The sequence below is a fragment of the Pseudomonas sp. A-RE-22 genome, assembly GCF_019956035.1.
Taxonomy (GTDB): domain Bacteria; phylum Pseudomonadota; class Gammaproteobacteria; order Pseudomonadales; family Pseudomonadaceae; genus Aquipseudomonas; species Aquipseudomonas brassicacearum.
Genome location: NZ_JAHBCZ010000002.1, coordinates 1 through 57,671 on the forward strand (window position 1 = coordinate 1; position 57,671 = coordinate 57,671).

The following is a 57,671-nucleotide window of genomic DNA, read 5'->3' on the forward strand; positions in this document are numbered from 1 at the left end:
CCCGAATTTCTTGACGACCATAGAGCATTGGAACCACCTGATCCCATCCCGAACTCAGCAGTGAAACGATGCATCGCCGATGGTAGTGTGGGGTTTCCCCATGTGAGAGTAGGTCATCGTCAAGATTAAATTCCGAAACCCCTATCTGCTGATGCAGGTAGGGGTTTTGTTTTGCCCGCGGGAAAGTTCTTACGACAAGCGCGGAAAGCTCCCGGCTGTCACAACCCCCCGACAGTGCTAAGGTTCTGCCCCTAGCTTTTGCAATTTCAAGGATGCCTTTCATGCCGGACGCAACGTCCCTTAGCCCAGCTTTCATGGTGGTTCACGGGAATCGCCTTGATGAATTGCGCAGCCTGGTGATCAGCTTGATGCGGCGCTATCCGCTGGCCCCCCTTGAAAATGAAATCGCCCTGGTACAGAGCAACGGCATTGCCCAATGGCTCAAGCTCGCACTGGCCGAAGACCCGGAAGACGATGATTCCGGTGGCTGCGGTATTGCGGCTGCCATTGATGTGCAACTGCCGGGCAGTTTCATGTGGCAACTTTATCGAACGGTCCTGGGACGCGACGAAATTCCGGCCAAGTCCCTGCTGGATAAGGCTCCGCTAACCTGGCGCCTGATGCGTCTGCTGCCGCAGTTGATTGAGCAGCCTCATTTTGAACCTCTGCGCCGATTCCTTACCCAAGACACCGACTTGCGCAAGCGCTATCAACTGTCCGAGCGTCTTGCCGATCTGTTCGACCAGTACCAGGTCTACCGGGCCGACTGGCTTGAGGATTGGGCGGAAGGTCGACACCAGACCAGAAATGTCCGAGGTGAAATCAAGCCGCTTGCACCGGCAAATTGCTGGCAAGCGGAGCTGTGGCGAGCCTTGCTGCTGGATGTGGGAGAGCAAGGCATGGCGCAAAGCCGTGCCGGCGTTCATCAGCGCTACATCGAGCGTATCAACAGCCTGGAAGTCGCTCCGAAAGGCCTGCCCGCACGGGTCATCGTGTTTGGTATTTCGTCGTTGCCTGCCCAGGTACTGGAGGCGCTCGCCGGCCTTTCCCGGTTCAGCCAGGTTCTGCTCTGCGTGCATAACCCGTGTCGCCATCATTGGGCGGACATCGTCGCCGACAAGGATTTGCTGCGTCACCAATACAAGCGCCAGGCACGCAAGGCTGGCATGCCCGTCGTCCTCGATCCGCAAACCCTGCATCAACATGCCCATCCGTTATTGGCCGCCTGGGGCAAGCAAGGGCGCGACTATATCAACCTGCTCGACAGCTACGATGACCCGAACAGCTATCGCTCGGTATTTCGCGATGGGCGAATCGACCTGTTCACCGATGGGACCCCCACGACCCTTCTCAGCCAGTTGCAGGATGACATCCTGGAGCTGCGCCCCCTGGACGAAACCCGGGAACACTGGCCTGTCGTCGATACAGAGCGAGACGGCTCGATTCGCTTTCATGTGGCCCATGGCGCCCAGCGTGAAGTCGAAATTCTCCACGACCAATTGCTGGCCCACTTCAGTGCGGATCCGACCCTGCGCCCACGGGATATCATCGTCATGGTCCCGGACATCGACAGTTATGCACCGCACATTCGCGCAGTGTTCGGCCAGCTCGACAGGAGCGACCCGCGGTTCATTCCCTTCACGCTGACCGACCAGGGCCAGCGTGGACGTGATCCACTGCTGATCGCCGTCGAGCATTTGCTCAAGCTGCCGGACAGTCGTTTCCCGGTCAGCGAAATCCTCGATCTGCTGGATGTCCCGGCGTTACGCGAACGGTTTGGCATCGATGAGGCCGACCTGCCGACACTGCACCGCTGGATCGAAGGAGCAGGCATTCGCTGGGGGATGAGCGCCGAACACCGTGCCGGGTTGGGTCTGCCTGCCGAGCTTGAGCAGAACAGTTGGCATTTCGGCTTGCGTCGCATGTTGCTGGGGTATGCCGTCGGCAGTTCGAGCGCTTATGAGGGCATTGAGCCCTATGACGAAATCGGGGGCCTGGATGCGGCGTTGATCGGTCCCCTGGTTGCTTTGCTGGATGCCCTGGAAGTTGCCCATCAGGAACTCACCCGGCCGGCATCGCCGCAGCAATGGGGTTCACGCCTGCAAGATCTGATGCAGCTGTTTTTCCAGGCAAGCAACGAGCATGACGACTATTTGCTGGCCCAACTCGAAGACTTGCGTGAAACCTGGCTGGAAACCTGTGAGTCGGTGGGGCTGCACGATGAATTGCCGCTGACGGTGGTGCGAGAGGCGTGGTTGGCCGGACTGGATCAGGGGCGACTGTCCCAGCGTTTCCTGGCCGGCGCAGTCAACTTCTGTACCTTGATGCCGATGCGCGCGATCCCCTTCAAGCTGGTGTGCCTGCTGGGAATGAATGATGGTGATTACCCACGAGCCCAGCCGCCGTTGGACTTCGACCTGATGGGCGGCGATTATCGTCCGGGCGATCGTTCCCGCCGTGAGGACGACCGCTACCTGCTGTTGGAAGCGCTGCTTTCTGCTCGGGAAAAGCTGTACATCAGTTGGGTGGGGCGCAGTATTCGCGACAACAGCGAGCGCCCGGCATCGGTGTTGATCGGCCAACTGCGCGATCATCTCGCCAGTGGCTGGCGGTTGGCAGATGACGGCAAGCCTCTTCTCGATGCCCTGACCCAGGAGCATCCGTTGCAACCGTTCAGTGCACGTTATTTCCATCAAGGTGACGAGCTGTTCAGTTACGCCAGCGAATGGCGGATGCTCCATGACGCTTGCGATCAAACCGATAAAAACCGGATGCTGGAGCCCTATGTTCAGGAAGAGCCCTTGGGCCTCGGGCAGTTGCAGGACTTCCTGCGCAATCCTGTCCGCCATTTCTTCAGTCAGCGGTTGAAGGTGTTCTTCGAGGCCATCGAAGCGCCTTTGGCCGATGACGAACCTTTTGTGCTCGATGCGCTGCAACGCTACAGCCTGAGTGACAGTCTGCTCGAGGCCGCCCTGGTGCGCCTGGACCAGCCGGATCTTGCCCTCACCGCCCACGCCAAAAGACTGCAGAACAGTGGTCTGTTACCCATGGCCGGTTTCGGTGAGTGCATGCAGCGTGAATTGATTGAACCCCTGCCGGATCTGCTCCAGCGTTACCAACAGCTTCTGGCGTTATGGCCGACACCGTCGGTCAGCGCTGTGCCAGTCAGCCTGCAATTGCAGGGAGTGAATGTCGAGGGCTGGCTCAGTGGTTTGCATCAGCGTTCCGACGGTGCGGTCCTCGCCATCACGGCCATACCCAACAGCATTGGCTCCACCAAGACCCGTAAGTGGCATCGCTTGATACGGCCTTGGGTCAACCATCTCGTGGCCTGCGCTAATGGCTTGTCGTTGACGACGGCGCTGGTGGCCAGTGATGACAGCTTGCTGCTGGCACCTTTTGACGAGCCTGTCGCACAAAGGCTACTGGGCGACATGCTGCTGGCTTGGCAGACCGGTATGCGCCAGCCGCTACCAATCGCGGTGAAGACGGCTTTCGCCTGGCTCGGCCAGACTGATCCGGACAAGGCCGAAGCGGCGGCTCGCAAAGCCTATGAGGGCGATGGACAGACGTTTGAAGGCGAACGGCGGGAAAGTCCGGCGTTGGCTCGACAGTTTCCTGATTTCGATGCCTTGATGGCTGACGAAACATTCCCCGATTGGTGCGATGCGCTTTACCGGCCGTTGCTCGAAGCCCCATGGCGTTCATTGGTCGGCGAGGAAGCCCGTTCATGAGTCGACAGACACCATTGGCCCTGGCTTTCCCGCTACATGGTAGCCAACTGATCGAGGCCAGCGCCGGTACCGGCAAGACCTTCACCATCTCGGCGTTGTACCTGCGTCTGGTGCTGGGGCATGGTGGTTCGGCGTCCGGCTTTGGCCGCGAGTTGCTTCCACCGCAAATCCTGGTAGTGACCTTCACGGACGCTGCCACCAAAGAGTTGCGTGAACGAATTCGCACCCGTCTGGCCGAAGCCGCGCGTTTCTTCCGCGACGAAATTCCCGCCCCGGATTCGCTGATCGCTGCGTTGCGCGATGAGTTCAACGCTGACCAATGGCCTGGCTGCGCGAACCGGCTGGACATCGCTGCGCAGTGGATGGACGAAGCGGCCGTCTCGACCATCCACAGTTGGTGCCAGCGCATGTTGCGTGAGCACGCCTTCGACAGCGGTAGCTTGTTCACCCAGACCTTGGAAACCGACCACAGCGAATTGCTGGGCGAGGTGCTGCGCGATTATTGGCGGTTGTTCTGCTATTCGATGCAAGGCGAGGCGCTGAACTGGGTGCGTACCCATTGGGGAGGGCCTGCTGCGCTGTTGCCGCGGGTACGAGGCTTGTTTTCCAGCGAGCGTGGCGATGGTGACGGGCTTGAGCCTGCCGAACTCATCGCCGCGGCCTTGCAGGAGCGCAGTGCCGCCTTGCTCGATCTCAAGGCGCCGTGGCGGCAATGGGCGGTGGAACTGTTGCAGATCTGCCAGCAAGGCGTGGCCAGCAAGTCTGTCGACGGGCGCAAGATGCAGGCGCGTTACTTCGAACCGTGGTTTCAGAAAATCACTGCCTGGGTCGATGACGAAAGCCTTGAGCTGTTGGACATCGGCACCGGGTTCTCGCGGTTGACGCCCGAGGGCATGGCCGAAGCCTGGAAAGGTGAAGTGCCCAACCATCCCGGGCTGGACGCCATGGCCAGTCTCAAGGCCAGCCTGGATGCGTTGCCCACGCCAGATGCCGCCGTATTGCAGCATGCCGCGCAATGGGTCGGGGCGCGCTTCGAGGCAGAGAAGCGTCGCCGCGCCGAGATGGGCTTCGATGACATGCTGCTGCGCCTCGACGCGGCCCTGCAGGCCGACGGAGGCGAGCGTCTGGCGAGCCTGATTCGCGAGCAGTTTCCGGTAGCGCTGATCGATGAGTTCCAGGACACCGACCCGGTTCAATACCGGATCTTCGAAAGCATCTACCGTATCGAAGATAACGACCCCGGGACCGGACTTTTCCTGATCGGCGATCCGAAGCAGGCGATCTACGCGTTTCGCGGTGCCGACATCTATACCTACCTGCGCGCTCGCGAAGCCACTGCTGGCAGGCTGCACACGCTGGGCACGAATTTCCGTTCCAGCCATGCCATGGTCGGTGCGGTAAACCATGTTTTCCAGAATGCCGAGTCCCGCCCGAAGGGGCGTGGGGCCTTTCTGTTCCGTGAACCTTCGGGCGAGAACCCGGTGCCGTTCCTGTCCGTTGAATCCCAGGGACGCAAGGAGTCCTTGCGGGTCGCAGGGCAGGTGGTCGCGGCGCTGAACATCTGGCACCTGTCGTCGGAGCAGCCGCTTTCCGGTGCGGTGTATCGACAATCCATGGCGGCCGCTTGCGCCAGTGAGATCACGGCGTTGCTCAACGGCGGCCAGTCGGGACGCGACGGCTTCACGGTCGATGGAAAAGTGCTGCGAGGCGTGCGCCCGGCAGATATCGCCATCCTGGTGCGCGATGGTAAAGAAGCGCAGGCGGTGCGAGACGCGTTGTCCGCGCGAGGCGTGCGCAGTGTCTATCTGTCCGACAAGGATTCGGTCTTTGCCTCGCAGGAAGCGCGTGATTTGCTTGTCTGGCTCAAGGCCTGTGCCGAGCCGGATGCCGAACGACCGCTACGGGCGGCCCTGGCCAGCATCACGTTGAATCTGTCGCTGACGGAACTGGAGCGTCTCAATCAGGATGAGCTGGCCTGGGAAGCCCGGGTCATGCAATTCCGCGGTTATCGTACGGTCTGGCGCAGCCAGGGCGTGCTGCCGATGTTGCGGCGCCTGCTGCATGATTTCGAACTGCCCCAGGCCTTGATGGTGCGCAGCGATGGCGAGCGGGTGCTGACCAACTTGTTGCACCTTTGCGAACTGTTGCAGCAGGCAGCCGGTGAACTGGATGGCGAACAAGCCTTGATCCGGCATTTGTCCGAGCACCTGGCCTTGTCCGGGCAGGCGGGAGAAGAGCAGATCCTGCGCCTGGAAAGCGATGAGCAACTGGTCAAGGTGGTCACGATCCACAAGTCCAAGGGCCTCGAATATCCGTTGGTCTTCTTGCCCTTCATCTGCTCGACGAAACTGGTGGACGGCAGTCGACTGCCATTGCACTACCACGATGAGGCCAACAAGGCGCAGATCAGCCTCAAGCCCACTGCCGAATTGATCGCCAAGGCCGATGACGAGCGTCTGGCTGAAGATCTGCGGCTTCTCTACGTGGCTCTGACCCGTGCACAACATGCCTGCTGGCTAGGTGTCGCGGATCTCAAGCGGGGCAGCAACAATCGCTCGATCCTCCATGTGTCCGCGCTGGGGTATCTATTGGGCGGTGGTGCACCGCTGACCGAGTCGGTGGAGTTGAGGCGTTGGCTGGAAGACCTGCAACAAGGCAGCGACGCGGTGAGCTACCAGCCAATGCCCGAAGCCACCGACGAGCACTACCGGCCCCCGCGCAACGAAGCCGTGTTGCTTGAGCCCTTGGTGCCCTTGCGAAAAGCCAGCGAGAACTGGTGGATCGCGTCCTACAGTGCCTTACGCATCAGCGAAAGCCTGAGCGAAGGCAGCGATACCGCGCCAGAGAGTCCGCAGGCCCAGAAACTGTTCGACGATGAACGACTGGATCCGGACGCTCCCAGGGAGACTATCGCTATCGGTGGCGACATCCACCGCTTTCCCCGTGGTCCCAATCCCGGCACTTTCCTGCATGGCCTGCTGGAGTGGGCCGCAGGGGAGGGCTTTTCATCGGCGCCAGCGGATATCGAGGATGCCATTGCCCGACGCTGCAATCGCCGAGGCTGGAAAGGCTGGATCACCACGCTGAGCGATTGGCTGCAGCACCTGATCAAGATGCCCATGCACGTCGGCAATGACCAGGCGCCAGTGGTGCTCGAAGAACTGAGCCAATTCCAGGTCGAGATGGAGTTCTGGTTCGCCAGTCATAAGGTCGATGTGCAAAAACTCGACCAGCTGGTTTGCCGGTTCACCCATGGCGGTGTGGCCCGCGTCGCGGCGGAGCCGGTGCTGCTCAACGGCATGTTCAAGGGCTTCATCGATTTGACGTTCGAGCACGACGGTCGGTACTACGTGGCCGATTACAAATCCAACTGGCTGGGTGTCGATGACATGGCCTACACCGTACCGGCCATGGAACAGTCGATCCTGGACCATCGCTACGACCTGCAATACGTGCTGTACCTGTTGGCCCTGCATCGCCAGCTCAAGGCACGGCTCCCCGATTACGACTACGACCGGCATGTCGGCGGCGCGTTGTACCTGTTCCTTCGCGGAACCCGCTCAGCCAGTCAGGGTGTGTATTTCGCCAAGCCGCCACGGGCATTGATCGAACAATTGGATCGTCTGTTCCAAGGGGCGCCCGAACCCAAGGCCGAGCCGGCGTGGGTACAGGGAGAATTGCTATGAGTCGTTCTTTTGCCGACCTGCTGCCCAAGTCGTCCGACGACGAAAGCCTGGTGGAGTTGGCGCCCTTGAGCCGTGCGCAGGACCTGCTGTTGTTACTGACGCGCTGGGTCGAGCGCGGCTGGTTGCGCGCCCTGGACAAGGCCTTCGTGGCGTTCCTCCATGAACTGGCACCCGACGATGATCCATTGGTCCTGCTCGCCGCTGCGTTGACCAGTCATCAACTGGGTCACGGGCATGTTTGCCTGGATGTGTTCGAGACCCTCAAGGAACCGGATTTTGCTCTGTCCCTGCCTCCCGAGGGTGACCTGCAGACGGGTGTGATGCTGCTGCCATCGCAAATATTGGCGACACTGGACGGCGTCCATTGGTGCAAGGTCCTGGCGTCCAGTCGTCTGGTGGCCCTGGCCGTGGATGGGAGCGAAGAGGCGCAGCAACGTCCGTTGGTGCTGTCTGGCAAACGTCTTTATCTGCGCCGCTACTGGGGTTATGAACGGCGGATCGATGAAGCGTTGCGTCAACGGCTTATCGAGCATGAAGCGGCGCCCGGCGACCTGCGCGAGCGTTTGGACGGGTTGTTCGGGCCGGCCAATGCCAGCGGCCCGATCGATTGGCAGAAACTGGCCTGCGCGCTGGCAACCCGCGGGTCCTTCAGCATCGTGACCGGCGGCCCGGGCACCGGCAAGACCACGACCGTTGTGCGCCTGCTGGCCCTGCTCCAGGCACCGGCCGTCGAGGCCGGGAAGCCGCTGCGGATTCGCCTGGCCGCGCCCACTGGCAAGGCGGCGGCGCGCCTGACCGAGTCCATCAGCCAGCAGGTCCGGACCCTGGATGTGGACGACGCGGTGCGCGAACGGATTCCCTGCGACGTCACGACAGTCCATCGTTTGCTGGGCAGCCGCCCTGGCACCCGGCATTTTCGCCACCATGCAGGCAATCGCTTGCCACTGGATGTGTTGGTGGTCGATGAAGCGTCGATGATCGACCTGGAGATGATGGCCAATCTGCTGGATGCTCTGCCGGCCCATGCACGGTTGGTATTGCTGGGGGACAAGGACCAGTTGGCCTCTGTAGAAGCCGGTGCGGTGCTCGGGGATTTGTGTCGAGACGCCGAGGAGGGCTGGTACAGCCCCCGGACCCGAGCCTGGCTTGAGTCGGTCAGCGGTGAAAACCTGGCGGCCGGTGACCTGCAACAGGACCTCGACGGCACTCATCCCCTGGCACAGCAAGTGGTCATGCTCAGGCATTCCCGGCGCTTCGGCGAAGGCAGCGGGATCGGTCAGCTGGCTCGCTGGGTCAACCAGCAGCAGCCTGAAAAAGCCCGTCAGTTGCTGGAGCAAGGGCAGCATGCCGATCTGTCTTCCCTGAAGTTGGCGAATGAACACGACACGAAACTGGAGAAGCTGTTACTCGACGGCAAGCCAGATGGGTCCCAGGGGTATCGGCATTACCTGAACCTGCTACGGCAGCGACGCCCGGCCATTTCTCGCCCGCTGGAAGACCGTTGCTGGACCGATTGGGCCCGGGAAGTCCTGGCGGCCTTCGACGAATTCCAATTGCTTTGCGCGGTGCGCAAAGGTCCGTGGGGCGTCGAAGGACTGAACCTGCGAATCACCGCCGCCTTGCTCAAGGCCCGACTTATCGATAGCGATCATCTGTGGTACGAAGGACGCCCGGTGCTGATGACCCGCAACGACTATGGGCTGGGGCTGATGAACGGCGATATCGGTATCGCCCTCAAGTTGCCCGAGCGTGACGGGCCTGATGCTGGAAAACAGGTTCTGCGGGTCGCTTTTCCGCGCAACGACGGCCAGGGCGGTGTGCGTTTCGTCCTGCCCAGCCGCCTGAATGATGTAGAAACCGTGTATGCCATGACGGTGCACAAATCCCAGGGCTCGGAATTCACCCATACCGCGTTGATCCTCCCGGATGCGCTGAACCCGGTATTGACCAAGGAGTTGGTGTACACCGCCATTACCCGGGGCAAGCAATGGTTCAGCCTGATAGAGCCGCGAGCGGGGGTGTTCGAGGAGGCGGTGCGGCGCAAGGTCAAGCGCTTGAGCGGGCTGATGTTGGAGTTGGAGGGTGATGACTGAATGATCAGCTTTCGTGATTCGATGCCGGAGTCACGATTTTGACTATTTTCTGTCAGATATGTCCGTAGGGCGCCGGCTCGCTGGCTTTTTGGCACTGTGCTATCGTTCCGACACTTATCGTATTACCTAGAGATTTTCCATGAAAGTGGCGGTTCGGGAGGCTGTGCGCAGCAAGGACTGGGGGCATTATCTGCTTGCCGGTCTTCTGTGGTTGCTGTCGCCTATGGTGCTTGCCGAAGACCCGTCCTCCACGAGTCGGGCTGAACAGCGGGCCGAATCGGTCACTCAAGTCGTCTTGGGCATTCTCAGCTACGCGCGCTGGCCAGTAGAGCCTGCGCAGTTGCAACTGTGCATCGTCGGCCCGACTCAATACACCGACGACCTGGTCAAGGGCACCACTCAGGCCACCGGTCGACCGGTGACCGTGCAGCGATTGCTGGCCGATCACCCCAACATCGCCACGGACTGCAACGCCGTCTACATCGGCAGGCTGACCAGCGACGAGCGTACTCGTCTGTTTGACTCCCTGATCGGCAAGCCCGTGTTGAGCATCAGCGAAGGCGGTGACCAGTGCACCGTGGGGAGCCTGTTCTGTCTGCGGGTCGGTGATGAGCAGGTATCGTTCGAGGTCAACCTCGACTCGGTAGCGCGCAGTGGCGTGCGTATCCATCCGAGCGTTCTGCAGCTTTCCCGTCGCAGGCCGGCAGTACCATGAGCCTGTCCAAATCGCGGGTCCGTCCCACCCTGGGCTCGGTCATCGGGCGCGGCCACCTGATTGTCGCGTTGGTGGCGATCACCATGGCCAGTGTTTCCCTGACGTTGCTGGGTGTGCTTGCGTTGCGGGTCTACGCCGATCACAACCTGCACCTGATCGCCCGCTCGATCAACTACACCGTGGAAGCGGCCGTGGTATTCGATGACGCGGCGGCGGCCACCGAGGCGCTGGCGTTGATTGCCTCCACCGAGGAGGTCGCCGATGCCCAAGTGTTCAATGAGCACGGCCGCCTGTTGGCGCGCTGGAAACGTCCGGATACCGGTTTATTGTCGGAACTGGAAATGCACATTGCCAAGGCGTTTTTGGAAAAGCCCATCAGTCTGCCGATCGTTCATCAAGGGCGGAACATCGGCAGCATTCTATTGGCAGGGCATGGTGGCAGCCTGTTGCGCTTTTTGCTCAGCGGTCTGGCGGGGATCATTTTGTGCACGGCGGTGAGTGCCTGGGTAGCGTTGTACCTGGCGCGACGTCAGCTGCGGGCGATCACCGGACCATTGCGCAGCCTGGCCGAAGTGGCCCACGCGGCACGCAGCGAGCGGGCCCTGGATCGGCGCGTGCCGCCGGCCGCCATCGCCGAACTGGATAACCTGGCCAATGACTTCAATGCACTGCTCGACGAACTGGAGTCCTGGCAGACTCACCTGCAAAGCGAAAACGAAACCCTGGCACACCAGGCCAGTCACGACAGCTTGACCGGCTTGCCGAACCGGGCGTTTTTCGAGGGCCGGCTGATCCGCGCCTTGCGCAACGCCAGCAAGCTCAACGAGCAAGTGGCCGTGTTGTACCTCGACAGCGACCGGTTCAAGGGCATCAACGACAATTTCGGTCATGCTGCCGGTGACGCGGTGCTGACGGCCGTGGCAACCCGGGTCCGGGCACAGTTGCGTGAAGACGACTTGGTCGCACGCCTGGGAGGCGATGAATTCGCCGTGCTGCTGGCACCTCTGCACAAGGCCGAGGACGCCGAGCGGATCGCTGAAAAAATCATCGCCAGCATGGAAATGCCGATTCAACTGCCCGGCAATGCTTCAGTGCTGACGTCCCTCAGTATCGGCATTGCCGTTTACCCCGATGATGGTGCGACACCGGGCACCCTTCTCCATGCCGCCGATGCGGCGATGTACCAAGCCAAACGCCTCGCCCGAGGCGGTCAACATACGGCGGAGTCGGATCACTCCGTCGCTGATCTTCAAACCAGGAGCTGACTCGTGCGTTCATATCCTTCATTTTCCCTGCGCTGGTTCGCGGCGTTTTTGTTGCTGGCCGTCCTGGCCATGAGCGGTTGCCAGACGGCACCGCAGAAGGGCCTGACCCCGGCGCAAATCGCCGTACTCAAGCAACAAGGGTTCGAATTGACTGACGATGGCTGGGCGTTCGGCCTGTCGGGCAAGGTCCTGTTCGGCAGTGACGTGGAAAACCTCAACCCGGCCAGCACCGAAATCGTCGAGCGTATCGGCAAGGCACTGCTGGGGGCGGGAATCCAGCGGGTACGCGTCGATGGTCATACCGACGCATCGGGCTCCCAGGCCTACAACGAACAACTGTCGATGCGGCGGGCCGCCAGCGTGAGCAAGGTGCTGACAGCCGTTGGCATGCGCGAAGAGAACGTCCAACTGCGCGGCCTGGGCAGCAGCAAACCAGTCGCCTCCAACGACACCGCCAGCGGCCGCACCGAAAACCGCCGTGTCGCCATTGTGGTCATCGCCGACTAGTCGGCGAACACCATCTCCCGGCTGTCGCCCATCAGCAGTGGCTGGTTCTGTTCAGTCACCTCGCGGATGTAATCCCACAACAACGTAATCCGCTTCAGCTTCCTCAAGTCCTCACGGCAGTACATCCAGAACTGCCGGGTGATGGTGATGTCCTCCGGCAGGACCGGCAACAGCCGTGGGTCCTGGGCGGCGAGGAAGCAGGGCAGGATTGCCAGCGAGCGGCCTTGCTGCGCTGCCACGAATTGCGCGATCACGCTGGTGCTGCGCAGGTGGGCATTGGCGCCGGGCAGTACGTTGGCCAGGTAGAGCAACTCGGAACTGAACGCCAGGTCATCCACGTAGCTGATGAACGAGTGCTTGCTCAAGTCGGCCGGGCGCCGGATGGGTGGGTGGTTGTCCAGGTATTGCTGGGTGGCATAGAGCTGCAGCCGGTAGTCGCACAATTTGCAGCATACATATGGGCCATGTTCGGGGCGTTCGAGGGCGATGACGATGTCGGCTTCGCGCTTGGAGAGGCTGATGAAGTGCGGCAGCGGGAGGATGTCTACCGAAATGGCCGGGTAGGCGTCGACGAAGTGGCTCAGTTGCGGGGTGATGAAGAAGCTGCCGAAGCCTTCGGTGCAGCCCATGCGCACGTGGCCGGACAGTGCGACGCCAGAGCCTGAAACCTGCTCGCAGGCCATGTGCAGGGTGCTTTCGATCGATTCGGCGTAACCCAGCAGGCGTTGGCCTTCGGCCGTCAGGACAAAACCGTTGGTCCGGGATTTCTCGAACAGCAGCGTGCCCAACGAGGCTTCCAGCGAGCTGATGCGTCGCGACACCGTGGTGTAGTCGACGGCCAGGCGCTTGGCGGCAGTGCTGGCCTTGCGGGTGCGGGCCACTTCGAGGAAAAACTTGAGGTCGTCCCAATTCAGCGACCCCAGGGAGGTGATGTTTTTTTGCATGTTGGACCGGCTTTTATGTGCATTCTTATTAGAAGTTTGCACATCTATACTCCAAAAACCGTCTCATCACCAAGGTGTCTATGTACCTTGGTCCCAGCGCTCTCTATAAGAACAATCCCGGAGGCCAGCATGAACGTTTCCCTTACGCCCAGCGACACCACCCTGCAAACCGTCAGACTGTTGATCGATGGCGAGTGGGTTGAATCCCAATCCAGCGAATGGCACGACATCGTCAACCCGGCCACCCAGCAGGTGTTGGCAAAGGTTCCGTTCGCCACGGCCTCGGAAGTCGATGCCGCCATCGCCGCTGCCCAGCGTGCTTTCCAGACCTGGAAACTGACGCCCATCGGCGCGCGGATGCGCATCATGCTCAAGCTCCAGGCATTGATCCGCGAGCACTCCAAGCGCATCGCCGCGGTGCTCAGCGCCGAACAGGGCAAGACTATCGCTGATGCCGAGGGCGATATTTTCCGTGGCCTGGAAGTGGTCGAGCATGCCTGTTCCATCGGCACCCTGCAGATGGGTGAATTTGCCGAGAACGTCGCCGGTGGCGTTGATACCTATACCCTGCGCCAGCCGATTGGTGTGTGCGCGGGCATTACCCCGTTCAACTTCCCGGCAATGATTCCGCTGTGGATGTTCCCGATGGCCATCGCCTGCGGCAATACCTTTGTGCTCAAGCCATCGGAACAGGATCCGCTGTCGACCATGCTTCTGGTGGAACTGGCTATCGAGGCCGGCGTGCCGGCGGGTGTGCTCAATGTGGTGCACGGCGGCAAGGACGTGGTGGACGCGCTCTGCACCCACAAGGACATCAAGGCGGTTTCGTTCGTCGGTTCGACGGCGGTCGGCACCCACGTGTATGACCTGGCGGGTCGTCACGGCAAGCGCGTGCAGTCGATGATGGGCGCCAAGAACCACGCGGTGGTGTTGCCCGATGCCAATCGTGAGCAAACCCTCAACGCCTTGGTCGGCGCCGGTTTCGGCGCGGCGGGCCAGCGTTGCATGGCCACCTCCGTGGTGGTGCTGGTGGGCGCGGCCAAGCAGTGGTTGCCGGAGCTCAAGGCCTTGGCACAGAAGCTCAAGGTCAATGCCGGTAGCGAGCCGGGCACTGACGTCGGCCCGGTGATTTCCAAGCGCGCCAAGGCGCGGATCCTCGAATTGATCGAGAGTGGCGTGCAGCAAGGGGCGAAGCTGGAGCTCGATGGTCGTGGCATCAGCGTGCCGGGCTTCGAGCAGGGCAATTTCGTCGGCCCGACCCTGTTTTCCGGCGTGACCACCGACATGCGTATCTACACCGAAGAAATTTTCGGGCCGGTGCTGGTGGTGCTGGAAGTCGACACCCTGGATCAGGCGATTGCCCTGGTCAACGCCAACCCATTCGGCAACGGCACTGGCCTGTTCACCCAGAGCGGTGCGGCGGCGCGCAAATTCCAGAGTGAAATCGACGTCGGCCAGGTGGGCATCAACATTCCGATCCCGGTGCCGGTGCCGTTCTTCAGCTTCACCGGTTCCCGCGGTTCGAAACTCGGCGACCTCGGTCCGTACGGCAAACAAGTGGTGCAGTTCTACACTCAGACCAAGACCGTGACCGCGCGCTGGTTCGATGATGACAGCGTCAATGACGGTGTGAACACCACCATCAATTTGCGTTAAGGAGCCGGACATGAACATCGCATTTATCGGCCTGGGCAACATGGGCGCCCCCATGGCGCGCAACCTGCTCAAGGCTGGCCATTCGCTGAACCTGTTCGACCTGAACCAGACGGTGCTGGCTGAACTGGCGGCGTTGGGCGGCACGATCAGCGCCTCGCCTCGCGACGCGGCCCAGGGCACTGCGCTGGTGATCACCATGCTGCCGGCCGCCGCCCATGTGCGCAGTGTCTGGCTGGGTGAAGACGGTGTGCTGGCTGGCATTGCTGCCGGCACGCCGGCGGTGGATTGCAGCACCATCGATCCACACACCGCCCGCGACGTGGCGGCTGCCGCGGCGAAAAAAGGGGTGGCGATGGCCGATGCGCCGGTCTCGGGCGGCACCGGCGGTGCGGCGGCGGGCACGTTGACCTTCATGGTTGGCGCCACGGCCGAGTTGTTCGCCACCTTGCAACCGGTGTTGGCGCAAATGGGCCGTAACATCGTGCACTGTGGCGAAGTCGGCACCGGGCAGATCGCCAAGATCTGCAACAACCTGCTACTGGGGATTTCCATGGTTGGTGTCAGCGAAGCCATGGCGTTGGGCGATGCCTTGGGGATCGACACCCAGGTGTTGGCCGGCATCATCAACAGCTCGACGGGCCGTTGCTGGAGTTCGGACACCTACAACCCATGGCCCGGCGTGATCGAAACGGCACCGGCGTCCCGTGGCTACACGGGGGGCTTTGGCGCCGACCTGATGCTCAAGGACCTGGGCCTGGCGACCGAAGCCGCGCGGCAGGCCCATCAGCCGGTGGTGCTGGGGGCGGTGGCGCAGCAGTTGTATCAGGCGATGAGCCAGCGGGGCGAGGGCGGCAAGGACTTTTCGGCGATTGTTAACAGCTATCGCAAGCCGCAGTAAGAGCGACGATATCGACGGGCTTTTGTGGCAAGGGCAATTATCTGTGGGAGCAAGGCTTGCTCCGTCGCCACAGAGGCTGCGCAATCTACAAAGTTGTTTTCCGAGAGACCACGTCGGGTGGTCTCTCGGTTTTTTGTTTCAGGCAAAGACGAAATATTTGCGCACGGTCTCGACCACTTCCCACGTGCCTTTCATGCCTGGCTCGACGACGAAGATGTCACCGGCGCGCAGATGGATCGGCGCCATGCCATCCGGGGTGATGATGCAGTAGCCTTCCTGGAAATGGCAGTACTCCCACTTCACGTAATCCACACGCCATTTGCCGGGCGTGCAGATCCAGGTGCCCATGATCTTGCTGCCGTCTTCGCTGGTGTAGGCGTTGAGGTTGACGGTGTGCGGGTCGCCTTCGAGTTTTTCCCATTTGCAGGCGTCGAGTACGGGCAGCGGATGGGTGTCGCGCAGGACGGTGATGGGTGCGGTCATGTGAGCTCCGAAAGGGGCAGAAGAGAACAGGCACCCTAACGCGCGGCATGAGCGGGTAGATGTCTGTGGTCGACACCGGGCTATCCAGAAGCGCGCATCAATCGGCCAGATGCCGGGCCAGGGCCGTGGCGTAGGCCGGCAAACCGTCGAAGTTGCGGGCGCACAGCAGCAACGCCCGGTGCGCCCAGGCTTCTTGCAACGTGACACATTGATACGAAGGCTCGGGTGGGCGCCGGTCGATGGTAGCCTTCGGCACGATGGCAATGCCTGCACCATGGGCCACCATGCGAATCATCCCGTCGAAACCATCGGCACGAATGCGCACTTGCATGCGTGAGCCGATGTGCAGGGCCTGCTCTTCCAGGTGGATCGCCAAGGCGCTGGATGCGTTCAGGCCGACATAATCGTGGCTGAGGGTCTCGCTGAAACGTACGGCGCGACCGTCAGCCAGGGGGTGTCCGGTCGGCAGGATCAATACCAGCGGATCGTCGCGAAAAGGCCAGGCCTGAAGGCCCTCGGTGTCCACTGCGTCGGAAACGATGCCCAGGTCCGCCGCGCCTTGGCGCAGCGCATGGGTGATCCGTGAGCTGGGCAATTCCTGCAGGTCAATGTCGAGGTTGGGATGGGCCTGGAGAAAGCCGGCCAGCAGCTCGGGCAGGTATTCGGTCATGGCGCTGGTGTTGCACAGCAGCCGCACCCGGCCTTTGACGCCCTTGGCGTATTCGGCCAGGTCCTGTCGCAGGTGTTCGGTCTGTTGCAGCAGGACCCGGGCGTGCTCGGCCAGGGCTTTGCCCGCGGGAGTGGGCGTTACACCACGCCGCCCCCGTTCAAGCAGGTCGATGCCCAGGGACGCTTCCATGGCTCGCACTCGTGCGCTGGCCGCGGCCAGGGACAAATGGCTGCGAGCCGCACCGGCGGTGATGTTGCCGGTGTCGAGAATGTTCAGGTAGAGGCGCAGGTCGGTGAGGTCGAAGTGCATGGGCGGGGATCCTGTCTCAAGTGCTGTGGCGCCTGGTTTATCGTCATCGCGAGCAAGCTCGCTCCCACATGGGATTGCATTTCAAGTGTGGAAGCGAAACTGCTCGCGATTGCGTCGGCCGCATCAGCGAATTCACAGCCTCTTGCTGGAAGAGAGGCAGTCTCAGTATATGGCAGATTTAAAAGCCGAGGCCTCGGGTGCAGGATACCCCCATGGACACACTCATCGCTTTCTATCAAAACCTCGGCCTGGCCCTTTCTCTGCTGGTTATCGGCACCTTCCTGCTGGCCGGCACCATCAAGGGTGTGATCGGCCTCGGCCTGCCGACCATCTCCATGGGCTTGCTTGGGTTGGCTATGGCTCCGGCGCAGGCTGCGGCGCTGCTCATCATCCCGGCGACCCTGACCAATCTCTGGCAACTGGCGTTTGGCGGCCATCTGCAAGCCCTTCTCCGGCGTCTGTGGCCGCTGTTGCTGGCGATTTTCATTGGCACCGGGCTCGGTACGCTGTGGCTCGGCATGACGGGCGGGGCCTGGGTGGTGCGGGCTTTGGGTGGGGCGCTCGTGCTGTATTCGTTGAGCGGGCTGTTGCTGCCAACGCTGCGGGTCGGCGCCCATGTCGAGCCGTGGATCGCTCCGCTCTGCGGGTTGCTCACCGGCCTCATCACATCCGCCACTGGCGTATTCGTCATTCCGGCGGTGCCCTATCTGCAAGCGCTGGGCCTGAGCAAGGACGAACTGGTACAGGCCTTGGGCCTGTCATTCACCGTTTCTACCCTGGCCCTGGCCGCCGGCCTGTTGTGGCGCGGCGCACTGGGTGGGGGCGAATTGAGCGCTTCGTTGCTGGCGCTGGCACCGACGCTGCTGGGGATGTGGCTGGGGCAATGGTTGCGCCAGCGGATCAGCGCCGTGTTGTTCAAGCGGGTGTTTTTCATCGGCCTCGGCGTGCTCGGCGGCCATCTGCTGATCAGCGGCTAGCCGAGGACGGGCTGAGCATGTCGACGCGGCGGATTTCGAAGTCTCGCTCCAGATAATCCATGCGTTGTTCGAAGAACTGCTGCATGTGCGGCAGGTTCGAGTGCACCTCCAGGTGCGCCTGGGAGGCCCAGATCTCATAGAAGATAAACAGCGTCGGATCCTGCTGGTCCCGCAGCATGTGATATTCGACGCAGCCGGGCTCGACACGGCTTGGCTCGACGTAGGCGCGGAACAACGCTTCGAAGGCTTCGGCTTTTTCCGGACGGGTCTTGGCGTGCAGGATGAAACCGTGCAGTTCGCTCATCGAGATGGCTCCTGAGATAAAAGAGGTCTCGAAGTCTAAGGCAATAATCGGCCGTTCATTTGTGCGTATAGGTCAAATCAGTTTTGCCGTCGGGTGGCTTATTCCCCATGAAGCTCATCGTTATTCTGCCGCCATCATTTTCAACCTTTCCATGCGGCGGCCTTTGCCGGCCCATGCCGTGGAACCCGATGAGATTCCCCATGAAAAAAGTCCTGTTGCTCAATGGCGGCAAACAATTCGCTCACTCCGACGGTCGCTACAACGCCACCCTCCACGACACGGCGCTCAGCGTGTTGGACCGTGGCGGTCTTGATGTGAAAACCACTTTCATCGACGGCGGCTACGACATCAAGGAGGAAGTCGCCAAGTTCCTGTGGGCCGACGTGATCATTTACCAGATGCCGGGTTGGTGGATGGGCGCACCCTGGACCGTGAAGAAATACATCGACGAAGTCTTCACCGAAGGCCACGGCAGCCTCTACGCCAGCGACGGTCGGACCCGTTCCGATGCCTCGCAGAAATACGGCAGCGGTGGCCTGGTCCAGGGCAAGCAGTACATGCTGTCGCTGACCTGGAACGCTCCGCAGCAAGCCTTCGACGACCCGACCGACTTCTTCGAGGCCAAGGGCGTGGACGCGGTGTACTTCCCGTTCCACAAGGCCAATCAGTTCCTCGGCATGACCGGCCTGCCGACCTTCCTGTGCGTGGACGTGATGAAGCGCCCGAACATCGAAGAAGATGTGGCACGGTATGAACAGCATTTGCGCGAGGTGTTCGGCCTTTCGCGGTAATCCGGCTACTATCGGGACTTGCCCGAAAGCATCCTTCACAGGATGTGCATTCCACGAGAGGATGTTTGTGAAAGCCAGATCCGACGAATTGCAGATTTTCGTCTGCGTGATCGAGTGCGGATCCATCTCCGCCGCCGCCGAGCAGGTCGGGCAGACGCCGTCGGCGGTCAGCCGCACGTTGTCGCGGCTGGAGGCCAAGCTCGACACCACGCTGATCAACCGCACCACGCGGCGCATGGATCTGACCGAGGAGGGCAAATATTTCTTCGAGCAGGCCAAAGGCATCCTCGACCAGATGGATGAGCTGGAAGAGCGCCTGTCATCCCGCCAGAAAAATCCTGCAGGCCGGTTACGGATCAACGCGGCCTCGCCGTTCATGCTGCATGCCATCGTCCCGCACATCGACGAGTTCCGCAGGCGTTACCCGGACATCCAGCTCGAACTCAACAGCAACGACCTGATCATCGACTTGCTGGAGCAAAGCACCGATATCGCCATCCGCATCGGCACCCTCACCGACTCGACGCTCCACGCCCGCGCCCTGGGTTGCAGCCCGTTGCACATCCTGGCCAGCCCCGCTTATCTGAAGCAGCACGGCACGCCGTCAAGCGTCGCCGAGTTGGCAGGCCATGCGCTGTTGGGTTTTGCCCAGAACGAGGGCCTCAACCAGTGGCCGCTGCGCCACATACACGGCGATCGTTGGCCGATCCAGCCAGCCATCAGCGCGTCCAGTGGCGAGACCGTGCGCCACTTGGCGCTGCAGGGGCAGGGCATTGCCTGCCTGTCGGACTTCATGACCCGCGAAGACATCCGTGCCGGTCGGCTGAAGGTACTGCTGGCCGATGCCAACAGTGGATATCGCCAGCCGATCAATGCCGTGTATTACCGCAACTCGCAACTGGCCTTGCGGATCCAGTGCTTCCTGGACTTCATCCAGGACAAGCTCGCCGGCTACGCCTCGCGGGAATTCAAGGGCTGATTCGTGACTTCAAGGCAAGAGTGATTTGGGCAATGTGGACTGTTTCGTCAGGGATGGGGCCTCGATACTTGCGCCATCACTGATCTGGCCAAGGAGTTTGTCCATGAACGTATTTGTCACCGGCGCTGCCGGTTTTATCGGCGGTTCCATCGCCACCGGCCTGGTACGCGCCGGGCATCGAGTCATCGGTCTGGTGCGCAGCGCCGAACAGGCGAACGAACTGACGGCGCTGGGCATCGAGCCGGTTATCGGCACCCTCGAAGACAGCGCGCTGCTGACCGAGCAGGCCCGTGCCGCCGATGCGGTGATCAATGCCGCCAGCAGCGACCACCGCGGTGCGGTCCAAGCGTTGATCGAAGGGCTCAAGGGCTCGAACAAAGTGCTGCTGCACACCAGCGGTTCGAGCATCGTCGGCGACGCTTCGGGCGGTCGTTCCAGCGATGCGATCTACTACGAAAATGACCTGCCGGCGCCCACCGCCGACAAGGCTGCCCGTGTCGCCATTGACAACCTGGTCCTGGATGCGGCGAAGCAAGGCGTGAACTCGGCGGTGATCTGCAACACCTTGATCTATGGCCACAGCCTGGGCGTCAAGCGTGACAGCGTGCAACTGCCGCGCCTGCTCAAGCAGGCCGGTAAAAGTGGCGTGGTGCGGCATGTCGGGCCGGGACAGAACATCTGGTCCAATGTGCACATCGAGGACGTGGTCGAGTTGTACAAACTGGCCCTGACCCGCAACCAGCCGGGCACCTTCTACTTCGTCGAAAGCGGCGAAGCCTCGTTCATCGACATGACCACCGCCATTGCCCGGGAGTTGAACCTTGGCGAACCGCAGGACTGGTCATTGGCCGATGCCGAAGCGGAGTGGGGTTACGAAATGGCCAACTATGGCCTGGGTTCCAACAGCCGTGTACGAGGCAAGAACGCCCGTGAGCTGCTGGGTTGGACGCCGAAGCGGACCTCGGTGCTAGAGTGGATTCTTGATGAGATGGTGTGAGTGACACCGGTAGTGCCAGCAAAATAAGCACCCCTGTGGGAGCGAGCTTGCTCGCGATGGCGTCGTGTCAGTCAGTGTTGGAGTGGGCTGACCCACCGCTATCGCGAGCAAGCTCGCTCCCACAGGGTGTGTGTTGGCATGTCGTCAGTCGTGGTGCACGCCCGCGCGCTTGAGCATTTGCTTGCAGCGCTCGGACAGGTGGAACACACGCAAGTGCTTGCCGGCTTTGCTGTAGCGTTCGCGCAGGGTCTTGAGTGCGGCGACGGCCGAGTAGTCGACGAAGCTCAAATGCCGGCAGTCCAGGGTGACCTGGGCCGGATCGTTGGCCGGGTCGAACTGGTTGAGGAACGGCGTCGTCGAGGCGAAGAACAGCGTGCCGTGCAGGCGATAGAGTTTGCTGCCGTCGGCTTCCTGGTGCGTGTCGGCGTACAGCTCCCGGGCCTGTTGCCAGGCGAAGTTGAGCGCCGCGATGACGATGCCGCAGAGCACGGCCACGGCCAGGTCGGTGAACACCGTAATGACGGTCACCGCGATGATCACCAACACATCATTCTTCGGCACCTTGTTGATCACCCGCAGCGAGGCCCAGGCGAAGGTCTGCTGTGCAACCACGAACATCACACCCACCAGCGCAGCCAGCGGGATGCGCTCGATCAGCGGCGACAGGAACAACACGAACAGCAACACCATCACCCCAGCCACCACGCCCGATAAGCGTCCGCGCCCACCCGAGCTGAGGTTGATCACCGTCTGGCCGATCATGGCGCAACCGCCCATGCCGCCGAACAGCCCGGAGGCGATATTGGCTGCGCCCAGCGCCACGCATTCACGGTCCGGATAACCGCGGCTCTGGGTGATTTCATCCGTCAGGTTCAGGGTCAGCAGGGTTTCCAGCAAACCGACCATCGCCATGATCACCGCGTAGGGCACGACGATCTGCAGGGTCTCCAGGTTCCAGGGAAGATCGGGCCAGGCGAAGGCGGGCAAGCCGCCGGCGATGTGGGCCATGTCGCCCAGCGTTCGGGTGGGCAGGCCGAGCAGGTAGACCGCCAGGCCGACACCGAGGATCGCCACCAGGGCCGGCGGCACGCTGCGGGTCAGGCGTGGCAGCAGGTAGACGATGGCCATGGTCAGCGCCACCAGGCCGGCCATCAGATACAGCGGATCGCCGCTGAGCCAGGTTTCACCCTGCTTGAAATGCTCCAGTTGGGCCAGCGCAATGACAATCGCCAGGCCGTTGACGAAGCCGAGCATCACCGGGTGCGGGACCATGCGCACCAGCTTGCCCAACCGCAACAGCCCGAAGGCCATCATGATCAGCCCGCCCAGCAGCACGGTGGCCAAAAGGTATTGCACGCCGTGCTGCATCACCAGCGCGATGATGACCACGGCCATCGACCCCGCCGCCCCCGACACCATGCCTGGCCGACCGCCGAACAATGCGGTCAGCGTGCAGATGATGAACGCGCCGTAGAGCCCCATCAGCGGGTTGAGGTGGGCCACCAGGGCAAAGGCGATGCATTCGGGGAGCAAGGCGAAAGAAGTGGTGAGGCCGGCGAGGGCGTCGGCGCGAAGACGTGCTGATTTCATGATTTACCTGACTGGGCGCCGGTGAAGAGTCGGCTGCCGGGGAGTGGTGCAAAAAACAGGTGCGGATGGTACGGAATTGAGTGCGGGGCGGCCAGCCGTTGGTCGGTTGTGTTGATCGTTCCCACGCGGGAGCGTGGGAGCGATCAACAAGTCAGGGCGATGAAAGTCTTGCGCTGAGTTTTCATCAACGCCGTGTCGCGATGTCCGTCAGCGACAAATTTTATCTGTGCGCGAAAATTACTTTCAGTGGGTTTGAAGATTCGTCGCCGAAATGATTTATGAGTTTCACAACACATCGACGTGACCCCATTCGAGGAGTAACGCATGGCCCCTGCTTTCGGTTATTGGCTACTGGTCTACGCGGCCATCGCGATCATTGCGCTGATCGTGCTGATCGCCCGTTATCGGCTCAATCCGTTCATTGTGATTACCCTGGTGTCCATTGGCCTGGCGCTGCTGGCCGGGATGCCGCCCTCGGGTGTGGTGGGAGCGTACGAGGCGGGTGTCGGCAAGACACTGGGGCACATTGCGCTGGTGGTGGCCTTGGGCACGATGCTCGGCAAAATGATGGCCGAGTCTGGCGGCGCCGAGCGGATGGCGCAGACGCTGATCGAACGCTTCGGCGAGCGCAATGCCCACTGGGCAATGGTGTGCATTGCCTTCCTGGTCGGGCTGCCGTTGTTCTTCGAAGTCGGTTTCGTGCTGCTGGTGCCCATCGCCTTCACCATCGCCCGGCGTGTGGGCGTGTCGATCCTGATGGTGGGGCTGCCGATGGTCGCCGGGCTTTCGGTGGTCCATGCGCTGGTGCCGCCGCATCCGGCGGCGATGCTGGCGGTGCAGGCGTTCCAGGCTTCGGTGGGGCAAACCTTGTTGTACGCGATCCTGATCGGCATTCCCACGGCGATCATCGCCGGCCCGCTGTACGCCAAATTCATCGTGCCGCGCATCCAGCTGCCGGCTGAAAACCCGTTGGAGCGACAATTCCTCGACCGTGAGCCGCGCGCAAACCTGCCGGGTTTCGGCGTGACCTTGGGGACGATTCTGCTGCCGGTGATCCTGATGCTGATCGGCGGCTGGGCCAACCTGATTTCCACCCCGGGCAGCGGTTTCAATCAATTCCTGCTGTTCATCGGCAACTCGGTGATTGCCTTGCTGCTGGCGACCATCCTCAGCTTCTGGACCCTTGGCCTGGCCCAGGGCTTCAACCGTGAGTCGATCCTCAAATTCACCAACGAATGCCTGGCACCGACGGCCAGCATCACTTTGCTGGTGGGCGCTGGCGGCGGTTTGAACCGGATCCTGGTGGACGCCGGGGTCACGCAACAGATCGTGGGCCTGGCCCAGGAGTTCCAGCTGTCACCGCTGGTCATGGGCTGGCTGTTTGCCGCACTGATGCGCGTCGCCACGGGGTCGGCCACCGTGGCAATGACCACGGCATCCGGCATCGTCGCGCCTGTGGCGATTGGCCTGGGTTATCCCCACCCCGAACTGTTGGTGCTGGCGACCGGCGCCGGGTCGGTTATCTTTTCCCACGTCAACGACGGCGGCTTCTGGCTGATCAAGGAATACTTCAATATGACCGTCGCGCAAACCTTCAAGACCTGGACCGTGCTCGAAACGCTGATCTCCGTGGTCGCGTTCGCCTTGACCCTCGGGCTTTCACGCTTGCTTTGAGCGCAACGCCACCCAACAGGAGCCGCCATGGACATCCTCTACCAGATCCGCTCCCGCCAGGATTCCTTCAGCGCCGGCGAAGGCAGAATCGCCCGGCTGATGCTCGACGACGTAGGCTTTGCCGCCTCTGCTAGCCTCGAGGAACTGGCCCAACGGGCGGAAGTCAGCAGCGCTACCCTGTCGCGCTTCGCCCGCACCGTCGGGTGCCGCGACCTGCGGGACTTGCGCCTGCAACTGGCCCAGGCCAGCGGTGTCGGCAGCCGTTTCCTCGACCCGGCTGGCGCGCCTGAGCAATCGGCGTTTTATGGACAGATCGTTGGCGATATCGAGGCGACCCTGCGCCAGCATTTGTCGGCGTTCGAAGAGTCGCGGTTCGGCGATGCGGTGCGGATGATCGGCAAGGCGCGGATGATCCATGCGTTCGGCCTCGGTGGCTGGTCGGCGCTGTGCGGTGAGGAATTGCAGGTGCGCCTGGTGCGTTTCGGCTACCCGATTGCCGCCTGTCGCGACTCGGTGATGATGCGCATCACGGCCACTTCGTTGAGCGACCAACATCTGCTCATTGCCTGTTCGCTTACAGGTATCACGCCGGAGCTGTTGAGCGCGGTCGAACTGGCTCGCAGCTACGGTGCGGCGATCCTGGCCATCACTCGCGCCGACTCGCCACTGGCCCAATTGGCCGACTGCGTGCTGCCCCTGCAAGGCGCCGAAACCTCGTTCATCTACAAACCCACGGCGGCACGCTACGGCATGCTGCTGGCCATCGACGTGCTCGCCACCGAGCTGGCGCTGGCCCACCCCGAAGACAATCAAGAGCGCCTGCGGCGGGTCAAACTCGCCCTGGACGATTACCGCGGCGGCGACGATCACTTGCCGCTGGGAGACTGACATGCTGTACGACACGCTTATCCGCAATGCGCTGGTCATCGATGGCAGCGACACGCCTGGCTACCGCGCCGACGTCGCCATTCGCGCCGGTCGCATCGAACGCATCGGCGACTTGCGCGATGCCCGCGCGGTTGAAGACATCGACGCCGCCGGCCGCGTGCTCGCGCCAGGCTTCATCGATGTGCATACCCACGACGACACGGTGGTCATTCGCCAACCGCAGATGCTGCCCAAGCTCAGCCAGGGCGTGACCACCGTCATCGTCGGCAACTGCGGCATCAGCGCTTCGCCGGTGAGCCTGCGAGGCGATCCTCCGGACCCGATGAACCTGCTCGGCACGGCCCAGGCGTTCGCCTACCCGCGCTTTACGGATTATCGCACAGCCGTAGAGGCCGCCACACCGGCGGTCAACGTGGCTGCGTTGGTCGGGCACACGGCGTTGCGCAGCAATCACATGGACGATTTGTTGCGCACGGCCTCGGTGGGAGAAATCGCCGCCATGCGTCGGCAATTGCGCGAAAGCCTGGAGGCCGGTGCGCTGGGTTTGTCCACCGGACTGGCCTACGCCAATGCGTTTTCGGCGTCCACCGACGAAGTCATGCAACTGACCGAAGAGTTGGCCGCGTTCGGTGCGGTCTACACCACCCACCTGCGCAGCGAATTCGAACCGGTGCTTGAAGCCATGGACGAGGCCTTCCAGATTGGCCGGCACGCCCAAAGCCCGGTGATCATTTCCCACCTCAAATGCGCGGGCGCCGGTAATTGGGGACGAAGCCCGCAGGTGCTCGCGGCGTTGGAAACCGCAGCGAAATCCCACCCGGTCGGCTGTGATTGCTACCCCTATGCGGCCAGCTCCTCGACCCTGGATCTCAAACAGGTGACCGATGCCCATCGCATCACCATCACCTGGTCGACAGCGCATCCGCACATGGGCGGTCGCGACCTGGCCGACATCGCCAACGAATGGAACTTGTCGCTGCTGGAGGCGGCCCGGCGCCTGCAACCGGCCGGCGCGGTGTACTACGGCATGGACGAGGGCGACGTACGACGGATCCTCGCCCATCCGTTGTCCATGGTCGGCTCCGACGGTTTGCCCGAAGACCCGTTTCCCCATCCGCGCTTGTGGGGCGCTTTCCCACGGGTACTGGGACATTTCAGTCGTGACGTCGGGCTTTTTCCGTTGCACACCGCCGTGCACAAAATGACCGGCCTTTCTGCGGCGCGCTTTGGCTTGAAGCACCGGGGTGAAATTCGTGAAGGGCATTGGGCGGACCTGGTGTTGTTCAATCCCCAAACCATTCGCGACGTGGCTGATTTCAACGAACCCCAACGGGCTGCCGACGGTATCGATGGCGTGTGGGTCAATGGTGTCTTGAGCTATCGCGAAGGGCAGGCAAACGGGCGACGGGAAGGTCGATTCCTGGCGCGCGAAGGCGATCTGCGCCAGGGATTCAGTCCATCGGGCAGCGTTTGATGGCGTGTAAGCGGCTGAAATAACGTTAATTGGCGCCACAATAATGGCACTGCGACACTCAAGAAGCCGGGTTCAAGGCCGAAGCATTGAGGTCAACCCATCTACACTGGGTATTTTCAGCCAGGGAGCAACCCATGAGCTTCGGTAAAACCACCCCAATCCTGCGGATCTTCGATGAAGCCAAGGCGTTGGCGTTCTATGTCGACTTCCTGGGCTTTACCGTCGATTGGCAACATCGCTTCGGTGACGACTTCCCGCTGTACCTGCAAGTCTCCCGCGGCGACTGCGTGCTGCATCTGTCCGAGCACCATGGCGATTGCACACCGGGCTCGGCGTTGCGGATCGAGACCGATGAATTGGAAGCGTTCCAGCAGCAATTGCTGGCCAAGCAATACCGCTACGCCCACCCCCAGATCCAGGCCATGCCCTGGGGTAGCCAGGACATGGCGATCAGTGATCCGTTCGGGAATCGGTTGGTGTTTACCAATGCGATTAATGTCTAGAGCCAGATACCCATGTTCTTTCCGGGCCGTGCTCCAGGTTCAGGGCATGGCTGTTTCAACGTCTCGGCTCGTTATTTGATTTCCGATACATGAAAGTTGTACACCAAATAGTCCCTGGGGTTGCGGCCGGTCGAGATACGGACGTTTTCGGGAATGATGCCGCTGCAGTTGAAGCAGGCAACAAATGGCTCCGGCTGGGTCAACTGCCCCGTCAGTTTTTCGGTGAACAGCGTCGTATCCGAAAGCACCCGTTCAGCTTGGCCCGGATACAGCGCTACAACTGAGTTCAACACGCCAACTTCTCCATGGGCTCCCGGTCCTCCGGCTCGTATGGGAATGATTGCGTTGCAGGCATCGATATGCTTTTCGATGAGCTCGCGGGTCGGGCCTTGCAGTTCATACAGGTTGTCGATTGTCCTGCTCAGCGTTGGGTCGAGCTTCAGCGCTTCAGGGTCGACTTGAAATTGATGGTTTGGGTCTTTTTTCCGGTCGCGGTAATTGTCGGCCAAGTGTTCGATGTAATCAGGCGTATTGCTGATCTTGTAGCTGCCGAAGTTCAAGTAGAACTTCTCGCTGGTGGCGGAGCCGTCGTAATCCTGGTCTACCCCGCGATATCCCGTTGGGCCGGATCTGGGCGCTGGCAGGTTGTAATGCTCGTTGAGGACCATATCGTTATCGCCCGTGCGGTCCTGAATAACGCCATAGGCGTGAACGACCAGTTCCTTGCGCTTTGTCTTGCTGAAGCTGGGGCTGCTATCGAAACCTTCTCCATGCATTTGCGCGGATTGTTTCGTACGCTTTGTCGGCGGGGGCAACATCATTTTTTTCGAGCGTTCGTGACCATCGCGCTGGGTCCATTCGAATGGGTCAATGTCCCGCCCTTGAGCGTCAACGAGCACCAGCCCTTGATGGTCGACGAATCGCAGCGGGTTATTCCCGACCATGCAATACAGGTTCAACCCGTCCACCGCTCCCGCCGGATCCGGGCTGATCCAGCGTTGCAGCCAGGGTGCGTAATACCGGTGTCCGTAGTAATACAAGCCGCTGGCATCGCGCTCCTTGCCGCAATAGCGAAGGGTCCGATAATCGGCTTCCACGGCCGAGCGGGAGGCTATCCAGGCAGTCCCTCCAAAGGGCAGGTAGCTTTCCTGGCTGATCAGAGCGGCCTGGTCGTCGAGTTCCAGTGAGCTGGAGCCCAGATGATCGTCCAGGCTGTAGCGCATCTGATTGGCGGCAATGCCAGAGGGGCGGCCTTCAGTCCAATGCAAGTAACGCACGTTGCAACGGCCGGCTTGCAGGTTGATGACTTCCAGGCGCTCGCCATGACGGGTGCGAATCTCGAGGCCCGGCAAGTAACGGACTTCTCGAGTCTGCGTCGTTGATGAGGTGTAGGTGGTTTGTATCTTGCGCACCCGCAGGCCGCTGCTGTCGTAGCCATAGCGTTCAATGTCAGGGAGACGGTCTTCGCGCTGGACCAGTAACACGCTGTCGAGTTGATTGCGGCTGTTCCATTGCAACACCCGACCAAGGTCCAGGCTCTGTTGGTTACCGTTGGCATCGAAGTCCATTGCCGTGGCGGGCATCGAGTGGCCTGTGCGCCAGGACAGGAGCCGATTGCTTGTGGCAGCGATGTTCAGTGTCCGGGTGTAGTGGTTGCCTTCGCGAGCATGGCGCAGTTTGGTCAGGTTGCCTCCGGCGTCGTATTCATAGTGCTCGGTAAAGTTGAACAGCTGCCCGGGGTCGACCGGTGTCTTGCTGAGCGCCGCAACGCTCAATCCCGCCGCTTCACGGCCCGTCGCGCGGATCAACTGGTAGAGGCTGTCGTAGGCGAATGTGCTGATGGCTTCGACCCGCTGGTTATGGCCGAACCGCGCAGGTTGGACCTTGTCCTCGATTCGCGTCACGTTGCCCACCGCGTCGTAGCTGTAGTGCAGGTCTTGCAAGGTGCGGCCAGAGACCGATGCGCAGAACGAGGTCAGTCGACCATTGGCTGGATCGAAAACGGCGCGGCTGATGACACCATTGCCGAGGGTCTGGGATTCAACCTGGCCAAACGCGTTGTAGACGAAATCCTCCACGATGGTTTTTTCGGTGGCCGTGTTGTTTATTTTCAAACTCACGGACATCAGTTGGCCTGCAACATCAAACGCGTAACGCTGCTGATGCTGGGCTGCATCGGACTGTTGGATGGGCTGTGCGAGGGCGTCATAGCGCCAACTCGTCTTGTGGCCTTTTCCCTCTTCAAGCAGTGAGTCGCGGTCTTTCTCATCGGCAGGCCAGTCGGGTGGCGTGATGTCAGCCAGCAAGTGCCTGGTCTGACTGAGCGGCTTGCCACAAAGCGCATGTTCGTCGATGAGCAAGGTGCCGGCGCTGTCATCGTGACGGATGAGCGCACCGCAGAGGTTGCGCGTCGCCGCCTCTGGCGAACTGTCGCCGTAGCGCAGGCACTCGACTCTGCGCGGGGCTTGTCCTGCTGCTCGCTCCAGTACTGCCGTCGGCCTGAGTTGGTTGTCGTAGGTCGTTCGCCAATGCTGTTCGTTTTGCTCCCAGCGGTGCACGATCTGCCCGGCATCGCCAGGCAGGTTCAGTCGCCAGCCGGCGTCGACACTGTTCACCAGCAGAGCCTTGCCGGACAGACTGTAGACGGTGACCAGATTGGCGTCGGTTGCCGTGGCAAACAGGCGAGGGTCTCGCTGCGCAACCTGTCGTCCGGCCAGGTCATGGTCTCGCTGGGTGATACGCGCCTGGGCGGGCTCATCCATTTGGCATCGATGGTAAGCGACGTGCCGTACCGGCAGGCCTCGGCTGTCGATGGCGTTGACCGTGGGTGTCTTGCGATGAAGGCGTGCGTTCATGCCGCACCTCCTGCGGTCGAGGGATATTCGGTCATGACGTCTTCCAGCGTGTCGTTCTCGTCCTCGTCCACGCTGTACCAGGGGTGGCGGGTAAGTCGTCGCAGATAGCAAAGGCCGTCTCGTTTGGCGAGACGGGTGTGGGTCGCACGCCCCAGCGCGTCGTAGAACTGCTGGTCGTAGTGGCCGAACTGCCGCAAGGACGCATCGTTGATGTAGCGATGCTGATCGGCAAAGTAAGGGCGGTAGATGCGGATCGCCAAGCCCTTGCTGTTGTATTCCACTCGTTCGCTGATGCGCCAGCGGGTGGCTGCGATCTGCTCCTGCGGTTTGCCGTCCTTGAGCGTCAGTTCACCGTTGGCGTCCACGACGTAGGCCATGCCCGACTCCACCCATTGCTTGCTTTGCAAGGTGCGACCAAAGCCGTCGAAGCACGTCACGGTGACGCGGATTTGCTTCTGGTGATCATCGGGGTAACGATCGGCAACCAGCGTGGTGATGTGCATCGGCTCACGTACCGAGGCGTGAAGTTCACCTTTCAGTTTTTCATCGTCGACAGAAAGTACCAAGAGGTTCGACAGTCGGGTTCGAGCCGAAGCGCAGATATGCCCGGTGGGGAGCAGGTCACGGTTTGCCACACAGCGCGCGAGCCAGTCGGCGTCCATCAATGCCGCCTTCGATACGCGACCCATCCAACTGAAGGGGGCGTAATAGGTGGCCGTGGCGGCCTGCTGTAGAGCCTCCCTGCGCGATTGGATGGCTTCTGCCGGGTCTTTGAAGAGCGCTCGGTCGAACTGCTCGAGCGGTTTGAAACCCACACGGGTGGCGTTCTCGTCGCCATAAACGCTGGTGGCCAACACTTGGCCGAACGCGTCCGCGAGGCATTCCTGTACGTTACCGTTGGGGTCGGTAATGCTCACGGGCAAAAGTGAGCGGTAATCGTAGCGGGCCCGAGTGGTACAGCCATCGGGCAGCTGTAACGCGGTGACAAAGCAGTTGTACGTGTCATAGCTGATCTCGGTCACGCCGTGGCTGCTGCTCGGCTGTATCCCCTTGGCGTTATGGAAACCCTCCAGCCCGGCATAGGTCGTGAAGCCACTTTTGACTGACCAGAGGGTTCTTGATGGCGTGCTCGCGGGAAGAAAGTCGGCCATGCGATGGTAGCCACATCGTTCAAGCAGTCTTCCCTTGGGGCGAGAGCTCGGTGGCAATAGTTGAAAGGCTTGCAGGGAGACTTCGTCCAGCTCGGCGGTTTCCAGATGATCGACCAGGGCCTCGAAATGAGCGACGCCGTCCGGCAAGGTTTCTGCGCGGGTGCTGTCTTTGTAGCGTTGTACGCAAAGGCCGGTCAGGACGCCCTGGGTCATCCAGGCCGTTTCCTTGCTGAGCCCGATGAACTTTTCATACGTCAGGTCTTGTGGGGTCAAGCCTTCGGCCTCGGGTGCCTTGGGTCGTTTCCAGGCGTTGGTGCGTTGACGATAGGGCAGGCCCAGTCGCCATCCTTGAGAGGCTTGCAGATGGATGAACTCGGCGCGGGTTTCGCTCAAGTAGTAGAACTGTTGCGCCGGATCATGAGCGTCTCGCCACCATTGTTGCTGGTCAACATCGCTGAAGGGCGGGGTATCGCTGGCGGTTTTGCGTCGAGCGTAATGGACGTTCACGCTGTGAGTCAGGGCGCCGTAGCGGTCATGCTGCAAGTTGAGGGTGTGCTGGCACTGTGGGTCGTCGCTCAGACCTTCGTACAGGAAACTGATGGACTCAAGCAGCAAGGGCAGCAGGCGCGCATAACGCCGATCACCTTCGGGCGCTTGTAGCAGACGTACCCGGTAACGGTTTTCCTGGACCGAATACAACTGGCGGCGTTTATCCCTTGTGTAGGTCTCGCAGCGCAGTAAATGGCCACTCAGGGCGCGGCACATTTCAAGGGTGGTCGCTGCGTCTGGCGGATCAATCAGTACGTCGCTATTGCTGCCAGCATCGTATTGGCACAGCAACGCCCTGCCCAGCGCCACGGCTGCCCGGTCAGCGTCGTGATAGCCGGTTCGGGCCATGTCCACCGACTGTCCGGTATGAAACCAGCTTTTTTTCAAGCAGGGTGCGGTGAAACCTGGTGAGTCAGCATCGTCGGGATGGGCTTCGTTGTCGGTTTGCAGCAGCAAGCCGAAGCCGCGAAATTCCCGTTCGATGCCATCGTAATAACCCTGGCGATAGGAGAATCTCTGGCTCAGGCGATTACCGCTGATCTCATCCATCTGGGTCTGGCGCGACACCAGGTGCAGAGGCAACGGCAGATGACAGGCAAGGGGGGCGCGGGCTTTTACTCTTGCCGCCTTTTCGTCCAGCCATTCCTGGGCCGAGCTGCGGTAGGTGATGCTGTGGGCGGCGCCCATATTGTTGTGGGTGCCGGTCAGCAGATACGGTTTTTCACGAACAAAGTCGTAGCGCCAATGTTGCGCCGGGGTCAGGTACGGCACGCTCAGTATCAGGCTGGAGCAGCCGAGCCCTTGCAGGTCGGCGATGTTCACCTGGCATAAGCGGTCGTAGCGCAGGCCTTCCGGCCAGGGCAGCGCAACCGCAGGCGCGAAGCCGTTGCCACAGCGGTTCATGAAGACCAGTGCTTGATCCGCTTGCAGGTAGATCAGGTCGGTGGCACCGGAACCATCCAGGTCCGCAAAACGGATGCGCGAGGCATCGAAGGTCTGGTGGGCAAGGCCCGGAAAGTCCAACACGATGCCTTTGCCGAAACGTCCGCGACCCAGGTTTGGCCAACACTTCACTTCGTTGTGACGAATGCGCACCAGATGCTGTTGGCCGCTGCCGAGCAGATCACTGAACGCCACCAGCTCGGAGGGTGACGCGGTGAGTACCGGCAAGGCATCGTCATCGCCGTCGTGAGGGACTTCTCGGGCCGCGGCGAAGCCCTTTTCGCGCTGATTGGCATACAGGCGAATGCTGCGTGGGCCTATCAAGGCCAGGTCGCCGAGCCCTTCGCCCATCAGGTCGGCCAGTTGCCCTTGTGGATGGAAAAATTCTGCAGGGAACGCGTGAAACACAGCGAAATCCGACCAGCTTCGATCAGCGCCGAGGGAAAAAAAACCGTTGAGCCCCGGTTGGGCAACGACCCAGTCCAGCCGACCATCGCCGGTGAGGTCGCCTAGCGTCTGGCGCAGCGGCTTTGCCGTATCGGCGACGGGGATGCCGGGCAGCGCTTGCCACTGCTCGTAATCCACTTCGTCCGTCTTGGTTTTGGTTCGAATGGGTTCGCGGTAATACCAGCCTGCGTCGCTTTGATAGAGCACACCGGGCAAACCTTCACCGTACAGATCCACCAGTTGAAAACCCAGGTCGCCGCTCAAGCCTGGCATGTCTTGGAAACGTTGCCAGGCGGGAGGATCTGGCAAGCGCTTGAACTCGCTGTAGCTGAACTCGAGGGGAGGGCGGTTCTGCGCCATTGCGCGATCGTCGAACGCCTGATCATGGGCTGTGCTCAGGAGGTGATATCCCAACGGCGTCTGGCGGTAATCAAGCAGCAGGCGACGAACGAGGGCGGGGGCGGCGCCCAGTTCCTCGGGAAAATAGTGGAACACCAACACCTGGCGACACAGGCGCTCGGTGCGTAGTTCAAAACCGTAGGCAAAGGTGGAAAAAACATCGCTACGGGGTTGCCATCGCTGGCCTTCATAGCGCGGTCGCTGGTCGTACCCGGTGCTTCGTTCGCCATAGTCGAACACCAATTCGAAATGCCATTGCACAGCCGTGGGTTGACTCACTTTCCACAGGTAGAGGTCGGCGTCGGCCTTGAAATTGCCATAGCGCACATGGCTCAAATAGCGTTGGGCCGACGTATCCCCCGTGTATTGATAAAGAATGTGCTCGCCGCGAGTGTTCAGGCTTTCCTCCAGCAGCCATTCACCGACACGGCTTGCTTGCTGGGGATCTGCCCGGCGCGACTGGGGATTCTTGCCGAACAGATGGAGGCTGCCATCGGCACCGTGCACGAGCCAGAAACCTGGTTTGTCGTTGTTCGACGACCAATGTTCAATCCGGTCGAAGCCGCTTTCGACTCTTGGAAAATGGCGCGTCACTGTGTAGGTCGTGCCCAGGGCCAGCGTGTTGTAGCGATCGATGAGGGTTGAACGGATGACGCCGTTTGCGTCGCGTTCGGGCAACCAGACCACACCGCTGGGGCCGATGATTTCGTCATCCTCGGCATAAGCCGGGACGCCCTTGTTGGTGCGTCGTGCCACGCAGGGTAACGACAGTCCCCAGCCGATACCGAACACGCTGTTGCCGACCGAGCTGTCGTAACGCAGAGACAAGTGCGGAGCAAAACCGCGCCCTGGCGAAATCGGCAACGCAATCTCGTAGGACGCGGTGCCGTGGGCGCCGACGTTTCCCCAACCTTTGCCGATGCTCTGGATGGCGCCGCCGCCCTTGGGCAGGGTCGGCGCGGTAACCGGCAATGCGGGTTGCTCGTTCATTGCGCACCCCCGGCGGCCCTGGCCGTATAGCTCACGTGCACGATGACGTCGCTCAGCGATTCCAACAGGTCTTTTTGTGCCTGAGGATTGGGGAAGGTCAGTTGCCACGTGGAGACAGCACCGGTGTATTCGAACGGCAGGTAGCGTTCATCGTTGAAGTTCAGGGTGAACAAGCCGTTGTCGTCGACACCAGTGGAAAGGGCGATCTGTTGGTTGGCGCGCCGGTCCTCCATGACCTGTCGCGGGTCATCAGGGGCCATGAACACTTTGCTGGAGGTCTGGGTCAGCGTGGCCCGGATGTTTTCATAAGGAGCGACGACGACCGGCAGGGAAACGCCGATGGTTTTGATCCGCCGCAGGTAATGTTTCTGATCCTTGTAATCAGCGTCGAACAGTTCGTGGGGCAGCTCGAACGTGCATTGGCCTTTCTTCAGGTCGGCATGCATGTCCAGCCATGGCTTGTTGATCGTCGAGGTTGGGGTCTGGTTCTTCAATTGACGCAGTGAAATCGTCTTGCGGATCTCCAACTCTCGCTCGCTACAGCGCAGATAGCTGGCCTGCATGTTCAACAGGCTGAGTTTCAATTGCTCGCCTGCTCCTAGCCCTCGATAGGTGGTATTCCATGCGCCGGGTTGGATGAATCGCGTCGCGAAATCGGCAATTTCGTATTGCCAGCAGGTCTCGGCGGCGAGGCACAGGGCGAGCGTTGTGTCGTAGGCCTGGCGGTAGAACTGCGCGAGCCGGCTGTTCAGCCATTGATACAGTTGCGTCTTTGTAAAGCGCTTGCTGAGAAAGTCGTAGTGGGACTTGGCTTGGCTCAGGCCGGTTTCAGCCAGGTGTAACTGCAGGCGGGTGGCGGTTTGCTGCTCGTTGAAGTGCGCCAGTTGGGCGTCGATCTGCGCAAGTTCGAGCTGCGCCTGGTTGTGTCCCTGTATCCATTCATCCCGGCGGCGATTGAACGACTCCGTGCGGTCGATGTTTTCTGCGGCCATACGGCTGGTAATGGCGGCGCTGTGGGCTGATGCGCTGGCAGAGAGCATCGGACCTTCCCAGCGGCTGCCGCCAAAGGAGAAGCCGGCAATGTTCGGAATCACCATCAGGCCCCCTGCCGCGATCTGGCACGCCGTTGCCACGATCTCGGCCGTGCCACTGGCCAGTTGAAACTGGGTGGCCAGTCTCTCGTTTGGACTGACGTCCTTTTCCAGCAACATTTTGTAGTGGTCGATTCGGCCCTGGACAATCGCCTGGCTGGCCAGCAGCGCCTGGTATTGCTGACGGTCGATGTTCAAGGCCTGGCGTTGCAGGTCGACCGAGATTTTCGCCAGGTCCCACGCTTGCTGCTGCTGTAGCTCCTGCAACTGGGCCTGTTCTTTGTGCTCGATCAGCGACAACAGCGAAGCGCCAAATTGGCTGAGGCTTTCCACTGCACTCAACGCCTGGCTGTGCATGACCGAGAACCGATAGTGTGGGATCGATGCACTCGGCAGCCCTCGAACCGTATTGTCGGAAGTATTCAGTGCAGGGCTACCGAGCAACACGCGAGGGTCCAGCGGCACTGTAAATACCGGCAGATGCAGCGGCTTGCCGGCAATGTCGAGGTTGTGCCGCAAGTTGTACAGGCGGCTTTCAGCGATGTCCCAGCACTGGAGCAACTGCGGGTTGAACGGCAGACGCAAGTGCGGGCTGTCGATGGCTGGCCAGGACGCGTGCAGACTGCCCCCGCGAACGGGCAATGAGGGCTGGGAGCGGGCGAGTGATCGTTCAAATGTGCGTAAGTCGTCACTGGTGGTTTCGCCCAGCGTTTGCAGGCTGAGGCTTACCCAATGATCGACCGATTGAACGGTCGGACGTGGCCCCAACAGATCCAGCACCCGCACGTACCACAGCTTTGCCTCGCTGAGGCCGTCTGGGGTCAGTTGGCGGTAGGCGGCGTCACCTCGATTGATCAGGATGTCCAGGTACAGGAAGTACAGCGCCTTGCGAAAGTGCACCGGATGACTGAGCGCGATCTGATGAGGGTCGTGGGGCACCCGGTCGGCATACGAAGGCGTGGTGCTATCGATTAAAGAAACGGCCCTCCAGCAATTTTTCTGGCCGCGACCTGGATCGAAGAGGCGACGCAACCAGCGTTCGGCCTCTTCATAGCGCTGTTCGGCGTTCAAGCGCTGGGCAACCAGCCATGGCACGTAGAGGAACAGTTCGGTGAAGTAACGACCGTAAGGGCCGTGGAAGTCCATCCTGTCGTGAGTGCTGTCTGGTATGGCGGGTTCCGGCAGGTGTTGTGTGGACCAGACGAACAGCTTATCCAAACCGTTCTCGGTACGGCGGATCAGTTCTGCGGCGAAGGTGGTGTTCAACCTGATCGGTTGGCGCGCTTTGCCGCGCCGGGCGGATTCGGAAAAGTCGATAAATTGGACAATGCCCTGGCCGCGTATCGATTGTTCAGTAATTTTTATAGGAGAGTCAGTCAGGGGGAGGACAAAAAGGGTCGCAGGCAGAAAGGCACCGATTCTATCGTTCTCATGGACGACCTCAAGGTCGAGGGTTGCTTTGGTTTGAATACGTTGATCGTTAGAGTCAAAAAGCCTTTTTCGGAGCTCTTTATCGAGGTGTTTCAGTTCTATTTCCGCTTTTTCTGGAGGTGATTTTGACAAGTAAGGTTGGACGCTAAGGTCTTTGTTAATGCGAGTGGTTCCAAGAAAAATGCAGTTGTCGGCTGATGCCGGTTGCGTGTTGGCCTTGGCCCCCAAAGCCAGGAAAAGGAGGTCTTGCGAGGCGTTGCGATGATGCTCTGCAACGGTACACAGCAATGGCTTGATAGCATTGATGTTCTTGCCGTGAAGGGCTTTGTCGTCGCAGTAACCCTGCAAGCCAACTCGCGGCGTACTCCAGCTTCCATCCTGTTTTCTGAAGCAAAAACTCAAGCGTAATAGCGGATGACTGGTGCCTGATTGCCCGGTGGAGGCATGAGCAGAGTCAATGCTGAAAGCCTGCGAATCTTGCTGTATGCATTCTGCCCATACGATAAACAGACGGTTGTTGAACCAGACGGGGCGGATCGAGTGTTCAACCGCGTTTTCGGGAATGGGCACATCGGCCTTTTCCCAAGCCGACCAGGCAAAAGGGGCCGGCTGATCGATGGCTGGACGTTGCGCCATGTCCAGCGAGCGCCAGAAATAAGTATTCTCCGATCGTGATTTGGCAATGAAATAGTAAGTGCTGTTGGCAAAGTCTTCGCCGTCGATGTAGCCGTTGAGAATATTCAGGTTGGCGATTTCTTCGAATCGGGTCAGGTAGGCCATGACCGCCGATTGAACCGCATCGGCCTGGATCCGGCTCTGGTTGAGGTCGTTTTCCAATTGCTGGAAGTTGCCGCTCTTGTTATTCCTCAGGGCCGGGTCCAGGTAACTTGCGGGGAAATACAGCAGCTTTTGATGAGCCGCCCAGATGGGGTACTGATGTATCTCGTTGCGCCACGTCTGCAGGTGCTCGGGCGTGATGCTTGCCTGGTCGTAGCCAGGCTCCATATTCATCAGGATGCGATTGATGTATTGCTGAAGGCTGGCGATGGCGCACGCCACAGGCGTGGTGGGCACATCCTGGCTGACCAGTACGTCCAGTAGCCAATATTCATAGAGGTCCTGGGCCGTCCTGAGCCGCACCGTCCCGGTCGGGCCATCGTCGGGCGCTACTTTGTCCAGGTAGAGCGCCAACTGTGCATCGCGCAGGCTTTCATCCAGCTGCTTTTTCATGGCAACGGTCATATTCAATCCTTGAATAAAAAAATGTACGCCTCAATGGCACGCAGCGATCAGCCCTTCACCGACGATTTTCCAGTCCTGTGTCAGGCTGTCGCTATTGAGTGCGGCGGCCTTGAGCAGCTGGTTTGCCGACAGGCCTGTGCTCAAGCAACACGCCTGGCAACGCATGACCCAATCCACGGCTTGCATGGTGGTGGCGCGTTTGGGCGTCAGCAGCGCGGTCAGGCAACTCACTTGCTCGGTGCTCCAGCCCAGCAGGTGGGCCAGCAGGCCGTTGACTGTCTCTGCTGAATGTTGCGGTAGGTCTTGGTTGGCGAGTTGCAAGTAATGCAACAGGTTTTCTTCTGACTGCGCCTGATGGCGCGCGCAATAATTGAACCGTTCGAGCAAATACAGCGTTTGAGGTGTAAGCGTTCCTGAACTGTTCGAGGCTAACCGCGTGGGATGATCCATTAACACCTGTAGCGTGCTGCTGCTCAGATGCAATTTCTGGCAGGCGTCAGCGGTGCGAAGCACGTGCGCCAGCAATGGCGGTGTTTTGCCGACAGTGGTCATGATGGCCTGGACTATTTCCGTGGCATTCGTGCCGGCCATTTTCATCACGCTGGGAAGATATTCGGCGGACACGTCGGCCTTGTCGTGCAGCAGTGTTTCTACCAGGCGTTGAGGATCGTTGGTGGATTGTGTGTGCTCCCGAAGTGCGGCCAATCGCTTTTCCAGGTTCTGATCCAACGGCAAGTCATGCCTGGCACTCTCGAACAGGCGACACCACTGCAACACATCGAGATCGTTTTGCTTGAGCCAGTCCAGGGCCCAATCCATCGCCATCAGTACGTCGAGAATGTCAGGGCCGGTGGTGGTCAGCGCTCCGGTCACCAGCGCCCGACAGAACGTATCCCCTCCCAGTAACCGGGCCAGTTCCGTGCACGCCAGCGGCGACAGGCCAAACATCCGGGCGATACGGGCCTGGCGGTAGAGTGAGGAGACTGTAGGCAAATCCTTTTTTAGCGCCAGGTACTTCCCGGTCTGTTTCACCAGCAACAACAACGCGTCTTCCGTGAGGGCGAGTCCCAGGCCCGCGCCGAGATAGCTGAGGGTTTCAAGATCCGCGGGATCGAGGTCCGTCGCTTGCTTTTCCCATGCCGGGCTTTTCAGTAAACGGGTGCGATTGAATACTTGGTCGAACAACGGAACACGTTCTGCGCAAGCGCAGGTCGGCATTTCGTGCACCAGCGAGGCAAACTCCTCAGGGGTGATGCCATGGCGCCGCTTCATGTACTGATAGACCCCAAGCGCGCGCAAGGTGTTGGCGCTGAGTGTCATTGCGGTGTTGCCTTCCGAATGCAGGCTATTGACGATCAGCGTATCCAGTTCGGCAAAGGCAATACCGGTCCATCGTTGCAGTCGGACCATGCGCTGCATGCGGTCGAAACGTTCGTAGGACTTGTTGCCAAACCCTCGCTGGTTCGTTCTGGTTTCAAGCACCAACGCGGGGGCAGTGTCGGGGCCGTTGATGTAAGCGGCGCCCTGGAGGTTACGCGTCGGGGGCCGGTTATGGGGCGAGATGCAAGGGCTGTATCGGCCATGCGCCAGTAGCTGCTCAACCTGTTCCGTCGTCAGCCCGGTGCGCTCCTTGAAGAATGTGAAATCACCCAGGCGCTCGACATCTTCAGTGCCATAGGCTTTTTTCAAGGCATCGAAATCGGAGGTCGAAGCGAGCGGTGCGAGCAAGAGTGCCTGTTGCGCCGGACTGAGCCCTGAAAGCAGTTTTTGCGCTTCGACAGGCGATTGCAAAACGTGTCCATACGTTGAGCCTTGCTGGCAAAACGGCAATTTCAGGCTGATCCGATAATTGACTTCACCCAGGGCGGGTTTACCTGCACCCAAGCCAAGCAGGCATTGGTGGTGGTGAAGATCATAGGGCAGTGAAAAGGGATAGTGTGCGTCGGCCAAGGCCTGGTGGACGGTTGTGCCGTCATCGAGACTGGCCTCGATATGGCTGCGCAACGTGTCGTTGACGATGTTGAGCATCGGGCGTGCAACCAAGGCACTGTGTGGGTCGAGCATCAGAGTGTTGAGGTCCGGTCGACGTTTCTCCAGGGGGATCTTGCGGGCGTGGGTGGAGCTGTTTTCCAACTGCCTGGCAAACAGGTACAGCGCACGCAGGTAGGCCACGGGCGAGTCGATCGCGGCGATGTCACCGTCCTTGCAAAACCGATCCCAGTTTTCCTGGAACAGTGCTTGATAGCTGATCGGCCCGGATGTCGGGTCTGAGTCCAGGCTGCGTCGCACACGGAGCTTGGTGTCGCTGGAGCAGAGTTGATGCTCCAGGTACAAGCGGCTGATCTGCCGGGCGTGGCTCGACGCATTGTCGTAGGCCTGCCCGGCATCTGCATCGCAGTGCTTGACGAGCGCCTGGGCGAACTGCGTCTTGCCCAGGCGCAGGATGTCGAATACCGACGTCAGTCCCATTCGCTGCAGGGCGGTCTTGAAATCGGTTTTGGCAATGCCCTCGTCCATTGGCGGGGCAACGAGCTTGTGCAACAGAGAGTCGTTGTCTGCGTCCATGTAGGTGCCTCTCCTGTTCGAACGGAATGTTCTTGTCAGGAGAAAACCGTACAGCAGTACGCAAAAAAAGACGGTAGGACGTGGTCGGGAGATGTGTACGAAAGGGCGATTCGTGGGGCTGCGCTGATGCAAACCCTGTGGGAGCGAGCTTGCTCGCGATGGCTTCGGATCAGTCAGCATTGAAGTTGACTGACCCACCGCCTTCGCGAGCAAGCTCGCTACCACAGTGGGCGGACGTTAGACGCGGAAGTGGCTGACCAGCATCTGCAACTGATTACCCAACCGTGCCAGTTCCACGCTGGAAGCGGCGGTTTCTTCGCTGGCGGCGGCGGTCTGTTCGGACACGTCGCGCACGTTGATGATGCTGCGGCTGATCTCCTCGGCCACGGCGCTTTGCTGCTCGGCGGCCGCGGCGATCTGCTGGTTCATCGACTGGATGTTCGACACCGTGCGGGTGATGTTTTCCAGTGACACGCCGGCCTTGCGGGTCAGGGCCACGCTGCTGTCGGTGAGGCTGCGGCTGTTGTTCATCACGGCCGCCACTTGTTGCGTGCCGTTCTGCAGCCCGGCCACCAGGCCTTCGATTTCTTCGGTGGATTTCTGCGTGCGCTGGGCCAGGCCGCGGACTTCGTCGGCCACCACGGCAAAACCACGTCCGGCTTCACCGGCGCGTGCCGCTTCGATGGCCGCGTTGAGCGCCAGCAGGTTGGTCTGCTCGGCTACGGCCTTGATCACGTCCATGACGCTGCCGATCTTGTCGCTTTCCTGTTGCAGCACGGTCATGGCGTCGGTGGAACGCACCACCTCGCTGGCCAGGCGTTCGATCTGGGCGATGGCTTCGCTGACCACTTGGTCGCCGGCACGGGCTTCGCCGTCGGCGGCGGCTGCGGCTTGGGAGGCCTCTTCGGCGTTGCGGGCCACTTCCTGCACCGTGGCGGTCATTTCGTGCATGGCGGTCGCGACCTGATCGGTCTCGACTTTCTGGCTGTTGACCCCGGCGCTGGTCTGCTCGGTCACGGCGGACAGTTCTTCGGCGGCGCTGGCGATCTGGGTCACGCCATCGCGGATGCCGCTGATCAGGTCGCGCAGGGTCACCCCCATGCGCGCGATGCCTTGTTGCAGCACGCCCAGTTCATCGCGGCGAGTGACGATGACCGTGTGCGACAGGTCGCCACCGGCAATGCGCTCGACCACGGCCAGGGTATCGCGCAGCGGGCCGGTGATCTGGCGAGTGATGATCACGGCTGCAATGACGCCAACCAGCAGCGCCAACAGGGTGCTGACCAGTTGCAGGGTGCGCGCCTGGGCACTTTCGGCGTCGCGGCGGTCGAGTTGGATCTGGTACAGCTGTTCGCTCAGCGTCACGATTGACGCGCCCTGGTCGGTCATTTCCTTGCGTGCCTGTACCGCGTCGGTGGTGGCCAGCTTGAAGGCCTGTACGGCGCTGCGGTATTGGGCCAGGGCGTTTTCCAGTTGGCGCAGTTCATCCTGGCGGGTACTGGAGAAATGCTCGTTCAGCGGCTTGAGCGAGGCGATGGCGGCGTCCAGCTGGGTGACGGCCTTGCGTTCGGTGTCGGCGTTGCTGTTGGCGGTGTAGCCGCGCACTTCATAGCGGGCCAGCATGAAGTCCTGCTTGGCCTGGGTGATGGCCTGGAACTGGGCGAAACGCTCGTCGCCGGCGCCCATTTTCCGCACGTCCGAATCCAGGGTCTCGATCAGCTTATAGGCGATCTCGGCGTTAGCGCCCATGGCATCGCGGGCGGTGTTGCCCGTGCGGTAGGCGCTGCGCATTTTGTTCAGGGACACCTGGTAGGCGCTGATGACCGCGCTCTGCTCCTTGAGCAACTTGACGTTTTCCGGGCTCTTGAAGCTGCTGAGCAGGGCGTTCTGTTGTGCCACGAAACCATCGAGGGTGGTCTGCACGTTTTGGGCGGCGGTCTCGTCACCGTTGGTCAGCATGTATTGCAGGCGCGTGACTCGAAGCTTGGTCAGGCCGGCGTTGAGCTGGGTGATGTCGCTCATCCAGTTGCTGCGGTCGATCAGCCCGCCCAGGCTGGTCCAACTGGTCAGGGCCAGCAGGCAGGTCAGTACCAGCACCAGGCCGAAGCCCAGGCCCAATTTCATGTTGACGCTAATGTTGCCAAACCAGCGGTTCATCAAATTCCTCCAGGAACGTTGTGCTGCTTGATCGTCGGTACGCTGGAAGATTGTTGTTGTTAAGAGCCAGCAAGAGCATGTAACCGGGCTGTATCGGCGAGGGGGCCTGGATCTAAAGCTTTTTTTCACATCTGTTTCACCGACTGCCTACGTCGGCCTCTCTACTGTCGCGCCAACGAATGACTGGGTGGATGCCGTTGGGGCGGCTTGATGTGGAACTGAGACTGAGCCTTTTCGGCCTGAGGCGCTCGATCAATACGCGCCGCTTTGCCCGTTACCGAAACGCTTTGGTCGTGCTGGCTTCGGCGCTGCTGGTCATCCCGTTGACCCTCTGGCTGCTCAGCCCGGCGGCGATACCGGACCTGGCCCACGGCAACGTCGCCGGCGCCCGGGCCTTGGCCGCTGGCTGGGCCAAGGGCGAGATGATCGTGCTGGTGCGTCATGTCGAGCGTTGCGATCACTCCAAGGCCGCGTGCCTGAATGATCGCGAAGGCATCACTGACCGGGCCCGTGCCGTTGCGGTGGAGTTGGGCGCGCGGTTCGAGCAACTGGGCCTGGGCAACGCCGACCTCTACAACAGCCCTCTGGTGCGTGCAGTCCAGACGGCGGGCTACATGTTCAACAAGGTGAGTGCTGGTGATGACTGGCTGAGCAATTGCCGCCACGACCTTCTGCGCAATGCCCTGGCCCACAAGGTCGCCGGGCGCAATCTGATCCTGGTCACCCACAGCGAATGCATGCAGGCATTGGAAACCACGCTCCAGCGGCCTACCTCGACGTTTGGCTACGGCGCTTCGCTGTTCGTCTCCACCGCCCAGCCACAAGCCCCGCAGTTGCTCGGTTTTATCGAAGCCTCTGACTGGCGCTCGGTGGCGTTTCAGTAAATTTTCCCACGATTAGGACCGCCCATGCTGACGTCTGCTCGCGCCCGTTTCTACGGGCTCAATCTCGGAATTCCCCTGGTCTGCGCCGCGGTGGTGTTCTTGCTGTTCGACTTGACCCGCATCGACATCGCCTTCAGCAATTTATTCTATGACCCAGTGCACCAGGTCTTTCCGTTGGAGCACGTGCGGCTGTTCGAGAAAATCACCCATAAATGGGCCAGGATCATCCCGAACTGGACCGGCGAGGCGGCGATTATCGGGGCGCTGCTGTCGTTTGTCTGGACGGTCTTCCAGCCGCAAAAGCGCCCGGGATTACTTCGCTTGTTGGAGAAAACCCGGTTGGCCGCACCGTTGCGTTTTACGCACAAACATCGGCGCGATTTTCTCTACGTGGTCTTCGCCTTTTCCCTCAGCACCGGGGTAATCCATTATCTCAAGGGCCACACCAGTGTGTACTGCCCGGTGGAAACCACCCAATACGCCGGCAAGATCGAGCACAAGGAATGGTTCCAGAATTTCGACCTGCTGAAAGTCGCCGGTGACGGTCGCTGCTGGCCCGGCGGTCATGCGTCCGGCGGCTTCACGATGCTGGCGCTGTATTTCGTCGCCCGCCGCTACCGCTGGCGTCATTCGAAAGCCTTGATGCACGGAGCGCTGGTCTTGGGGTTTGTCTACGGAACGACACGGGTCCTGCAGGGCTGGCATTACATGTCACACACGTTCTGGGCGGGGATTTTTGTCTGGTTGAGTTGTTTGCTGATGGCGTTGCTGTTTTATGGGCGGGCGGCCTTGGAGCAGCCAGTGTTGAAACCACAGCGAGCGACGGCAACGGCTGCCTTGCCTGCGTCGGGCAGCGCACATTCGTCAGCCTGAATGCAGGGCAAAAAAAAGCCCGCTGGGAGAGCGGGCTAAAACCTTAGTTTCTTGAATGAGCGAGGCGACTGTACCCAATCACGCGGGGGCGTGGGGTGAAGAAAAGTTCATGAGGTCGCCTCCTTGCACGACCTCATGCCTGCGGACTCTTCTCACCGCAGATCAAACCGATCCAGGTTCATCACCTTGACCCACGCCGCGATGAAGTCCTTGACGAACTGCTCTTGCGCATCCGGGCTGGCATAGACTTCGGCCAAGGCCCGTAGCTGGGCGTTGGAGCCGAAGACCAGATCGACACGGGTGCCGGTCCATTTGACCTGGCCGGTCTTGCGATCGCGGGCCTCGAAGGTTTCCTGGGTGTCGGAAAGGGGTTTCCATTCCACGCCCATGTCGAGCAGGTTGACGAAAAAGTCGTTGGTCAACGTCCCGGGCCGTTGGGTAAAGACACCGTGCGCAGTGTGGCCAGCGTTGGTGTCCAGTACCCGCAGACCGCCGATCAATGCCGTCATTTGCGGGGCGCTGAGGGTCAGCAGTTGGGCCTTGTCGATCAGCAACGCCTCGGCGGACACGCGGTACCGGCCCTTGAGGTAGTTGCGAAAGCCATCGGCGATAGGCTCGAGGAAACCGAACGACTCGACGTCCGTCTGCTCCTGGCTCGCGTCCATGCGTCCCGGCGCGAACGGTACCGTCACGCTGAGCCCGGCATTTTTCGCGGCTTGTTCAATACCGGCGCTGCCGGCCAGCACGATCAGGTCTGCCAGGGAGATTTTCTTGCCGTCGGATTGGGCGGCGTTGAACTCGCCCCGAACCTTGTCGAGGGTCGCCAGCACCTGGGCCAGTTGCTCTGGCTGGTTGGCCGGCCAATCTTTCTGCGGGGCCAGGCGCAGGCGGCCACCGTTGGCGCCGCCGCGTTTGTCGGAACCACGGAAGGTGGAAGCCGCGGCCCATGCTGTAGACACAAGCTGTGAAACCGTGAGGCCCGAGGCCAGTAGCTTGCCTTTGAGGGCGGCGATGTCACTGTCGTTGACCAGCGGATGATCGACCGCCGGGATAGGGTCTTGCCACAGCAGTTCTTCGTTGGGCAGTTCCGGGCCGAGGTAGCGTGAGAGCGGGCCCATGTCGCGGTGGATCAGCTTGAACCAGGCGCGGGCAAAGGCGTCGGACAACTGGTCCGGGTTTTCCAGGAAGCGCCGGGATATTTTTTCGTAGATCGGGTCGAAGCGCAGCGCCAGGTCGGTGGTCAGCATCGTGGGGTTACGCCGTTTGGACGGGTCATGGGCATCGGGGATGATGCCCGCGCCTGCCCCGTTTTTCGGCGTCCATTGGTGCGCGCCTGCCGGGCTCTTGGTCAGTTCCCACTCGAAGCCGAACAGGTTCTCCAGGTAGTTATTGCTCCAACGAGTGGGGGTGGTGGTCCAGGTGACTTCCAGGCCACTGGTGATGGTGTCGGGCCCCTTGCCGGTGCCGAAGGTGCTCTTCCAGCCCAGGCCTTGCAGCTCCAGGCCAGCGGCTTCGGGCTCGGCGCCGACATTGTCTGCAGGGCCTGCGCCGTGGGTCTTGCCGAAGGCGTGGCCACCGGCAATCAATGCCACGGTTTCTTCGTCGTTCATGGCCATGCGGGCGAAGGTTTCGCGGATGTCCACCCCGGCGGCGACCGGGTCCGGCTGACCCTCGGGGCCTTCCGGGTTGACGTAGATCAGCCCCATCTGCACGGCGGCCAGCGGGTTCTCCAGGTTGCGTCCATCGTCAGTGCGGCTTTCTTCGTTGCCAGGCTCGGCCACCAATTGGCCTTCGCCGGGGTCTTGCATGGCCGCTTTGTCGGGCTTGCCGTAGCGAACATCGCCCCCCAGCCATTTGTTTTCCGAACCCCAGTAGACGTCTTCATCCGGCTCCCAGACATCGGCGCGGCCACCGGAAAAACCGAAGGTCTTGAAGCCCATGGATTCCAGCGCGACGTTGCCGGTAAGGACGATCAGGTCGGCCCAGGAGATATTGCGACCATACTTCTGCTTGATCGGCCACAGCAGCCGACGTGCCTTGTCGAGGCTGACGTTGTCTGGCCAGCTGTTGAGCGGTGCAAACCGCTGCTGGCCGGAACCCGCGCCACCGCGCCCATCACCGGTGCGGTAGGTGCCTGCACTGTGCCAGGCCATGCGGACAAACAGCGGTCCATAGTGGCCGAAGTCTGCCGGCCACCAGTCTTGCGAGTCGGTCATCAGTGCATTCAGGTCTTGTTTCAGGGCCTGGAAGTCCAGGCGCTTGAACGCTTGGGCATAGTCGAAATCCTCGCCCATGGGGTCGGACAGCGAGGAGTGCTGGTGCAGGATCTTCAGATTCAGCTGGTTCGGCCACCAGTCGCGGTTTGTCGTACCACCGCCAGCGGCGTGATTGAACGGGCATTTCGATTCGTTTGCCATGAGAAGCTACCTTTGGTCGTATTCATCCAGCTATCCAGCCCGGCCGGGCTTCGAATAGCGACAGGCGAAATAGATGACACAGGGCGCAGGGCTCACAGTTCGCTCAACTGATCATGTGCGGCCACACGGCAACGCGCGAGAGGTCTGGTTACCCATTCGCTGGCCCACGGCAAGCCCAGTACGGTTCTGAACGCTTCGTATCTCTTTGTCAGGTTTCACGGGCCGGATTGCACCAGCCTGAATTCAGGCTAGTCCTCCTTTGCCAGATAGCTAATAGGCGCAGTATTAACGGTCGATAGGGATAATCTTTTATCGAAGCCAAGCGGCGAGGCAGATGATATGAATGGCGCCTGCCGTGACGGACCCAATAATGAACAAATGCCCGCGCAGCACGGCCTTCCACGAAGCCGGTCATGCCCTGGCTTTCTGGTGGAACGGCCAACCGATAAAACGCATCACCGTGCGTACCAAGGCTGAAGCCTGCACGGGTCCTCTGTTCGACCTGCGCGGCAACCCTCAATACGCAGAAGGGTGGGTGGAAGCGGACTACCTTGTCCCGTGCCCGGCATTCGACGCCCCGGGGATCGCTGAATTCCTGCCCTCGATGGTCGATGCCATTGAACGTGACCTGCTCCATTGCTTCGCGGGGCCAGTGGCCGAAGCAGTCTACCGGCACCGTCGGTCCGACCGGTTGATCAGGGGCAGCGGCCGCGGAGACCTGGACCGGGGGCACGAATTGATCAGCCTGCTGCCACCGCGCAAATTGCTCGACGCCCAATCCCAGGCCATCTCCCGCTGCAGTTGCCTGGTGCACCGTTACTGGCCGGCTGTCAGCGCCGTGGCGGGCTTTCTGCAAGAGCACGGCACGGTTGAGGGGAACGCCGTCACAGCGCTGTTGTGCGAGATGACCGGGGAGCGGCCGATGTCGCTTGGCCATCAAGTGGCAAGCCTCGATTCGTGATCAAGGCGTTGCCACTGGCCCTATCCGACTCGGATGAAGCCACTACTCGCTAGCGCTTCACTGTTTCCTCAAGAGAGAAGCGTCCCAGTGGGTTTTGTTGGAAGTGCTCGATGTTCTTGCGCGAAATATTGATGTACGGGCTGTAGTAGAGATCGATCCAGTTGACGTCCTGCTTGGCGATCACCTGAAGATCGGTATACATCTGCTTGCGCTTGGTCGGGTCCACTTCTACCCGCGCGGCCGCGACCAGATCCTTGACCTTGTCGTTCTTGTAGCGGGTCATGTAATTCATGTTGGTGTCATGTCCCAGCACGAATGTGGTCTTCTGGTCCGGGTCGAGGATGTCGTTGGTCCAGTACATCACGGACAGATCGTAATCGCCGTCGATCAGCATTTGCCAACTCTGGGTTGGGTCGACTTTCTGCAAGGTGGCTGTCACGCCGACCGCTGCGAGCTGTTGCTGGACCAGCACGGCGATCTGCTCGTCGGCTTCATTGCCCGCATTGACTACATAGTTGAGCTTCAGGCCTGAGGCGCCTGCATCCGCCAGCATTTTCTTGGCTTTTTCCGGATCGTACGGGCGCTGCAGATTATCGGCATTGTGATAAAGCGCGCCTTTAGGAATGTAGGAATAAGCCACCTGGCCATGGCCGAATGTCACGGTATCGACCAGGGATTTTTTGTTGATCGCAAGGTCCAGGGCCTGGCGTACTTCAGGCTTGCCCAGCAGTCCGTGCGCATGGTTGATCAGCAGATGATCCTCGCGGGTGGAGGGATCCATGTGTACGACCAGGTTGGGATCTTTCTTCAGGGTTTCGACGCGCGAGAAGGGCACGAAGATCGCCGAATCCAGTTCACCGGCCTGTACCTTCAACATCCGCGTATTGTCATCGGGGATGGAGATCCATTCCACGCCATCCAGGCTCACCTTGTCGGCCTGCCAGAAGTTGGGGTTCTTCTCCAGCACCACGCGATCACCGCGTAGCCACTCCTTGACGATAAAGGCGCCAGAGGCGACGGGGTCCTGGGCATAGGCTTCCTCCCCCATTTTTTCCATGGCCTTTTGCGACAGGATGGAGACGTTGGGCAACGCCAGCTGCGCGAGGAAGGGCACTGAAGGGCTCGTGAGTGTCACCACCAGTGTCTGCGGGTCGGGTGCTTGGGCTTTGTCGATAATCTTGTAGGAGTCGCTCCACAGCGACCCTTTGTTGTCGCGAATGCGCAACAGACTGAACGCTGCATCGCTGGCGGTAATCGGTGAGCCGTCGGAGAACTTGGCCGAGCGTAGTTTGAAGGTATAGGTCAGGCCATCGTCGGAAACCTGCCAGCTTTCGGCCAGCCCCGGCACCAGCTGGGTGCCGGCGTTGTCGACGCGCACCAATACGTCGTAGACATTGGAGAACACCCAGTTATCACGGTTCTGCGCGCTTTTGATCGGGTCGAACGTCGTACTTTCTTCGCGGCAACCGATGGTCAGCACGCCTGCTGCCTGGGCGACACCGGCCGCCAGTGTGCAAACGGTCAACGTCGCGGCGGTCAGCAACTTCAAATGTTTCGATCGCATGGTCAAACTCCCTATTGATGAATGTTTTTTAGAGCAATGGCTCTCCGAGCACACAGCTATAACGATGTCCATTGATGTCATGGCTGGGGGGCGGCGTTTTCGCGCAGATGGGTTGTGCATACCGGCAGCGCGGGTGAAAAGCGCAGCCGGATGGAAGGTTCAGGGGGCTGGGTGGCTCGCCAGGCAGGGGTTCGCCCAGCAACGGTCGAGTCGGGTCGATGTGTGGAATGGACTGGATCAGCGCGACGGTATAAGGATGCCGAGGGCTGCTGAATACGGCCTCCGTGGGGCCTTGTTCGACGATCTCGCCGAGGTACATCACGGCGACCCGATCACATAACCGTCGAACGATCGCCAGGTCGTGAGCAATGAACAGAATCGCCAGGTTCATGCGCTGTCGCAGTTCCAGCAGCAGGTTGATGATCTGTCCCTGGATGGAAACGTCCAGCGCGGCCACGCATTCATCTGCGATGATCAACCGTGGCTCGATGGCCAGTGCCCGAGCGATCCCCACACGTTGGCATTGACCGCCACTCAATGAACCTGGCTTGCGGTGGGCCAGCTCCGGTCGCAGGCCGACCAGGTTCAGCAGTTCATCGACCCGCTGGCGAATCAGCGGTGCAGGAATCGCACAGCGCACTCGCAACACTTCAGCCAGGGTGTCGCCGATGCTCATTCGCGGATTGAGGGCGGTATAAGGATCCTGGAAAATCATCGCGGTTTCGTGGCGCAGTCGCTCGATGTCGATCCGCTTGCCTTGAGCCATATCCACGCCATCGAACAGGATTTGTCCGGCGCTGACCTCAGTGAGGCGCAAGATGGCCCGACCCAGGGTGCTCTTGCCGCTGCCCGACTCACCCACCAACCCAAGCACCTCCCCGGTGGCCAGACTCAGCGACACACCGTTGACGGCTTTCACCCATTGCCGGTTGATCCCGAACGGACCGCTGCCAGGGGCGGCGAAGCGCACCTGCAGATCTTTCACGTGCAACAGGGTCATGACGAAGCTCCCACCGGCAGCGGGTAATGGCAGGCGACTCGGTGTGCCTTGGCCATGTCTTGCATCTGTGGCAACAGCCGCGTGCACTGGCTGCCCTGCTGAAGACAGCGTGGATTGAAGCGACAACCGGTGGGCAGCGCATCCAGCAGAGGAGGCTGGCCGGCGATGGTCTTGAGCATGGCATGGCCGGCGCTGGTCGCCGGTTGGCAGTCGATCAGGGCCGCCGTATAGGGATGTCGTGGGTGAGCCAGCAGATCAAGCTTGGTGCCGTGCTCGCAGAGCCTACCGGCGTACATCACCGCGATGGAATCACAGGTCTGGGCGACGATCCCCAGGTCGTGGGTGATCATGATGATTGACAGCCCACGCTGGTCGCGCAAATCCAGGAGCAGGCGCAGGATCTGTGCCTGTACCGTGACATCCAGGGCGGTGGTCGGCTCATCGGCGATCAGCACCTGGGGGTTGCAACCCAACGCCACGGCGATCATGGCGCGTTGTCGCATGCCACCGGAAAACTCATGGGGATAACTGTCGACCCGCCTTAGCGGATCGGGAATGCCCACCTGGCGTAACACATCTATGGCCATCGCCCGTGCTTCACGCTTGGACGCCCCCTGATGCAGGCGTATGCCCTCGCCGATCTGTTCGCCGATACGCATCAACGGGTCAAGATGACTGCCGGGATTCTGAAAAATCATCCCCAGCCGCCGACCCCGTATGCCCCGCATGCCGGCTTCATCCAGCGACAGCAGGTCCTCGCCGGCAAGGCGCACGGCCTTGCCCTGGACGCGGAGGTTTGCAGAGGGCAGCAAGCGCATCAAGGCCCGGCAGGCCATCGTCTTGCCTGAGCCGCTTTCACCCACCAGACCGAGGATTTCGCCTTCGGCCAAGTCAAATGACACACGATCCACCAGCGTGACTTCGCCCTCAAGGTGGCCGGCGATCACGCTGAGGTCCTCGACGTGCAACACCGGTGTGCTCATGGGCGCTCTCCGAGGTGCTCGGCGACACCGTCGGCCAGCAGACTGAAGCCCATGGCCAGGGTGACGATCGCCAGTCCCGGGAAGGTGCAGATCCACCAGGCGTTGGTGATAAAACTCTGGCCCTCGGCGACCATCGTGCCCCACTCGGCGGTGGGTGGCTGGACCCCCAGGCCGAGGTAGCTGACCGCCGCCCCATTGAGCAGTACCAGCACCGCGTCGGACATGGAAAACACGATCGAACCGAACATGGCATTGGGCAACAGGTGCCGAAACAGAATGCGTCCATGACCGAAGCCCAGGCTTTTCGCCGCCAAGGCGAAATCGCTTTCCTTGAGTACCAGAATCTGCGAACGGATCAGCCGTGCATAGGACACCCAACCCACCAAAGCCATCGCAATATAAAAGCTGCCCAGGCCGGGGCCGAGGATGGCCATGATTGCCAACATCAGCACCAGGAAGGGGAAGGCCAGAATAATATCGATCAGGCGCATGCAGATCGTGTCGAACCGGCCACCGATATAGCCGGCCAAGGCGCCGACGCAAGTGCCGATCAAGAATGGGAAAACCACCCCGATCACGGAAATCTGCAAGTCGATGCGTGCGCCCCAGATCACTCGGGAAAGAACGTCGCGGCCGAAATTGTCCGTGCCGAACGGATGGGCCAGGCTCGGCCCCAGCAGGCGGATATCGGTGTTCTGGGCAATCGGATCGAAGGGCGCGACCCAGGGTGCGAAGAGTGCGAGCAACAGCCAGCCAAACAGAATCGCCAGGCCCAGCACGGTGGCCAGGCGCCGGTTGCGCAAGCCCAAACGCAGCGCAAGACGCCAGGTGGGACTGAGGGCCTGGCCGCTCATCGCATGTTCACCCGCGGATCGATCATCACAGTCAGCACATCGGCGAGGAAATTGACCGTGACGGTGGCGAGGGCCAGCACCATGGCCACGCCTTGGACCACCATGTAGTCGCGGGTAAAGATGCCGCGTACCAGCAATTGGCCGATGCCGGGAATGGCAAACAGACTTTCGATGACCACCGTGCCGCTGATCAACCAGCCGATGTTCACCGCCAGCAGGTTGACCGCCGGTACCAGGGAGTTGGGCAGCACATGCCGACGAAATATCGCCCGCTCGGACAAGCCCCGGGCCCGTGCGGCAGTGGCATGATCGGCTTGTAGCTCCATGAGCATGCTGGCGCGCAGATTGCGCACCAGCACGGCGGAGAGCGCCAAGGCAATGGTCAGGCACGGCAAGACCATGTGATGCAGTTTGTCCCACCCTGTACGTCCATAGCCTGAGACCGGGAACAGCCCCAACTGCACACTGAGCAGCAGGATCAACATGATGCCTAGCCAGAACGCCGGCATGCCGAGCCCTGCCGTGGTGAACAGGCGAATCAGGTGATCCTGCCAACCGCCCTTGTTGCGCGCCGCCACCGTTGCCAGTGGCACGGCAATCAGCAGCGCCAGCAGTACGCTGCCGAGCACCAGGAACAGGGTAGGCTCAATGCGGGTACTGATCAGCTTCAAGGCATCGACTTTGTAGAGCAGCGATTGGCCGAGATCGCCTTTGAGCAGGTTCTTGAGAAAGTAGAAGTACTGCATCCACAAGGGCTGGTCGAGACCGTACTGGGCACGAATCCTGATCAGCGCCTCCGGCGTGCTGCGCGAACCCAGCAGGGCCCGGGCGGGGTCCCCGGGGATTGAGCGCACGAGCACAAAGGTGATCATGCTGATGCCAAACAGCACCGGCAATAGCTGTAGCGGGCGCGACAGTATGAAACGGTAGCGCGCCAGGTTCATGGGCTAGTTCCGATGGCGGTGCAGAAAATCCAGCAGGACTGGGAAATAGGCGTGGGGCTCTTCGTAGAAGGGCATGTGGCTGCTGTTGGGGAACACATTCAGTTGTACATCCTTGAGCGCCATTTTCATGCGCATTGCACAGGCTGGCGTCAGTTCATCATGTTGACCGGTGGTGATCAGCACGGGCATTTCGAAGCTGGCCATCTGCTCGATGCGATTCCAGTCCTTGAGATTGCCGGTATAGAGAAATTCGTTGGGGCCCTGCATGGTCATGTAGGGCCCCATGTTCCAGTCGCCCAGGGAACGTGTCACCGGCGCTGGCCACTCGTCCAGACGGCAGACATGGCGATAGTTGAGCAGGGTGATGGCCGCCTGGTATTGCGGATGATCCAGGGTGCCCATGGCTTCATGGCGCTGCATCATCGCGACGGTCTCACTGCCCAGGGCGGCCCTCAGACGCTCCAGCTCCAGGGACAGGTGAGGGATATCGCCCGCGGTATTTTCCAGGATCAGGGTTTTCAGCGCTTGGGGATGATGAATGGCGTACTCGATCGCCAGCCAGCCACCCCAGGAGTGCCCCAGCAGGTGCACTTTGCCCAGGTCGAGGGCTTGGCGGATGGTCTCTACCTCCGCCACATAACGGGTGATGTCCCACAGGGATTCGTCAGTGGGCCTGGCCGAGGCGCCGGTTCCCAACTGATCGAAAGCGATGACCCGCAAGCCCTTTTCCTTGAGCCAGCCATGGCTGTCACGCAGATAATCGCAAGGCAATCCCGGGCCGCCATTGAGGCACAACAGCACCTCGTCGCCGTCGCCAAAGCCATAGGCCACCAGACGATGACCATCGACTTCCACGTCGTACCGCTGGTCTGGCTCGATCTCACGCCACATCATTGCTCTCCTGCTCAGGTACCGCCCGTTGGCTAAACCTTACCGAGGAAGCTACGCGCCCATAAGCTAGCAATTCTTATAGGTTTGATCTGGCATTCCCTCGCTCAGGCGTGGCATTCTACTTGCACGATTTCAGGATTGAAATTAATAAGGGAGCTGAATGGATGCAGGCCAAGCTGTCTGACTTCAATACCCGTCTTTTGTCTGGCAGGAGCCTGGACGAACAGATGGATAACACCCTGGGGATGGTCCAGGCGTTAGGCTTTGAAGCCTTGGTGTACGACTACAGTCCGGTGCCACTGGATCATGATGGGGCACTGATCACCCCGACTGTGCTGAAGTTGCGCAATACCCCCCGTGATTGGCACTCGCTCTGGTGTGAAGAAGGTTATTACCAGATCGACCCCGTCCAGCATCTGGCAATCAATACCATATCTCCTTTTGTCTGGTCCTATCGACCGGAGGCCGACACGGTGCTGCAGCCGTTCATCGGCCAGAGTCATGCGCCGGTCGTGAGCTACCTGCAGGATTCGCGCATGACCTGTGGCGTGACGGTGCCGATGCATTTGCCCAAAGGTGGCTTTGCGACATTGACCGGGCTGCGCGCCGATACGAAGGGGAGCACCTTGCAGGATGTCCGGCAAACCCTGGGCGACTTCAGCCTGATTTCCCATGCCCTGCAAGAGGCGGCTTTTCCGCTGCTCGGCAAGGAAGCCCGCGCATGCCCGGTTCGCCTGACCAAACGCGAGCGTGAGTGCTTGAGATTGGCCGCTGAAGGGTTGACGGCGGCGGACATCGCCAGGCAACTGAATCGTTCCTTGGCCACCATCACCCTCCACCTGACGTCTGCAATGCACAAGCTCGGTGCCAGGAATCGGGTCCAGGCCGTGGTCAGGGCGGTGCATTATCGGTTGCTCGATAGCTGAAATCGGGCAAAAACCTATCTGTTCCTCTAGTTATTCCGCCGGCCAGTCCCCGGTATCGTGTGCCGCAGGATTCCTAGGGAGCGGCACGAAATGGATTTTCCCGTAACGCACGAAGGCTTTGCGCCTTTTGGTCCGTATCAGACCTGGTATCGCATCACTGGCGATTTCAGCAGTGGCCGTACGCCGCTGCTGATCCTGCATGGCGGCCCGGGCTGTACACACGATTATGTCGATGCCTTCAAGGATATTGCCAACAGTGGCTATCCGGTGATTCATTACGACCAACTGGGCAATGGGCGTTCCACCCATCTTCCGGAAAAAGACCCCTCGTTCTGGAACGTGGCGCTCTTTCTCGATGAGTTGGAGAACCTGCTGGATCATCTGGGCATTCGCGACAATTACGCACTGTTGGGGCAATCCTGGGGCGGCATGTTGGCCAGCGAACATGCGGTGCTCCAGCCCGCGGGCTTGCGCGGGTTGATCATCGCCAACTCCCCGGCGGACATGTCCACCTGGCTCCTTGAAGTCAATCGCTTGCGCCAGCTTCTACCCATTGAGGTGCAGCAAACACTGCTCAAGCACGAGCGGGCTGGAACCTTGACGTCTGCCGAGTATTTTGAGGCCGCTCGGGTTTTCTACGATCGCCATGTCTGCCGTGTCACGCCCTGGCCCGATGAAGTCGCCCGTACTTTTGCCCAGATCGATGCCGATCCTACGGTTTATCACGCCATGAATGGCCCCACTGAATTCCATGTGATCGGCAGCATGAAGGACTGGTCCATCACTGATCGCTTGCCGCGGATCAGCGTGCCGACCCTGCTGGTTTCAGGCCGATACGATGAGGCGACGCCGTTGGTGGTCAAACCCTATGTGGATCATGTTCCCGACATTCGCTGGGCGTTGTTCGAACACTCCAGCCATATGCCCCATATCGAGGAGCGGATGGCTTGCATGGGAACGGTGGTGAGTTTCCTGGATGAGTGTTTGTAGGCGTCTGCGCAATCTGAGCCGTCGTTTTTGTTGTGTTTCTCGACGCGTCCTGTGAGACGCGTCTCTTTTTTGAGTGGAAAATTCCCGCTCTCTTGAACCGAAAGCGATATGCAGGGTCTGGTGTGCGCGCTTTGCTGTGCATGCCTGCTGTCATTTCTGTATCGAGGGATCGAACATGTCCGTATTTGCCTTAGGGACGAGGCTAGTTGTTGCGTCGCTGTGTTTTCTGGCGATGAACATTGCTGTCGCCGCGCCAACCCCCGGCGACACGGATCTGATCCGTGAACGTCAGGACCGGCTGCTCGAAGAGCAGCGCCGACGCCTTGAAGAACTCAAGGACCTGCCCGGCAAGGAAGCGAAGCCGGCCCAGCCCACGGCCCCTGTCGATACCCGTTGCTTCCCGATCAAGACCATCGAGCTCAAGGGCGCCGATGCTTTGTCCGATGCGGAGCGCGAACGCCTGCTCAAGCCCTACATCGGCCAATGCCTGGGCGTGCCGCAGCTGAACGAGCTGCTCAAAGTCATTACCGACCATTATCTCGACAAAGGCCTAGTCACCAGTCGCGCCTATTTGCCGCAACAGGACCTGTCCAGCGGTCACCTGCAAGTGCTGGTCGTTGAGGGCCGCCTGGAAGGCTTGAAAGGTGCCGAGAACAGTAAGCTGTCGGATCGCGAGTTGGCGATGGCGTTTCCCGGCAAGACCGGCGACTTGGTCAACTTGCGGGAGATCGAGCAGATGGTCGATCAACTGAACCGTTTGCCGTCCAACCGTGCACAAATGGAACTGACCCCGGGGCAAAACATCGGCGGCAGTGAAGTGCGGGTCAATAACACCCCACAAAAACCTTGGCGCGCCGGCCTGTCACGGCATAACGATGGGCAGAAAAGCACGGGCGAGCAGCAATGGGGCGCCTCCCTGGACTGGGACAGCCCCCTGGGTCTGGCTGACCAATTGGCCCTGCGCGGCGGCCACGATGCCGTCAGCGATCACCAGAAAACCTCGCGCAACGGCATGCTCTATTACAACCTGCCGTTTGGCTGGTGGAACCTGAGCTACACCTACAGCCAGAGCGAGTACCGCGCGCTGGGCCAGGCCAACGGCTTCAATTTCAAGCAGAGCGGCGACAGCCAGAACCATCAGCTGCGCCTGGAGCGTGTGGTCCATCGCGACGCGGTGAGCAAGACTTCCCTCAATACTGGCCTGGCGTACTTGCGTACCAACAACTTCATCGAAGACAGCAAGCTCGCCGAGAGCAGCAATCGCATCAGCGAGGCGCAGTTCGGCATCAACCATGGCCGGCGAGTGGGCAATGCCTTCGTCAACCTCGACTTGGGCCTGCAACAAGGTATCGGTGCCCTCGATGCCCAGGGCGATCATGAGCCGGGCCCTGGAGTGCCAGATGCGCGCTATCGCAAATACACCGCGAC

The 57,671-nt window shown here is 60.8% G+C and carries 40 protein-coding genes, 1 rRNA gene and 1 pseudogene (1 of these 42 running past the window's edge); 23 read left to right on the plus strand and 19 right to left on the minus strand.

All coding sequences use genetic code 11. The features are described from left to right. Positions 1-9 precede the first annotated feature (9 nt). The 7 genes from rrf (at position 10) to KGA89_RS00990 (ending at position 12,000) form a co-directional block, all read left to right on the plus strand. Positions 10-125, plus strand: a 5S ribosomal RNA gene (gene rrf / locus KGA89_RS00960). A 156-nt stretch (positions 126-281) separates the two neighbouring features. Beyond that, positions 282-3,734, plus strand: a complete 3,453-nt coding sequence (gene recC / locus KGA89_RS00965) for an exodeoxyribonuclease V subunit gamma (RefSeq protein WP_003197523.1) — start codon at positions 282-284, stop codon at positions 3,732-3,734. Then, on the plus strand, positions 3,731-7,420 hold the full coding sequence (gene recB, locus KGA89_RS00970) for an exodeoxyribonuclease V subunit beta (RefSeq protein WP_223470247.1): 3,690 nt from the start codon (positions 3,731-3,733) through the stop codon (positions 7,418-7,420). Before recC ends, recB begins: the two co-directional genes overlap by 4 nt. Beyond that, positions 7,417-9,513: an exodeoxyribonuclease V subunit alpha gene (gene recD, locus KGA89_RS00975; protein WP_223470248.1), complete on the plus strand. Its 2,097-nt coding sequence runs from the start codon at positions 7,417-7,419 to the stop codon at positions 9,511-9,513. Before recB ends, recD begins: the two co-directional genes overlap by 4 nt. Positions 9,514-9,652: 139 nt before the next feature. Beyond that, on the plus strand, positions 9,653-10,228 hold the full coding sequence (locus KGA89_RS00980) for a YfiR family protein (protein WP_013692183.1): 576 nt from the start codon (positions 9,653-9,655) through the stop codon (positions 10,226-10,228). Then, a complete protein-coding gene (locus tag KGA89_RS00985; RefSeq protein ID WP_003197529.1) occupies positions 10,225-11,493 on the plus strand; it encodes a diguanylate cyclase domain-containing protein in 1,269 nt (422 codons plus the stop codon). Before KGA89_RS00980 ends, KGA89_RS00985 begins: the two co-directional genes overlap by 4 nt. A gap of 69 nt (positions 11,494-11,562) precedes the next feature. Continuing rightward, positions 11,563-12,000 carry an OmpA family protein gene (locus KGA89_RS00990; protein ID WP_223470346.1) on the plus strand — a complete coding sequence of 146 codons (438 nt, stop codon included), beginning with the start codon at positions 11,563-11,565 and terminating at the stop codon, positions 11,998-12,000. Here the strand turns inward: KGA89_RS00990 and KGA89_RS00995 are convergent. Then, positions 11,997-12,944, minus strand: coding sequence for a LysR family transcriptional regulator (locus tag KGA89_RS00995; protein WP_223470249.1), 948 nt, complete (start codon positions 12,942-12,944; stop codon positions 11,997-11,999). The genes KGA89_RS00990 and KGA89_RS00995 overlap by 4 nt on opposite strands. Before the next feature lie 129 nt (positions 12,945-13,073). Between KGA89_RS00995 and KGA89_RS01000 the strand changes: the two genes are divergently transcribed. After that, entirely contained in the window at positions 13,074-14,600 is a 1,527-nt protein-coding gene (locus KGA89_RS01000; RefSeq protein ID WP_003197536.1) for a CoA-acylating methylmalonate-semialdehyde dehydrogenase, read from the plus strand. A gap of 10 nt (positions 14,601-14,610) precedes the next feature. Further along, on the plus strand, positions 14,611-15,498 hold the full coding sequence (gene mmsB, locus KGA89_RS01005) for a 3-hydroxyisobutyrate dehydrogenase (protein ID WP_223470250.1): 888 nt from the start codon (positions 14,611-14,613) through the stop codon (positions 15,496-15,498). A 138-nt stretch (positions 15,499-15,636) separates the two neighbouring features. On the opposite strand, the gene KGA89_RS01010 is transcribed toward mmsB, so the two are convergent. Together KGA89_RS01010 and KGA89_RS01015 are read right to left on the minus strand one after the other, a co-directional pair. Next, complete coding sequence (locus KGA89_RS01010) at positions 15,637-15,981, minus strand: cupin domain-containing protein (RefSeq protein WP_003197542.1); 345 nt, start codon at positions 15,979-15,981, stop codon at positions 15,637-15,639. A gap of 97 nt (positions 15,982-16,078) precedes the next feature. Further along, the gene (locus tag KGA89_RS01015; RefSeq protein WP_223470251.1) at positions 16,079-16,960 is read right to left on the minus strand and encodes a LysR substrate-binding domain-containing protein; all 882 of its coding nucleotides are present in this window, start codon (positions 16,958-16,960) and stop codon (positions 16,079-16,081) included. Between the two features lie 212 nt (positions 16,961-17,172). Here KGA89_RS01015 and KGA89_RS01020 point away from each other — a divergent pair, with 212 nt between their 5' ends. Further along, positions 17,173-17,937: a sulfite exporter TauE/SafE family protein gene (locus KGA89_RS01020; protein ID WP_223470252.1), complete on the plus strand. Its 765-nt coding sequence runs from the start codon at positions 17,173-17,175 to the stop codon at positions 17,935-17,937. Here KGA89_RS01020 and KGA89_RS01025 read toward each other — a convergent pair. Then, positions 17,927-18,241 carry a putative quinol monooxygenase gene (locus KGA89_RS01025; protein ID WP_223470253.1) on the minus strand — a complete coding sequence of 105 codons (315 nt, stop codon included), beginning with the start codon at positions 18,239-18,241 and terminating at the stop codon, positions 17,927-17,929. The two genes, KGA89_RS01020 and KGA89_RS01025, sit on opposite strands and share 11 nt — an antisense overlap. Positions 18,242-18,296: 55 nt before the next feature. Next, on the minus strand, positions 18,297-18,443 hold the full coding sequence (locus KGA89_RS01030; RefSeq protein WP_155252634.1) for a hypothetical protein: 147 nt from the start codon (positions 18,441-18,443) through the stop codon (positions 18,297-18,299). Between KGA89_RS01030 and KGA89_RS01035 the strand changes: the two genes are divergently transcribed. From KGA89_RS01035 to KGA89_RS01045, 3 genes are all read left to right on the plus strand, one after another. Continuing rightward, positions 18,442-19,032: an NAD(P)H-dependent oxidoreductase gene (locus tag KGA89_RS01035; RefSeq protein ID WP_223470254.1), complete on the plus strand. Its 591-nt coding sequence runs from the start codon at positions 18,442-18,444 to the stop codon at positions 19,030-19,032. The two genes, KGA89_RS01030 and KGA89_RS01035, sit on opposite strands and share 2 nt — an antisense overlap. Before the next feature lie 67 nt (positions 19,033-19,099). Further along, on the plus strand, positions 19,100-20,011 hold the full coding sequence (locus KGA89_RS01040; protein WP_223470255.1) for a LysR substrate-binding domain-containing protein: 912 nt from the start codon (positions 19,100-19,102) through the stop codon (positions 20,009-20,011). Positions 20,012-20,114: 103 nt separating this feature from the next. Next, on the plus strand, positions 20,115-21,008 hold the full coding sequence (locus KGA89_RS01045; RefSeq protein WP_223470256.1) for an NAD-dependent epimerase/dehydratase family protein: 894 nt from the start codon (positions 20,115-20,117) through the stop codon (positions 21,006-21,008). A gap of 144 nt (positions 21,009-21,152) precedes the next feature. On the opposite strand, the gene KGA89_RS01050 is transcribed toward KGA89_RS01045, so the two are convergent. Further along, positions 21,153-22,598, minus strand: coding sequence for a SulP family inorganic anion transporter (locus KGA89_RS01050; RefSeq protein WP_223470257.1), 1,446 nt, complete (start codon positions 22,596-22,598; stop codon positions 21,153-21,155). Positions 22,599-22,922: 324 nt separating this feature from the next. On the opposite strand from KGA89_RS01050, the gene KGA89_RS01055 reads away from it, so the two are divergent. The 4 genes from KGA89_RS01055 (at position 22,923) to KGA89_RS01070 (ending at position 27,137) form a co-directional block, all read left to right on the plus strand. After that, positions 22,923-24,272 (plus strand): gluconate:H+ symporter, encoded by a 1,350-nt coding sequence (locus KGA89_RS01055; protein WP_013692187.1) that lies wholly within the window; start codon positions 22,923-22,925, stop codon positions 24,270-24,272. 27 nt (positions 24,273-24,299) lie between these two features. Beyond that, on the plus strand, positions 24,300-25,160 hold the full coding sequence (locus KGA89_RS01060) for a MurR/RpiR family transcriptional regulator (protein ID WP_223470258.1): 861 nt from the start codon (positions 24,300-24,302) through the stop codon (positions 25,158-25,160). Between the two features lies 1 nt (position 25,161). Further along, the gene (locus tag KGA89_RS01065) at positions 25,162-26,634 is read left to right on the plus strand and encodes an N-acyl-D-amino-acid deacylase family protein (RefSeq protein WP_223470259.1); all 1,473 of its coding nucleotides are present in this window, start codon (positions 25,162-25,164) and stop codon (positions 26,632-26,634) included. Between the two features lie 134 nt (positions 26,635-26,768). Then, the gene (locus KGA89_RS01070) at positions 26,769-27,137 is read left to right on the plus strand and encodes a glyoxalase superfamily protein (RefSeq protein WP_003197565.1); all 369 of its coding nucleotides are present in this window, start codon (positions 26,769-26,771) and stop codon (positions 27,135-27,137) included. Positions 27,138-27,208: 71 nt separating this feature from the next. Here KGA89_RS01070 and KGA89_RS01075 read toward each other — a convergent pair whose 3' ends face one another. The 6 genes and pseudogenes from KGA89_RS01075 to KGA89_RS30615 all read right to left on the minus strand — a co-directional run. Then, the gene (locus tag KGA89_RS01075; RefSeq protein WP_223470260.1) at positions 27,209-29,992 is read right to left on the minus strand and encodes an RHS repeat-associated core domain-containing protein; all 2,784 of its coding nucleotides are present in this window, start codon (positions 29,990-29,992) and stop codon (positions 27,209-27,211) included. Continuing rightward, positions 29,989-34,470: a SpvB/TcaC N-terminal domain-containing protein gene (locus KGA89_RS01080; protein ID WP_223470261.1), complete on the minus strand. Its 4,482-nt coding sequence runs from the start codon at positions 34,468-34,470 to the stop codon at positions 29,989-29,991. Before KGA89_RS01080 ends, KGA89_RS01075 begins: the two co-directional genes overlap by 4 nt. Next, on the minus strand, positions 34,467-38,234 hold the full coding sequence (locus KGA89_RS01085; RefSeq protein ID WP_223470262.1) for a neuraminidase-like domain-containing protein: 3,768 nt from the start codon (positions 38,232-38,234) through the stop codon (positions 34,467-34,469). The genes KGA89_RS01080 and KGA89_RS01085 overlap by 4 nt, the downstream gene beginning before the upstream one ends. A gap of 30 nt (positions 38,235-38,264) precedes the next feature. Further along, complete coding sequence (locus KGA89_RS01090) at positions 38,265-40,799, minus strand: Tc toxin subunit A (RefSeq protein ID WP_223470263.1); 2,535 nt, start codon at positions 40,797-40,799, stop codon at positions 38,265-38,267. A 237-nt stretch (positions 40,800-41,036) separates the two neighbouring features. Continuing rightward, positions 41,037-41,900 carry a methyl-accepting chemotaxis protein gene (locus KGA89_RS30610; RefSeq protein ID WP_411740626.1) on the minus strand — a complete coding sequence of 288 codons (864 nt, stop codon included), beginning with the start codon at positions 41,898-41,900 and terminating at the stop codon, positions 41,037-41,039. Positions 41,901-41,942: 42 nt separating this feature from the next. Then, positions 41,943-42,956 (minus strand): annotated as a pseudogene (locus KGA89_RS30615) (methyl-accepting chemotaxis protein); the annotation flags it as partial. 212 nt (positions 42,957-43,168) lie between these two features. Between KGA89_RS30615 and KGA89_RS01100 the strand changes: the two are divergent. Both KGA89_RS01100 and KGA89_RS01105 read left to right on the plus strand, forming a co-directional pair. Next, positions 43,169-43,840, plus strand: coding sequence for a histidine phosphatase family protein (locus tag KGA89_RS01100; protein ID WP_411740625.1), 672 nt, complete (start codon positions 43,169-43,171; stop codon positions 43,838-43,840). Between the two features lie 24 nt (positions 43,841-43,864). Beyond that, positions 43,865-44,713, plus strand: a complete 849-nt coding sequence (locus KGA89_RS01105; protein WP_223470265.1) for a phosphatase PAP2 family protein — start codon at positions 43,865-43,867, stop codon at positions 44,711-44,713. A gap of 152 nt (positions 44,714-44,865) precedes the next feature. On the opposite strand, the gene katG is transcribed toward KGA89_RS01105, so the two are convergent. Beyond that, on the minus strand, positions 44,866-47,130 hold the full coding sequence (gene katG, locus KGA89_RS01110) for a catalase/peroxidase HPI (RefSeq protein ID WP_223470266.1): 2,265 nt from the start codon (positions 47,128-47,130) through the stop codon (positions 44,866-44,868). Between the two features lie 370 nt (positions 47,131-47,500). On the opposite strand from katG, the gene KGA89_RS01115 reads away from it, so the two are divergent. Further along, on the plus strand, positions 47,501-48,091 hold the full coding sequence (locus KGA89_RS01115) for a hypothetical protein (protein ID WP_028237581.1): 591 nt from the start codon (positions 47,501-47,503) through the stop codon (positions 48,089-48,091). A 49-nt stretch (positions 48,092-48,140) separates the two neighbouring features. Here KGA89_RS01115 and KGA89_RS01120 read toward each other — a convergent pair whose 3' ends face one another. The 6 genes from KGA89_RS01120 to KGA89_RS01145 are packed head-to-tail and all read right to left on the minus strand — an operon-like array spanning position 48,141 to position 54,327. Then, on the minus strand, positions 48,141-49,655 hold the full coding sequence (locus KGA89_RS01120) for an ABC transporter substrate-binding protein (RefSeq protein ID WP_028237580.1): 1,515 nt from the start codon (positions 49,653-49,655) through the stop codon (positions 48,141-48,143). Between the two features lie 28 nt (positions 49,656-49,683). Beyond that, positions 49,684-50,655 (minus strand): ABC transporter ATP-binding protein, encoded by a 972-nt coding sequence (locus KGA89_RS01125; RefSeq protein WP_027912121.1) that lies wholly within the window; start codon positions 50,653-50,655, stop codon positions 49,684-49,686. Continuing rightward, a complete protein-coding gene (locus KGA89_RS01130; protein WP_223470267.1) occupies positions 50,652-51,638 on the minus strand; it encodes an ABC transporter ATP-binding protein in 987 nt (328 codons plus the stop codon). Before KGA89_RS01130 ends, KGA89_RS01125 begins: the two co-directional genes overlap by 4 nt. Then, a complete protein-coding gene (locus KGA89_RS01135) occupies positions 51,635-52,492 on the minus strand; it encodes an ABC transporter permease (protein ID WP_003197590.1) in 858 nt (285 codons plus the stop codon). The genes KGA89_RS01130 and KGA89_RS01135 overlap by 4 nt, the downstream gene beginning before the upstream one ends. Then, complete coding sequence (locus KGA89_RS01140) at positions 52,489-53,436, minus strand: ABC transporter permease (protein WP_003197591.1); 948 nt, start codon at positions 53,434-53,436, stop codon at positions 52,489-52,491. Before KGA89_RS01140 ends, KGA89_RS01135 begins: the two co-directional genes overlap by 4 nt. Before the next feature lie 3 nt (positions 53,437-53,439). Then, the gene (locus KGA89_RS01145; RefSeq protein ID WP_223470268.1) at positions 53,440-54,327 is read right to left on the minus strand and encodes a proline iminopeptidase-family hydrolase; all 888 of its coding nucleotides are present in this window, start codon (positions 54,325-54,327) and stop codon (positions 53,440-53,442) included. A gap of 164 nt (positions 54,328-54,491) precedes the next feature. On the opposite strand from KGA89_RS01145, the gene KGA89_RS01150 reads away from it, so the two are divergent. The 3 genes from KGA89_RS01150 to KGA89_RS01160 form a co-directional block, all read left to right on the plus strand. Next, positions 54,492-55,253 (plus strand): LuxR family transcriptional regulator, encoded by a 762-nt coding sequence (locus KGA89_RS01150; RefSeq protein WP_223470269.1) that lies wholly within the window; start codon positions 54,492-54,494, stop codon positions 55,251-55,253. A gap of 90 nt (positions 55,254-55,343) precedes the next feature. Beyond that, positions 55,344-56,243: a proline iminopeptidase-family hydrolase gene (locus KGA89_RS01155; RefSeq protein WP_223470270.1), complete on the plus strand. Its 900-nt coding sequence runs from the start codon at positions 55,344-55,346 to the stop codon at positions 56,241-56,243. A 175-nt stretch (positions 56,244-56,418) separates the two neighbouring features. Beyond that, positions 56,419-57,671, plus strand: the 5' portion of a protein-coding gene (locus KGA89_RS01160; RefSeq protein WP_317846353.1) for a ShlB/FhaC/HecB family hemolysin secretion/activation protein. The gene runs 454 nt beyond the window's last position; 1,253 of the gene's 1,707 nt are visible here — the first part of the coding sequence; its start codon is at positions 56,419-56,421; the stop codon falls past the right edge of the window.

Coding starts and splice junctions, on each gene's coding strand:
- recC (WP_003197523.1), top strand. CDS start 282: ATGCCGGACGCAACGTCCCTTAGCCCAGCTTTCATGGTGGTTCACGGG.
- recB (WP_223470247.1), top strand. CDS start 3,731: ATGAGTCGACAGACACCATTGGCCCTGGCTTTCCCGCTACATGGTAGC.
- recD (WP_223470248.1), top strand. CDS start 7,417: ATGAGTCGTTCTTTTGCCGACCTGCTGCCCAAGTCGTCCGACGACGAA.
- KGA89_RS00980 (WP_013692183.1), top strand. CDS start 9,653: ATGAAAGTGGCGGTTCGGGAGGCTGTGCGCAGCAAGGACTGGGGGCAT.
- KGA89_RS00985 (WP_003197529.1), top strand. CDS start 10,225: ATGAGCCTGTCCAAATCGCGGGTCCGTCCCACCCTGGGCTCGGTCATC.
- KGA89_RS00990 (WP_223470346.1), top strand. CDS start 11,563: ATGAGCGGTTGCCAGACGGCACCGCAGAAGGGCCTGACCCCGGCGCAA.
- KGA89_RS00995 (WP_223470249.1), bottom strand. CDS start 12,944: ATGCAAAAAAACATCACCTCCCTGGGGTCGCTGAATTGGGACGACCTC.
- KGA89_RS01000 (WP_003197536.1), top strand. CDS start 13,074: ATGAACGTTTCCCTTACGCCCAGCGACACCACCCTGCAAACCGTCAGA.
- mmsB (WP_223470250.1), top strand. CDS start 14,611: ATGAACATCGCATTTATCGGCCTGGGCAACATGGGCGCCCCCATGGCG.
- KGA89_RS01010 (WP_003197542.1), bottom strand. CDS start 15,981: ATGACCGCACCCATCACCGTCCTGCGCGACACCCATCCGCTGCCCGTA.
- KGA89_RS01015 (WP_223470251.1), bottom strand. CDS start 16,960: ATGCACTTCGACCTCACCGACCTGCGCCTCTACCTGAACATTCTCGAC.
- KGA89_RS01020 (WP_223470252.1), top strand. CDS start 17,173: ATGGACACACTCATCGCTTTCTATCAAAACCTCGGCCTGGCCCTTTCT.
- KGA89_RS01025 (WP_223470253.1), bottom strand. CDS start 18,241: ATGAGCGAACTGCACGGTTTCATCCTGCACGCCAAGACCCGTCCGGAA.
- KGA89_RS01035 (WP_223470254.1), top strand. CDS start 18,442: ATGAAAAAAGTCCTGTTGCTCAATGGCGGCAAACAATTCGCTCACTCC.
- KGA89_RS01030 (WP_155252634.1), bottom strand. CDS start 18,443: ATGGGGAATCTCATCGGGTTCCACGGCATGGGCCGGCAAAGGCCGCCG.
- KGA89_RS01045 (WP_223470256.1), top strand. CDS start 20,115: ATGAACGTATTTGTCACCGGCGCTGCCGGTTTTATCGGCGGTTCCATC.
- KGA89_RS01050 (WP_223470257.1), bottom strand. CDS start 22,598: ATGAAATCAGCACGTCTTCGCGCCGACGCCCTCGCCGGCCTCACCACT.
- KGA89_RS01055 (WP_013692187.1), top strand. CDS start 22,923: ATGGCCCCTGCTTTCGGTTATTGGCTACTGGTCTACGCGGCCATCGCG.
- KGA89_RS01060 (WP_223470258.1), top strand. CDS start 24,300: ATGGACATCCTCTACCAGATCCGCTCCCGCCAGGATTCCTTCAGCGCC.
- KGA89_RS01065 (WP_223470259.1), top strand. CDS start 25,162: ATGCTGTACGACACGCTTATCCGCAATGCGCTGGTCATCGATGGCAGC.
- KGA89_RS01070 (WP_003197565.1), top strand. CDS start 26,769: ATGAGCTTCGGTAAAACCACCCCAATCCTGCGGATCTTCGATGAAGCC.
- KGA89_RS01075 (WP_223470260.1), bottom strand. CDS start 29,992: ATGAACGCACGCCTTCATCGCAAGACACCCACGGTCAACGCCATCGAC.
- KGA89_RS01080 (WP_223470261.1), bottom strand. CDS start 34,470: ATGAACGAGCAACCCGCATTGCCGGTTACCGCGCCGACCCTGCCCAAG.
- KGA89_RS01085 (WP_223470262.1), bottom strand. CDS start 38,234: ATGACCGTTGCCATGAAAAAGCAGCTGGATGAAAGCCTGCGCGATGCA.
- KGA89_RS01090 (WP_223470263.1), bottom strand. CDS start 40,799: ATGGACGCAGACAACGACTCTCTGTTGCACAAGCTCGTTGCCCCGCCA.
- KGA89_RS30610 (WP_411740626.1), bottom strand. CDS start 41,900: ATGGGGGTGACCCTGCGCGACCTGATCAGCGGCATCCGCGATGGCGTG.
- KGA89_RS01105 (WP_223470265.1), top strand. CDS start 43,865: ATGCTGACGTCTGCTCGCGCCCGTTTCTACGGGCTCAATCTCGGAATT.
- katG (WP_223470266.1), bottom strand. CDS start 47,130: ATGGCAAACGAATCGAAATGCCCGTTCAATCACGCCGCTGGCGGTGGT.
- KGA89_RS01115 (WP_028237581.1), top strand. CDS start 47,501: ATGAACAAATGCCCGCGCAGCACGGCCTTCCACGAAGCCGGTCATGCC.
- KGA89_RS01120 (WP_028237580.1), bottom strand. CDS start 49,655: ATGCGATCGAAACATTTGAAGTTGCTGACCGCCGCGACGTTGACCGTT.
- KGA89_RS01125 (WP_027912121.1), bottom strand. CDS start 50,655: ATGACCCTGTTGCACGTGAAAGATCTGCAGGTGCGCTTCGCCGCCCCT.
- KGA89_RS01130 (WP_223470267.1), bottom strand. CDS start 51,638: ATGAGCACACCGGTGTTGCACGTCGAGGACCTCAGCGTGATCGCCGGC.
- KGA89_RS01135 (WP_003197590.1), bottom strand. CDS start 52,492: ATGAGCGGCCAGGCCCTCAGTCCCACCTGGCGTCTTGCGCTGCGTTTG.
- KGA89_RS01140 (WP_003197591.1), bottom strand. CDS start 53,436: ATGAACCTGGCGCGCTACCGTTTCATACTGTCGCGCCCGCTACAGCTA.
- KGA89_RS01145 (WP_223470268.1), bottom strand. CDS start 54,327: ATGTGGCGTGAGATCGAGCCAGACCAGCGGTACGACGTGGAAGTCGAT.
- KGA89_RS01150 (WP_223470269.1), top strand. CDS start 54,492: ATGCAGGCCAAGCTGTCTGACTTCAATACCCGTCTTTTGTCTGGCAGG.
- KGA89_RS01155 (WP_223470270.1), top strand. CDS start 55,344: ATGGATTTTCCCGTAACGCACGAAGGCTTTGCGCCTTTTGGTCCGTAT.